The sequence below is a fragment of the bacterium genome (genome assembly GCA_009926305.1).
In the GTDB taxonomy this organism is placed as follows: domain Bacteria; phylum Bdellovibrionota_C; class UBA2361; order UBA2361; family RFPC01; genus RFPC01.
Map to the genome: position 1 here is coordinate 1 of RFPC01000007.1, position 57671 is coordinate 57671.

At 45.2% G+C, this 57671-nt stretch carries 44 protein-coding genes (1 of these 44 running past the window's edge); 21 read left to right on the plus strand and 23 right to left on the minus strand.

The features are described 5' to 3' along the window. A partial coding sequence (locus tag EBR25_02400; GenBank protein ID NBW39833.1) for a hypothetical protein occupies window positions 1–290 on the minus strand: 290 nt, incomplete at its 3' end. Between the two features lie 352 nt (window positions 291–642). Between EBR25_02400 and EBR25_02405 the strand changes: the two genes are divergently transcribed. From EBR25_02405 to EBR25_02435, 7 genes are all read left to right on the plus strand, one after another. After that, window positions 643–1455, plus strand: coding sequence for a hypothetical protein (locus EBR25_02405; protein ID NBW39834.1), 813 nt, complete (start codon window positions 643–645; stop codon window positions 1453–1455). Beyond that, window positions 1455–2351, plus strand: coding sequence for a carboxypeptidase regulatory-like domain-containing protein (locus EBR25_02410; protein ID NBW39835.1), 897 nt, complete (start codon window positions 1455–1457; stop codon window positions 2349–2351). Before EBR25_02405 ends, EBR25_02410 begins: the two co-directional genes overlap by 1 nt. A gap of 22 nt (window positions 2352–2373) precedes the next feature. Further along, on the plus strand, window positions 2374–3471 hold the full coding sequence (locus EBR25_02415; GenBank protein NBW39836.1) for a hypothetical protein: 1098 nt from the start codon (window positions 2374–2376) through the stop codon (window positions 3469–3471). Window positions 3472–3632: 161 nt separating this feature from the next. Next, complete coding sequence (locus EBR25_02420; protein NBW39837.1) at window positions 3633–5255, plus strand: peptide chain release factor 3; 1623 nt, start codon at window positions 3633–3635, stop codon at window positions 5253–5255. A 106-nt stretch (window positions 5256–5361) separates the two neighbouring features. After that, a complete protein-coding gene (locus EBR25_02425) occupies window positions 5362–5610 on the plus strand; it encodes a hypothetical protein (protein NBW39838.1) in 249 nt (82 codons plus the stop codon). Between the two features lie 102 nt (window positions 5611–5712). Beyond that, window positions 5713–6225 (plus strand): thiol peroxidase, encoded by a 513-nt coding sequence (locus EBR25_02430; GenBank protein ID NBW39839.1) that lies wholly within the window; start codon window positions 5713–5715, stop codon window positions 6223–6225. A gap of 305 nt (window positions 6226–6530) precedes the next feature. Further along, window positions 6531–7343, plus strand: coding sequence for a hypothetical protein (locus EBR25_02435; GenBank protein ID NBW39840.1), 813 nt, complete (start codon window positions 6531–6533; stop codon window positions 7341–7343). 20 nt (window positions 7344–7363) lie between these two features. Here EBR25_02435 and EBR25_02440 read toward each other — a convergent pair whose 3' ends face one another. Beyond that, entirely contained in the window at window positions 7364–8854 is a 1491-nt protein-coding gene (locus EBR25_02440) for a cryptochrome/photolyase family protein (GenBank protein NBW39841.1), read from the minus strand. Between the two features lie 158 nt (window positions 8855–9012). Between EBR25_02440 and EBR25_02445 the strand changes: the two genes are divergently transcribed. Beyond that, complete coding sequence (locus EBR25_02445; GenBank protein ID NBW39842.1) at window positions 9013–9918, plus strand: hypothetical protein; 906 nt, start codon at window positions 9013–9015, stop codon at window positions 9916–9918. Window positions 9919–9931: 13 nt separating this feature from the next. Here the strand turns inward: EBR25_02445 and EBR25_02450 are convergent, their stop codons facing one another. Further along, the gene (locus EBR25_02450) at window positions 9932–11851 is read right to left on the minus strand and encodes a GAF domain-containing protein (GenBank protein ID NBW39843.1); all 1920 of its coding nucleotides are present in this window, start codon (window positions 11849–11851) and stop codon (window positions 9932–9934) included. A 188-nt stretch (window positions 11852–12039) separates the two neighbouring features. On the opposite strand from EBR25_02450, the gene EBR25_02455 reads away from it, so the two are divergent. Then, the gene (locus EBR25_02455) at window positions 12040–13917 is read left to right on the plus strand and encodes an ABC transporter ATP-binding protein (GenBank protein ID NBW39844.1); all 1878 of its coding nucleotides are present in this window, start codon (window positions 12040–12042) and stop codon (window positions 13915–13917) included. Between the two features lie 62 nt (window positions 13918–13979). Here EBR25_02455 and EBR25_02460 read toward each other — a convergent pair whose 3' ends face one another. Continuing rightward, a complete protein-coding gene (locus EBR25_02460) occupies window positions 13980–14648 on the minus strand; it encodes a hypothetical protein (protein ID NBW39845.1) in 669 nt (222 codons plus the stop codon). A gap of 595 nt (window positions 14649–15243) precedes the next feature. On the opposite strand from EBR25_02460, the gene uvrA reads away from it, so the two are divergent. Then, entirely contained in the window at window positions 15244–20640 is a 5397-nt protein-coding gene (uvrA, locus tag EBR25_02465) for an excinuclease ABC subunit A (protein NBW39846.1), read from the plus strand. Between the two features lie 87 nt (window positions 20641–20727). Here uvrA and EBR25_02470 read toward each other — a convergent pair whose 3' ends face one another. The 6 genes from EBR25_02470 to EBR25_02495 all read right to left on the minus strand — a co-directional run bounded on the left by EBR25_02470 (window position 20728) and on the right by EBR25_02495 (window position 28344). Continuing rightward, complete coding sequence (locus tag EBR25_02470; protein NBW39847.1) at window positions 20728–21642, minus strand: hypothetical protein; 915 nt, start codon at window positions 21640–21642, stop codon at window positions 20728–20730. Between the two features lie 104 nt (window positions 21643–21746). Then, window positions 21747–23090: a Fe-S cluster assembly protein SufD gene (sufD, locus tag EBR25_02475; protein ID NBW39848.1), complete on the minus strand. Its 1344-nt coding sequence runs from the start codon at window positions 23088–23090 to the stop codon at window positions 21747–21749. Window positions 23091–23125: 35 nt separating this feature from the next. Continuing rightward, window positions 23126–23884 carry a Fe-S cluster assembly ATPase SufC gene (gene sufC, locus EBR25_02480; protein ID NBW39849.1) on the minus strand — a complete coding sequence of 253 codons (759 nt, stop codon included), beginning with the start codon at window positions 23882–23884 and terminating at the stop codon, window positions 23126–23128. A gap of 52 nt (window positions 23885–23936) precedes the next feature. Continuing rightward, window positions 23937–25379: a Fe-S cluster assembly protein SufB gene (gene sufB / locus EBR25_02485; protein NBW39850.1), complete on the minus strand. Its 1443-nt coding sequence runs from the start codon at window positions 25377–25379 to the stop codon at window positions 23937–23939. Between the two features lie 347 nt (window positions 25380–25726). After that, window positions 25727–26656: a methylenetetrahydrofolate reductase [NAD(P)H] gene (gene metF, locus EBR25_02490; GenBank protein NBW39851.1), complete on the minus strand. Its 930-nt coding sequence runs from the start codon at window positions 26654–26656 to the stop codon at window positions 25727–25729. 92 nt (window positions 26657–26748) lie between these two features. Continuing rightward, window positions 26749–28344: a methyltransferase domain-containing protein gene (locus EBR25_02495; GenBank protein ID NBW39852.1), complete on the minus strand. Its 1596-nt coding sequence runs from the start codon at window positions 28342–28344 to the stop codon at window positions 26749–26751. A 266-nt stretch (window positions 28345–28610) separates the two neighbouring features. Between EBR25_02495 and EBR25_02500 the strand changes: the two genes are divergently transcribed. Further along, window positions 28611–29765, plus strand: a complete 1155-nt coding sequence (locus EBR25_02500) for a serine/threonine protein kinase (protein ID NBW39853.1) — start codon at window positions 28611–28613, stop codon at window positions 29763–29765. Between the two features lie 69 nt (window positions 29766–29834). On the opposite strand, the gene greB is transcribed toward EBR25_02500, so the two are convergent. Further along, on the minus strand, window positions 29835–30317 hold the full coding sequence (greB, locus tag EBR25_02505; protein ID NBW39854.1) for a transcription elongation factor GreB: 483 nt from the start codon (window positions 30315–30317) through the stop codon (window positions 29835–29837). Window positions 30318–30469: 152 nt separating this feature from the next. On the opposite strand from greB, the gene EBR25_02510 reads away from it, so the two are divergent. Continuing rightward, complete coding sequence (locus EBR25_02510; GenBank protein NBW39855.1) at window positions 30470–31360, plus strand: hypothetical protein; 891 nt, start codon at window positions 30470–30472, stop codon at window positions 31358–31360. An 84-nt stretch (window positions 31361–31444) separates the two neighbouring features. After that, a complete protein-coding gene (locus tag EBR25_02515; protein ID NBW39856.1) occupies window positions 31445–33298 on the plus strand; it encodes an FAD-dependent oxidoreductase in 1854 nt (617 codons plus the stop codon). On the opposite strand, the gene EBR25_02520 is transcribed toward EBR25_02515, so the two are convergent. From EBR25_02520 to EBR25_02535, 4 genes are all read right to left on the minus strand, one after another. Beyond that, window positions 33282–34430 (minus strand): glycosyltransferase, encoded by a 1149-nt coding sequence (locus EBR25_02520; protein NBW39857.1) that lies wholly within the window; start codon window positions 34428–34430, stop codon window positions 33282–33284. The genes EBR25_02515 and EBR25_02520 overlap by 17 nt on opposite strands. Then, window positions 34427–35968 (minus strand): glycosyltransferase family 1 protein, encoded by a 1542-nt coding sequence (locus EBR25_02525; protein NBW39858.1) that lies wholly within the window; start codon window positions 35966–35968, stop codon window positions 34427–34429. Before EBR25_02525 ends, EBR25_02520 begins: the two co-directional genes overlap by 4 nt. Window positions 35969–36077: 109 nt before the next feature. After that, window positions 36078–36959 (minus strand): hypothetical protein, encoded by an 882-nt coding sequence (locus EBR25_02530; GenBank protein NBW39859.1) that lies wholly within the window; start codon window positions 36957–36959, stop codon window positions 36078–36080. Window positions 36960–36962: 3 nt separating this feature from the next. After that, window positions 36963–37460 (minus strand): low molecular weight phosphotyrosine protein phosphatase, encoded by a 498-nt coding sequence (locus tag EBR25_02535; protein ID NBW39860.1) that lies wholly within the window; start codon window positions 37458–37460, stop codon window positions 36963–36965. Between the two features lie 153 nt (window positions 37461–37613). Here EBR25_02535 and EBR25_02540 point away from each other — a divergent pair, with 153 nt between their 5' ends. Then, window positions 37614–37940 (plus strand): hypothetical protein, encoded by a 327-nt coding sequence (locus EBR25_02540; GenBank protein NBW39861.1) that lies wholly within the window; start codon window positions 37614–37616, stop codon window positions 37938–37940. On the opposite strand, the gene EBR25_02545 is transcribed toward EBR25_02540, so the two are convergent. Beyond that, entirely contained in the window at window positions 37937–39151 is a 1215-nt protein-coding gene (locus EBR25_02545; GenBank protein ID NBW39862.1) for a hypothetical protein, read from the minus strand. The genes EBR25_02540 and EBR25_02545 overlap by 4 nt on opposite strands. 257 nt (window positions 39152–39408) lie before the next feature. Between EBR25_02545 and EBR25_02550 the strand changes: the two genes are divergently transcribed. The 3 genes from EBR25_02550 to phnE all read left to right on the plus strand — a co-directional run bounded on the left by EBR25_02550 (window position 39409) and on the right by phnE (window position 42120). Beyond that, complete coding sequence (locus EBR25_02550) at window positions 39409–40380, plus strand: phosphonate ABC transporter substrate-binding protein (GenBank protein NBW39863.1); 972 nt, start codon at window positions 39409–39411, stop codon at window positions 40378–40380. A gap of 74 nt (window positions 40381–40454) precedes the next feature. Then, window positions 40455–41297, plus strand: a complete 843-nt coding sequence (locus EBR25_02555) for an ATP-binding cassette domain-containing protein (protein NBW39864.1) — start codon at window positions 40455–40457, stop codon at window positions 41295–41297. Beyond that, entirely contained in the window at window positions 41287–42120 is an 834-nt protein-coding gene (gene phnE / locus EBR25_02560) for a phosphonate ABC transporter, permease protein PhnE (protein NBW39865.1), read from the plus strand. The genes EBR25_02555 and phnE overlap by 11 nt, the downstream gene beginning before the upstream one ends. Window positions 42121–42142: 22 nt before the next feature. On the opposite strand, the gene EBR25_02565 is transcribed toward phnE, so the two are convergent. Then, window positions 42143–42541, minus strand: coding sequence for a hypothetical protein (locus EBR25_02565; protein NBW39866.1), 399 nt, complete (start codon window positions 42539–42541; stop codon window positions 42143–42145). 102 nt (window positions 42542–42643) lie between these two features. On the opposite strand from EBR25_02565, the gene EBR25_02570 reads away from it, so the two are divergent. After that, window positions 42644–43402: a tetratricopeptide repeat protein gene (locus EBR25_02570; protein NBW39867.1), complete on the plus strand. Its 759-nt coding sequence runs from the start codon at window positions 42644–42646 to the stop codon at window positions 43400–43402. Between the two features lie 11 nt (window positions 43403–43413). Here the strand turns inward: EBR25_02570 and EBR25_02575 are convergent, their stop codons facing one another. The 6 genes from EBR25_02575 to EBR25_02600 all read right to left on the minus strand — a co-directional run bounded on the left by EBR25_02575 (window position 43414) and on the right by EBR25_02600 (window position 53836). After that, a complete protein-coding gene (locus EBR25_02575; GenBank protein NBW39868.1) occupies window positions 43414–44727 on the minus strand; it encodes a hypothetical protein in 1314 nt (437 codons plus the stop codon). Window positions 44728–44740: 13 nt separating this feature from the next. Beyond that, window positions 44741–47287: a glycosyltransferase gene (locus EBR25_02580; GenBank protein ID NBW39869.1), complete on the minus strand. Its 2547-nt coding sequence runs from the start codon at window positions 47285–47287 to the stop codon at window positions 44741–44743. A gap of 440 nt (window positions 47288–47727) precedes the next feature. Further along, on the minus strand, window positions 47728–48315 hold the full coding sequence (locus tag EBR25_02585; protein NBW39870.1) for a hypothetical protein: 588 nt from the start codon (window positions 48313–48315) through the stop codon (window positions 47728–47730). 31 nt (window positions 48316–48346) lie between these two features. Then, window positions 48347–50008: a glycosyltransferase family 9 protein gene (locus tag EBR25_02590; protein ID NBW39871.1), complete on the minus strand. Its 1662-nt coding sequence runs from the start codon at window positions 50006–50008 to the stop codon at window positions 48347–48349. A 34-nt stretch (window positions 50009–50042) separates the two neighbouring features. Next, window positions 50043–52847: a methyltransferase domain-containing protein gene (locus EBR25_02595; GenBank protein ID NBW39872.1), complete on the minus strand. Its 2805-nt coding sequence runs from the start codon at window positions 52845–52847 to the stop codon at window positions 50043–50045. 134 nt (window positions 52848–52981) lie between these two features. Continuing rightward, on the minus strand, window positions 52982–53836 hold the full coding sequence (locus tag EBR25_02600) for a hypothetical protein (protein NBW39873.1): 855 nt from the start codon (window positions 53834–53836) through the stop codon (window positions 52982–52984). Window positions 53837–53987: 151 nt separating this feature from the next. Here EBR25_02600 and EBR25_02605 point away from each other — a divergent pair, with 151 nt between their 5' ends. The 3 genes from EBR25_02605 to EBR25_02615 form a co-directional block, all read left to right on the plus strand. Further along, on the plus strand, window positions 53988–54527 hold the full coding sequence (locus EBR25_02605; protein NBW39874.1) for a hypothetical protein: 540 nt from the start codon (window positions 53988–53990) through the stop codon (window positions 54525–54527). A gap of 259 nt (window positions 54528–54786) precedes the next feature. Beyond that, a complete protein-coding gene (locus tag EBR25_02610; protein NBW39875.1) occupies window positions 54787–56325 on the plus strand; it encodes a hypothetical protein in 1539 nt (512 codons plus the stop codon). 376 nt (window positions 56326–56701) lie between these two features. Then, on the plus strand, window positions 56702–57671 hold the 5' portion of the coding sequence (locus EBR25_02615) for a TRAP transporter substrate-binding protein (GenBank protein NBW39876.1). 116 nt of this gene lie beyond the right edge of the window; only the first 970 of its 1086 coding nucleotides appear in the window; it begins with the start codon at window positions 56702–56704; its stop codon lies beyond the right edge, outside the window.

Sequence of the window (57671 nt, forward strand, 5' to 3'; positions counted from 1 at the left end):
TGAACAAGAATCGCAGGAAGAGCTGAGCGTAACTCTGCTCCTTGGAGCGTCATCACGGTGAATTCTCTAGAGAGGGTATCCTTGCTTCCTAAAAAATTTAAGTCTACTGGAGCATCACCCTCTCTCAATGCGCTATCATCTATTACAAGATCATAGGCGTAGTTCTTGCCATCACGCTCGAAAGTAAATTGCAGGTAGCGCAGCGAAGGATGATACGGTTCCTCCCCACCTTTTGACAGACCACCGTGGGGCATAGATACATCGGAGCGTTTTGGCTGCTGTCTGTCCAAAGATACCTCCAATTCATCAATTCATTAATCAAAATAAGATGGTGTTCTAGTACTATCGCGGTTCAGAAGGATTGAATCAACTGGAACTCCTCAAAACGGTCGCAGAGCATCCGTCTCCAGGGCGAATTGGAGACCCTTCAATTTTTTTATATGAGCTATATCAGCTGGTTACCTAAAATATTACTTTTTTTTTGCAATCCTATGCAATAATGTGATATTTTCACACTATAACATCTTTATGAACGCTATGGCGAACAAAGAAAAAATTGTGGGTGCAACGGTCAGGCTTCTTTTAAAACCAATAGCGAGACTATGTATCCGACATTCGTTGAAGCACCAAGAGGTTGTAGAAATGTTAAAAGGCGTACTTGTCCAAGTTGCTCGTGAAGAGCTACAGAAGGAAAAGGATACACTTCCGAGTGTTAGTAAGATAAGCCTTGCAACAGGAGTCCATAGAAAGGATGTAACACGCCTTGAGCGCACATCGCTGGAATATCGACACCCAGAGAATATTATCTCCAAAGTCATGACCCAGTGGCAATGCGACCCACGCTTCACAACGAAAGCAGGAAAGCCCCGCTCACTATCGGTCATTGGACAAAACAGCGAGTTCTCAAATCTCGTCGATAGTATTACTGGCTCAAATGTGAGCAGCTATTCAGTGCTCTTTGAAATGGAGCGTGCCGGTATCCTCGAGAAAAAAGGGCAGCGAGTTAAGCTCCTGGGCAGAGATCTTATTCATTCCGAGGATGTACAAGCAGGACTGTCCGTCATGGCCGCCGATGCGAATGACTTAGTAGCAGCCGTAGAGAATAATCTCTTTGGAAATCCTAGAATCTCTCACCTTCACCTCAGAACTGAGTTCGATAAAATTCCAGCAGATGAATTAGAACGAGCACGAGAGTGGATCCTGAACGAAGGAAGCTTGTTTCACAAACGTATACGAAAATTTCTGAGTTCCTTAGATCTTGATTCCGTCCAGTCAGACTCTACGACAATCAGCAAAGTCTCTACAAAACCTAAAGGTGACCAGACGAATACGCCGATAGCAGACGGGACGATTCAAACTGGGCGAATATCAATTGGCACATTCAGCTTCGACCAATCGCTTGATGGCGCTATTCCTCAGTCAAAACCAGTAGAGCCAATGGGGGGGCAGTACTGATGAATATTCTAAACAGAACAGTATCGCGTATTCTTGTCATGAGCTGTGTTCTCCTGACCCTTTTTGCTGTTATTGGATGTGGTGGGGGCACTCAAGGAACTGGTGGCATCGCCATTGAAGGTCGAATCCTCAAAACAGATGGGACAGCGCTAGCGAATACAAAAGTAACCGTAGCGCAAACAGGGGATAGTACAACTACCGATGCGAATGGAGACTTCTCTCTTACTGCAAAAGTCACTGGCACAACCAGCCTGCTAGTTGAATCGGATACAGTAAGTACAGAGGTTGCTATCGGAGATATTTCGGCTCAGGCAAGCACTGTCCGCGTCACCATATCAGTAGATGAAAACGAAAACAGCGGAACCGTTGAAGAGATAGAGATAGAAGAGCGAGATGATAATAGCAACTCAAATGAAAATGCTGGCTCTAATAGTGGCATAGAAGACGACGATACCTCTCAAGAGTTCTCAACAGAAGAAGATGATACGTCTCTTGATGAAGACGAAAATGATGATTCGTCCCAAGAAGAATCAAATTCAGGCTCTTCAAACTCGAATAATAGCGACTCCGATAGCCAAGAGTCCAGCAATAGCGGCTCCAGTAATAGCGGTTCCAGCAATAGCGGCTCCAGTAATAGCGGTTCCGGAAATGGCGGCTCCGGAAATAGTGAGGTCGAGACATGTGAAGATCAGGACATTATCGGTACGATCAGTGACCTCAATACGGATTCCATCACGGTGAGTGGCATTACCTTTCTTATTAACACCGAAACACGTGTTGAGGATATCAATGAGAATCCAATTTCTCTTCAATCGCTGACCACAGGTATGAGTGTCCGCGTAAAGGGAGATTGTATTAATGACATATTGGTAGCCGAGAGAATCAGACTTGTATAACGATTTTATAAGGAGAGAAAAAATGAAACATAAATATTCAAACCTTGCAAAGAGCGGAATTATAGCACTAAGCAGCTGCTTGTTTTGTTTGCCTTCTTTGGCAGATGAAATAAGGATTTGTGGATACCTACAAACCATTGATCCCTCTCAAGTTACGGTGAACAACATTAGTTACCCAATAACTGGCGAGACCGAGTTCAAAGATGAAAATGATGTCGTCATTACCGTCTCTGACTTTATAGCAGGCGAACTCATTAAAGTTGAGATTGAAGAAGGAGTTGTTGATGAAGTAGAAAAGGAAGACGGTACTTCATGTTCAAGTGATGAAAATAGCGGACTAGACGACAATAGCGAGGATGATAACAGCGAAGATGACAACAATCTGTCAGGACCAAAGACTCGAATTTGCGGAGCAGTCGATGCCATTAATTCTCAAGAGATAACGGTAAAAGGAGTTACATATCCATTTACCTCCTCTACCGAGTTTGAATCACTCTCAGGAGCGGCCATCTCGCCTGAGGCTTTTACTGTCGGAGATTACGTAAAATTAAAACTGATTTCTGGTATCCTCGACGAGGTGGAGCAAGAAAATGATGTTAGCTGCAAAGCCTATAAGCAATCGAAAAAAGCAAAAAAGCGCGGTGACGAAAATTCAAGCAAGGTAAGACAAACCAAGAATCGAGCAACTACTACCTCAACGCTATCGAGTGTAACAGGCAAAGCAAGATATCGCTCCGAGGCAAGATCCAAAGAGGGTCGTGATCCTAAAGTAGATTCTCGATTTGTGATCAACATCGGAGTCTTAGTAGGTCAAGAGCAGCCAATCCTTCAGACTGAAGAACAAGCAGCTCAGTTAAGCCTTCAGGCATTTATCACACGCAATGGCAGTCATATTGCGGTCTGTACATTAGCATTTGACGAAGTAAACGACCTCGGTAAGGCAGAGTACAAAGTAAAGCTTCGGGAAAAACGCGGAACCCTTCGAGAAAAGAAAGGTATATGCAGCATTGACCCATCATCTCCGGACGGTGTCTCTGGACTACCAACTGTTCAAGATGGTGACATTGTAACGGTATACAATACCGATGGACTCGTAGAATTTATCAAGATGAGCTTCTAAAGGTCATCATCGGATGGGGCGTCCCCCAACGCCCCATCCACTTTTCTTTACCCTGTTCAGATATCTCCCCCTTTCCCTGTCTTAGTTCTTCCTTATTCTCCGCATCCCATTGCCTCGCGTCCCCCTATCACGATACAACCATAGAGTGAAAGGACGCATGTATGTCAGATAATCAAAATATTCAGTCGGAGATTGAACGGCGCCGAACCTTCGCTATTATCAGTCATCCTGATGCGGGAAAGACAACCTTAACCGAGAAACTACTCCTTTATGCGGGCATGATTCGCACTGCCGGAATGGTTCATGCGAGAAAACAACAACATAACACCTCCTCAGATTGGATGCAGATGGAGCAAGAACGGGGGATCTCGATCACTGCTTCTGCGATGCAGTTCATTTATAAAGATACGGTGATTAATGTTCTTGATACACCAGGACACCAGGACTTCTCTGAAGACACCTATCGAACACTGACCGCTGCTGATAGCGCTGTAATGGTAATCGATGCAGCAAAGGGCGTAGAGCCCCAAACCCTCAAACTTTTTAAAGTTTGTAGAATGCGGGGCATTCCGATTCTTACCTTCATTAATAAGCTCGATCTTCCAAGCCAAGAACCGATCGATCTTCTCGCTGAACTAGAGGAGGCACTGGGCATCCAATCCTCACCCCTGTTTTGGCCAATCGGACAAGGAGAGGACTTCGTTGGGGTATATGATCTGAGAAGAGATACCGTCCTCCTTTTTTCGCGGTCAGAAAAAGGTGGGGCCGCAGCAGCACATATGGAACAGTGCACTCTTACGGAATTGAAACAAAAATCGATTCAACCTGAGGTGCTCAACACATTCTTTGAATCATTAGAACTCATTCGAGAGGCTGGAAATCCCTTCAATCATGAAGAGTTTCTCCATGGAAACCTGACTCCAGTTTTCTTTGGCTCTGCACTGACAAATTTTGGGATCGAGCCATTCTTCGACTCTTTTTCAGAGCTTGCACCGACTCCCACTTCTCGCAAAGCCTTCGCTACTTCGCAGAAGGGAGAAATTCTTGAAGAGCAGATCCTTGTTCATCCTGCTCATGAACCATTTAGCGGTTATGTTTTTAAGATCCAGGCAAACATGGATTTAAAGCATCGAGATAGCATGGCATTCATCCGAGTATGTTCTGGGAAATTCGAGCGAGATCTCGTGATTAAGAATCGACGCCTAAAGAAAGATGTGCGTCTATCTCGTTCACACAATATGTTCGGAGGCGAACGTCAGACTGTAAATGCTGCTTACCCAGGAGATATTATCGGGGTTGTTAATCCAGGGGTTTTTACCATTGGAGATACCGTCTCTGTATCTGGCAGATTTTCCTATCCGCCCCTTCCAAAGTTTCCCCCTGAAGTAGTGTGTCGGCTTAGTCCCACAGATGCTTTAAAGCGGAAAGCTTTTGAAAAGGGCATGAATCAATTTCGTAGTGAGGGGGCAGTACTTATCTTGGAACCTCTCTCCTCCTCTGTTCAAGGGCCATTGGTTGCTGCAGTGGGACCGCTTCAATTCGAAGTACTCGAATTTCGCTTAAAAACCGAGTATGGCGTCGAAACAAGACGAGAATCAATGCCATATCAACATGGCGTCTGGTTACTGGGTGATATTACTGGTTTCGACAAGCCTTCGGGAGCACTCCTTGCAGAAGACCGTGACGGTGAAAAGATTATGCTACATACCAGTAGCTGGGAGCGACAACACGCTGCTGAGCGAAATCCCAATGTCGAGTTCGCAGATTTTCTATCTGTTACATAGGTTGATTCCTATGACAGTCGTTCAAAAGCTCCCTTGGGGGAATTTCATTCCAGTGAAATGCCTCAAAAGATAAACTCCTCCAGCTATTCTTCCGATAAATAAGTATATGATCACGAACAGTCTTTCACCATCTGCAACCGCCCTTCATGCCGTTCATCGAGACTTGCAAGCTCTCGCTGAGAAAGTTGCGCAGGTAGGTCGTGCGAGCATCATAGATTCACCGTCTCTAGAAACTCCATCACTTGCTGACTCACTCATTGGGATTAAGGGCGATACGATTTCCATTCGTGCGAATTTAAAGGCGCTCGATTATGTCAATACTATTGAAAGTACACTTCTCGATATTTTCGCTTAAAGTTTGTTCTACAGTCTCTCGACTCATTCGCCGCTCTCATGGTACAAAAGGGTATCAAGAGTTTGTTGGGCCTAACCAGCACCTTAGGAATGGAGAGATACTATGGCGACAATCACCTTAAAAGGTACACCGTACAATACATCAGGAGACCTAATCTCAGAAGGTCAGGCTGTCGGTGAATTTCAACTTACCAACTCAAGCCTTGAGCCTGTCACTCTAAAATCGCTGGCGGGTGATAAAATCATTTTAAATTGTTTTCCGAGTATTGATACGCCTGTTTGTGCAAATTCAGTTCGTAAATTCAATGAGGAAGCAGGAGCTCTTGAAGGCGTTAAAGTGCTTTGCGTTTCTCAAGACCTTCCTTTTGCTCTCAATCGCTTTTGTAGTGGTGAGGGAATTGAGGATGTTATTCCAGCCTCCGCATTTCGAGATCATGAATTAGGGGAAAAGCTCGGAATACTAATCACTGATGGCCCACTGCAAGGACTTTTTGCTCGTGCGGTGATTGTTCTGAATGCAGAGGGAACAGTTCTTTACTCGCAACTCGTTCCCGAAATTGCCCAAGAGCCAGACTATGAAGCTGTGCTCAGTGCTGTAAAAAGCTCAGTGCTGTAAAAAGCTGCTAAGAGATATAAATTACGAGACGCTACTCTCGTTCAATGTTTCTTACTACCCGTGAGAGTTGTAACGCACAGCTCTAGTGCGCCGTTTCATGAATGGCACCCGTACTTTTTGTACATGCTGCTCAAGTGATTGTTCGGCGGTTCTTTCCGTTAAACCATCAAAGGAGCCGCATCACCATAACCTGTTGGATTCATGCCATATTATGGCAATAACGGTATTTCTTTTGCTTACCGAACCAGTACCCTTACACTAAAGCTTGCTTAGAAAAACTTCCTTAGTAACTTCTGGTGACAAATATGTGCGTAAAAAACCTTTTGATCATCTCTCTTTCTCTTATATCGGCGATGTCCAGTATGTCGACCGTAGTCCTCGCTGATGGCTCTTTCCCGTCAGAGAACTCAGTAAGTGGCTATGCTCGACTAGAACGTGAAATTGAACAAGACCAGGAAAAGAGCATCAATGCACAACATCATAACAGTCGTTATTACTCTACCTCCCAACAACAATATGAGGCAGATGCAGTTCTCTTATACCGACAAAATAGTGAGCTTCAAGCTCTTGCTCAAGAATTTCAAGAACTCGAAAAAGCAAGTTTTAGAATCGAACAGCTCTTACATGAGTTAGAAGAGAGCAAATTACGAGTGGCGAGAGCAGAGAATAGGCACGCTTCAACTGATGCACTTCCAATAGATAATGAGCAGGTGGATTCCGCCGGTATTATCGAGCAAAAAGCATTTGATATACCCCTCACTCAAATCGAGGAGGATCATCGTGCCGACCGCGTGCGACAAGAGGAGCTCTTGTTTGTAGACAAACGTATTGGTGTAGAGATGCCAATAGCGATCGTTCGAGTGCCCGCAGCACCACTGCTTGCCGGTCCTACTCCAGAACGAGAAGCACTTTACAGAGCGAAGGAGGGTGAGATAGTTGCTATTGAAAGACGATTTGAGGAATGGTACCGCGTGATCCACGAGAGTGGTATCAGAGGCTGGATTTCAGCGGACGAACTTCTATTCGGACCAGATAGCCGTTCGCTTCCCGGAAAGATTGTTCGAATTCATGGTTATGATATCTCGAGTGATCGAAACGATTGGGAACCTGCGAGTTGACTGAAGATGCTGTGAACATGTTAGCCCGCGGTGCTAACCCGATCTCGAAAAGCCATTCCTGCTTTGAAGATACGCTCCTTTCTCTCCCCCGCCATACGGTTTAAATTGCCGATCATAGTGCTTAAGCGAGGATTCTTTGAAAAAAAGTCTCGGTGATCATCAATGAACTTCCAGTAGAGTCCGTCAAGCTCATCGCACCAATCCCCAACGGGATAATCACGAGACATCTTGCGAATATAGTTCGATCCGCAAAGGTAAGGCTTTGTCGCAAATATTCCGCCATCACTAAACTGCCCCATGCCATAAACATTCGGTCCCATAACCCAATCCGACGAATCGACGTACATCTCCATAAACCAACGATGCACCTCTGTCGGATCAATATTACAAAGCAACATTGTATTACTCAGGATCATCAGTCGCTCTATGTGGTGGTTATATCCGTATCGAAGCACTTTGTTTAACGCATCATCCAGCGGTGGCATTCCAGTGGAAGCAGAGTACCAACAAGCCGAGAGCTTTCGTGAATGTCCCCAGAAATTTCTTTGTTCCTGAACATCCGAATACTGTTGATAAATTCCCCGAATAAATTCTCGCCAACCAAGCACTTGCCTGACAAAGCCCTCAAGCGAGTTGAGCGGTATCTGTTCGGAACTGACGATACGCTCAAGTAGTTCCTTGGGAGTGATAAGTCCAATATTGAGTAATGGACTTATCACAGAATGAAATAAAAACGGACTTTGTTTTGAAATTGCATCTTCATAGTCTCCAAATGCATGGAAACGCTCTTCCACAAAATGCGTAATCCATGTATTCACATCATCCCGGGTCACCGGAATCCAAAAACTTTCGCTCTCTCCAGGATGATCACGAAAAAGCTCGTCAACAAGTAGTGATACGTGCTTTACATGAGAGGTTTTTTCGGGAAATCGAAGCTCTGGAATCGAAAGTTCCTTAGGCAATTTCTTCCTATTTTCGGCATCGAAACTGTACTTCCCACCTAAGGGCTTACCGTCAGCATCCATTAAGATTTTGTGCTCCTTTCGAAGACTTTCATAAAATGTCTTCATGAAGGGTCTCTTTACTGACTGATTATATTTTTCGAATTGCAGCCGCGATACAAGAAACATGGGGCTCGGTAAGATTTTCAGAACAACCGAGTGTTGTTCTGCGCACTCCTGAATCCGACTCTCAAAAAACTTGTCCTCTATTTCATAAAGATAAAGTTCCTGAACAGAGTGCCGAGTGATAAAAGATTCCAGTTTATCCTCAAACGTTAGCTCTCGATTGCCAGCCTCCAGCTCGACGTAGTCTACTTGCGCTCCGACTTCGTGCCGTAACTCATCGCAGTAATGCCGCATGGCTGCCAAGAAAAATATGAGTTTATGCTTATGATAGCGATAGTGGGTACACAGCCCGTAATCCTCTGCCATAAAGACCCGGTCATTGGCTGCAACACACGAGACGTCGGGCGGAAATAGTTGATTACCGAGAATAAGAACATGTTTCATACTCATACGGTTGTACTAATATCGTTTTCATTACACCAGAAGGCTATAAAGCAGCGCAGAATCAGGATGTTAGGGCACTTCCAGACTCCTCGGGATCTTTCGCTGCTTTTTGCTGCTCACGATCATCTCAACACTATATGGTTTCTATTCAAAAGATAGTGAATGAACAGTTTCTGGAGCGAGTAGCTGCACTTGATAAGGGTGAAAAACGGCGAGGGGCTGCCATCAGTAAAGCACTCTCTGATACGAATGCTGACACAAAGATCAGCATTAGCGTGCGCGCGGGATCACAGATGTATGCCAGAGCACTTACTGGTATCAATTTTGGTGTTTCATTTATTAACTTTGCCCAGTCTGATCTCGAGAGTATTCAGAAGCTAACCAGAGAGATCATCCGTTCAGTAGAAAAAACTGCTTCACCCAATAGTTCACGAGCAGAAAGAGTTGAAGCCCAGAGAACTATAGACGAACACGGTGCTGTCATAAAAGATACCATTCGAAATTCTTACTTCGGAAAGAAAAACTATCTTGAAAAAGATGTTCTCATTAATATCTTCGAAGAAATTGGGCTCGTAGCAGACAAGTCTGAGCCATTACAAAATGCCTTTGATCAGCTGCTGACCATTGGGAAAGACGGCGCGCTTGCCGATCTTGATATTAAGGGAGTCAATAGCAATCTTCCAAGGGAAGTTGGAAAACCAAGTTCATTCCATAATGACGAGCCCCTCTTTGGAGGTCGGAGAACAATTACAAAGGCAGCCGATGCCTATGCCATTCTTGATGATCTTAAGGCATTTGACGCACAACTCACGAGCAATCTGAATGCATTGAACAGTCTCTCGGAGGTGCTTGGACAAAATTCTCTTCTCGTGAGAAGTACTGCTCTCGCCTTCATTGAGATCGGCAAGTCAATCAATTCCGAAACAGATGCGGGCGACGTCGCTCGGAAACTTCAGGGAATGATTCTCAAAGATGCACGAGCTGCCCTATCACAAGCAGAGAATCTGGAGCCTCTTATCGTTGCAACACTCAATTATAAAGACGCTGGAATCACAAAAGAGTAATGTATCGGAAGTACTAAGACTGCTTAAGGGGAAGTCGGAAAGAAAACACACTCCCCTCACCGAGCTGGGAACGCACCGTCAGTGAGCTGCCGTGAGCTTCTATTATGGTTTTTGCAGTAGCAAGCCCTACCCCAAGACCTCCGGAGCGAAAGGCATAATCTCCAGAGCTATGTACTAATGCATCACCGACCTCATAAAATTTTTCAAAGATAAGTTCATGCTCAGTTTCTGCAATCCCGATACCTGTATCCGCGACTTCAAAGTGGAGCAACTCGTGCTCAGACCAAACACGCAAAATAATACTACCACCATCTTCAGTGAATCGAATTGCATTCGATAGAAGGTTTCCAAGTACGAGCGTCAGAAGCGCTTCATCGCCTTGAATATGCTGCTCTCGATTATCACATTCAACGCTAAACTGAAGGTTTCTCACTTCAGTGGGAGTCTTATAGCGCTCCTCTATTGTTTGAAGAATTTGTCCGATTGAAAATACTGCTCGCTGAATACTTACTTCACTCCCTTCTATGCGAGAGAGGCTCTGTAGTTGTTGCGAAAGCTTGACGAGTCGAACAACACCGCGCTGGAGAGTCTGCGACATTTTATCTCGCGTTTTCGTCTCAGTAATCTCCGAATTCGCTAAGATATCTGCTGCGCCTTGAATTACATTTAGTGGGGTTCGCAACTCGTGAGTTAGTACCGTAATCATCTCACCTTTTCTTTTATCGAGACGCATGAGCTGATTCCGCATCTTCTCGGACTGCTGATAGAGCTGAGAGTTATCTATTGCGAGAGCCAGTTGGTGACTAAAGCGTTCCGTAAACAAAAGATCTCTTTCGCTGAATTCAGACCGATTACTTTTATTGAGTACTTGTAACGCCCCAATAATCTCTTGAGAGCGTACCAATAGTGGAACACACACCAGATTTTGCGTTTGAAAATCTGTCTCCTGGTCAAAGCCACTATAAAATCGACTGTCATTCTGAGGATCATTCGAAATGAGTGACTGCTTATTTTGAATAACCCAACCAACTAAACCTCGATCCGAAGGTAAGACCTTGTCCTGCAAGCTCGCTTCGTCCCCTTCTAAGGCCCAAAAGCGAAGGCTCTTCCCACCGTCATCCAGTATGAACACAGTAGCGGCTTCTGCTTGGAGCTCTTGACAGAGGTGCTTCAAAGCCTGTCTGACTACCACATCGGTCTTCAGTGAGGAATTCAGTAATAGAGGCAAACGGCTAAGAGAAAGCAACTGAGGAAGTTCAAGCCCATCATCACTTGCATCATCCCCACATTTCTGAAGTGACTCATTATATTCCCTCAAGCGAAGAACATTTTCCTGCTGCGAAGTCCGTCTCAGATCTCTACCAGCACGCGTCAACCAAAGATGCGACTCGATAAAGTTCAATACATCAGGATAAAAGAGTTGGCGAGAGATCCCTAATTCTTGACGAAGTAACTCTGATTTATCAAAAAAGTCCTCTCTGCCTAAATTACCAAGGTCTGCATCTATTAGATATCTTCCAAGCGGCGAAACCACGGAAGTGAGATGCGGCTGTGAGATATTAATTAAGCGTGTATCGAGAATCATCTCTCTAACTTTTAGTATGGCACTGTCGTCAAAACTGCCCGAACTCCGCATGGATTGTTCCGCCATTTCAGCAGCTAATGCTTCATTATCCACCAACTTGTGTATGAAACCAGTGTCATGAAAGGCTGCTCCTATTGCCAAAAGTTGCAACTCCTCATGGCTAAGCTCATCGTAGATACCAAGATGAAGCACTTCTCGAAGAACATCACGAGAATGCTCAGATGAGTGATATAACAAAGATCTCGAAAGTCCCTGTTCGAGCAGAGCAAATGCCTCTTGAACGACGGGGATTTGCAATACTTCCTTTTGAAGGTTTTCTATCCTATCCTCTATTGCATCACGGGACATAGCGCTACTCACTCCTGTTCGATTTACCCTGATGATACGGCGACACTCTCGTCATTCGCAATCGATAATAGCCTCATTTTGACATTGCTATCGACACCGTTTGCACAGAATACCTCAGGAAGAATCAGAATGAGTCCTTTTTTAAAGAGGGGAGCTAATAAATCGCTAAACCCCTTGCATTTCCATGATTGAAATATTGTGATGTAAGCAAGATTTCGAGATTATTCCTCTCGGAGAATCGAGAAGACAAAACGGCAATACCATTGAAAGCATCCAATACCAATACAGATGTGCCAACTTCGGCAACTACTGCGCCAGGTTCAAAAGCGAAGTTTATTCGCCTCGTCGATGTTGTTAAGCTCGCATATCCCTACAAGGGCACCTTATGCCTTGCGATGGTCGCTCTTCTCCTTGCTGGAGGAGTGAACCTTGCAATTCCAGAAGTCATCAGGCGTTTCCTTAATAGCGAAAACTCGCTGAGCCGTGTCAACGACCAGCCGATTCTTATAGGCAGCGCGCTGATAAGTATCTTCTTACTCCAAGCCATCGCTTTCTACCTGCGAACATATTGGTTCGGAAAAGTTGGGCACTCAGTGGTCTTCGATCTGCGCAAGCGACTCTACTCATCTCTCCTTCGCAAGCCATTACAGTTTTTCGATGGGGAGCGTACGGGTGACTTAATCTCGCGCATCAATGCAGATACGTTGATGCTACAAGATGTTGTAAGCATCCGCTTATCTGTTTTGATTCGATATTTCCTACAAGTAATAATAGGAATTGTTTTAATGGCGCTCTTGTCGCCTCGTCTCACTATTCTTATAGCGCTTGTGCTGCCCATCGTAGTTGCAGCCTCTCGCATTCTCGGAAAGAGACTTCGGGCCTTAAGCAAGGAGCAACAAGCAAGACTTGGCGAAGCCACAACAAGTGCGGACGAATCGATTGGTGGTATTAGAACAGTAAAAGCGTTCACTGGTGAAAAGTTTGAGCTCGATAGATTTGTAAGGCAGATACGTGCCGTACGAGAACTCGGATTTGCCCGCTCGCAGTTTGCTGCCTTCTTTGCCTCCAGCATAAACTTTTTAATGAATGGGGTTCTCGTATTTATTCTCCTACTCGGCATTCAATCCGTAACATCAGGCACTCTATCATCTGGCGATCTTACAGCCTTCCTGCTCTATGGCGCTATTGTAGCGATCTCTTTCGCGTTCCTTGCAGGAAGTCTTGGGGAGCTCTATCAAGCCTCGGGTGCGGCAGAACGTATCTTTGAAACACTTGCTGCCGAAGAAGAAAGAGTGAACACTGCTGAGCCGATTGACTCTCAGTCTGTTGTAAATAGTCTTCGCTTCCAACACGTATCGTTCTCGTACCCGACGCGTGAGGATGTGCGTGCTGTCGATGATATTTCGTTCTCAGCGCACAAAGGGGAATTCATAGCTTTCGTTGGCCCATCAGGCGCTGGAAAGTCTACCATCATGAATCTGCTGTTACGATTCTACGAGCTTCAAGAGGGCGAGATTCTCTATGATGATGTCGATATTGCCTCAAGGCCTATCCATGAGACTCGTTCGAGAATAGGACTCGTTCCCCAAGAGCCATTACTGTTTGCAGATACCATAGAAGCAAACCTGAAATATGGAGCTGAAAATGTCTCTCGGGAGGAGCTCGAGTCTGTCTGCAAGCAGGTTGCCATCTTAGATTTTATTCGTTCACTTCCCGATGGTTTTCAGACCTATGTTGGAGAAAGAGGTGTTCAGTTAAGTGGTGGACAAAGGCAGCGTCTTGCCATTGCCAGGGCATTGTTGAGAAAGCCTGACATTCTGTTATTAGATGAAGCTACCTCCGCTCTTGATAGCGAAAGTGAAGCAGCAATTAAGAGCTCCATATCAAGTATGAAGAATGAGTGTATTCTGATTGCAATAGCCCATCGTCTTTCTACTGTGCAGAAGGCAGATAGAATATATGTACTTCATCACGGAAAAATAATTGAAGAGGGCAGTCATCACGAGCTGCTGGGGCTTAACGGAGTCTATCAAGAGCTAGTTTCTTATCAAGCGCTCATGACATAACCGCGCGACTCTCTCGGCGTTCCTTTTGTGAAGCGGTGTGTATTGCTTATAACCGAAAGATTCTACCACTGACTTCCTGGCACTTTTTCTTCCCTTACGTCCATCACCTGCTTCATCAATCTTTTGAACTCAGACACAAAGCTACCGATATCAGGAAGTCGTGAAATTTGAAGAGAGCAGAGAAAGTCTCTATAGAGCTCCTCCGGCGAAGTAAGCACTACGAGAGTAAAATCCTGAGTCAATGGACTATTACTCAGCACCTCCATTCTACTTTCCACGTATTGTTCTGTTAAACATCTTCTTAGACGTTCATAGGTTTGGTCTCTTAGCTTACGAGACACTCCCCTCTTCCGAAGAAGCCCTCGAAGACGGCGAATCTCACGTGATTCTTTTCGCAACACCTTTGCTCTCCGAGAGACTTGATGAATACGTGGCGGATGATACTCAACAAAGATATCGCGTAAACGAAAATCAATAGTTTGTACATCACCACCGCATCCGACACCGATTGGCACCTGAAAGGAGGTGCCAGGGATAATCTTATAGTCAGGAATATACTTCTCCATCAGGGCACCGCAGGCTGCTTCTGGTCGACTATGGTATCGCACTCCATTGAGTAGGCAGTGGCCGTCTGGCTGAAAGTGAATGGGTCGCAGATCAGGAGTGGAACGGGAAAGTATTCGAAGATTTGCTAGCAACTGCCTGTCGTAACCATAATTAACAAACTTCATAGGATGGTTTCTCCATTTTAGGGTTGAAGTTAACAGGGTGGCATATCGGGCACTTTGGCTCGTAAGAGAACAGAGGTCTAAATGATTGCCTGTAAGAGGCACTAAAAACTCGCTCGCCGGCAGTAAGAAGCAGTCTAGGCGGCATGCAGATATCGCCTCCTAACAGGATAAGGGCTGAGAATACTCATCACATCAGAGAGAGAGGGGTCATGCACTAGAGCGATAGTAGATCCTAGAGCGATAGTAGATCCTAGAGCGGTAGTAGACCCTAGAGAGATAGGAGGTACTAAAGCCACCTCGAAGTAAGAAGGAGGGCATGAGCTCTCCAAGCGCGCATACTTCTTATGGCACGCGTACACTGTACTGGAACCGATGCTAGTGAGCAGCTTCATTCAATAGCTCTCCGCTTTCTCGAATACCTTCCTTTTTTATGCCAGCTCATCGGTATTTTCGACAGATGCTTTTTTATTTATTTATCTGCCTGTTAGACTAATTCCTTGTAAAGATTACCTGAATGGTAGCGTCTTCTACTAAGATTTTTTTATCCTGCGTTTTACGACGATGAACACTATTTTGTACTTTACCGTAACGATCGATGAACAGCGAGCAGCCTAGGCACATGAGCACAAAGCATCTTCCTTTAAAAATTAGAGCAGCCGCTGAAAACAACCTTAAGGATATATCTCTAGATATTGAACACGACCTGCTGACAGTCATCACGGGATTGTCCGGGTCTGGAAAATCTTCTCTGGCTTTCTCCACAGTTTATGCAGAAGGACAGCGTCGTTATATCGAGACCTTCTCACCATATACTCGTCAGTTTCTCGACAGGCTAAAGAAACCAAATGTTCTCTCCGTCGAGAATGTTCGTCCTGCAATTGCTATCCAGCAAAAGACACGGATTATAAGTTCGCGATCTACCGTAGGTTCAATCACAAATATAAATGATCTCCTGAAAATTTTATGGGCAAACCTTTCAGTCCCGTGCTGTCCTCACACAGGAACCGAACTCATAGCGTTTTCTCCGCAGGATGTCTTCTCATTACTTAAAGAGTGGTTGAGCTCCCTAAAAGAGAATCGTGAAATAATTATTGCGAGCCCAATATTTCTCCCGAAGCCGAAAAAAAAGCGTGGCGATGAGTTAAGCCGACTTTCTCTCCTTGGTTATAGCCGATACTTTGATGAAGAGAAGAACCGCTTGCAAAAACTTGAGGACATCAGTGACGTTAGCGTACTGCCCGATAACCTTTTGATTGCAATTTCTCGACATAAAACAGGAAAGCTACGAGACAATGAACTCAAAGAGAATCTCGTACAGACCTATGAACTATCACGGGGAAGAGCTCGTGTAATCTTCCCGGATAGCATAGAAGAAGAGCTCTTACTATTCCCAAGAAGAAGGGGCAACCAAGTATTCTTCTCGGAGACATACGAACTTCCTAATATTGATGCTGAACCGCTTTCATTCGAAGTACCCAAACGGCGCGCGGCTCTCTTTGATTCAAATAGCAATATTGGTGCATGTTCCTTGTGCACTGGATTTGGATATCAACTTCTCATCGATGAACAAAAAATAATTCCTCATGACGGACTTTCCTTAAAAGAAGGAGCAATTCATCCATGGAAAGTATCTTCTGACTCCTCTCTTCAAAAAAAGCTTCTACGATTTTGTGATGATAATGATATTCCGACTTCTCTCTCATGGCATAAACTTTCACCATCACAAAAAGAACTCATTCTTTCACATAAAGACAAAACATATACTGGTGTCTATCCCTGGTTTTCAAAATTAGAGAAGAAGAAGCATCGAATGCATATTCGAGTACTTCTTTCCCGTTATCGCTCACAGATTCTATGCCAAGGGTGCAATGGCGGTCGCTTAAAGAACGAAGCGCACCTCTTTCAAATTTGTGGCTCCTCACTTCCCGAAATATGGAATACTCCGATAAAGAAGCTTTCTCCCTGGATTCAAAGAGTAGAAGAACAAATTCATTCTCGAGACATCCCATCCAGAGACCTGCAAGAAGTTCTCGCTCGGTTACGAGGGAGATTGCAATATTTGGACGATCTCGGACTCTCTTATCTGACGCTTGGAAGACCATCTCGTACTCTTTCAGGAGGAGAAACTCAGAGAGTAAACCTCACGACAGCCCTTGGAAGTGAGCTTATCTCTACCCATTTTGTTCTCGATGAACCCTCCGTCGGACTGCATCCACGAGATACAGAACGACTGATGCATTCTGTTCGAGCTCTCCAGGCAAAGGGGAACTCACTTCTGGTGGTAGAGCATGATACGGACTGCATTGATGCAGCTGATCGAGTTATAGAACTTGGACCACTGGCCGGAGCTGAGGGAGGCTCGATTACATTTAATGGCTCAAAAGAGGAATGGTCTGGTATTGCTCATCGTGCAGCTCTTCCAGAACCAAGAGAAATTCCCGATACATGGGGAGATACATTAACTCTCTGGAACCTTAATGCTCGAAACCTGAAAGACATCAAGGTCGAATTTCCTATTGGATATTTTTCGACGATTACGGGAGTCTCTGGCTCTGGAAAAAGCACACTTGTCTCCGAAGGACTTTTGAATGCATGGAGTATCTATAAGCAACGGGGGCAGGTAGAGAATGCCAGAGGATTTGACCATCTCTCTCAAGTCTTGCTCGTTGACCAGACTGGGCTCACTAAAAGTCCGCGAGCAAATATTGCGACGTATTCAGGCGTATGGGATATATTCCGCAATGCGCTGGCTGCCACTCCAGAAGCTGAGCGTCGTTCGCTAACACGCTCTTCTTTCTCTTTTAATGTTGAAGGAGGTCGCTGTCCAGTTTGTAAAGGAGCAGGCCATCTTAAAGAAGACATGCAGTTTTTGAGTGATGTCTACATTCAATGTGAAGAGTGCTTAGGAAGGCGTTTTCAACCAACGGTTTTAGAGGTTTCCCTCTACGACAAAAATGTAGCTGAATGGTTAGATTGCACCGTCACATCGCTTTTAGAACTGTTTCCAGATCAGAAGGGAATTACAGATACCGTAAGTCTGTTGGAACGTCTTGGGCTTGGGCATCTTCGCTTGGGACATCCACTAAGCGAACTCTCTGGGGGAGAAGCGCAAAGACTCAAACTGATTCCATTCTTAAAAAGAGCAAATGCCGCAAACTCCTTACTGATTTTCGATGAGCCTACCACTGGATTACACCTACATGATGTGAGAAGGCTTATTGGCCTCCTGAGAGATCTCACAATAAATGGACATACGGTTATTTGCATTGAACACAATCAGGAGCTGATCCTTGGTTCTGATTATCTGATTGACTTAGGTCCTGAAGGGGGTGCAGCAGGCGGTGAGGTGATACTGACGGGATCACCAACAGCGTTTTTGGATGCCTCAAAAAGCGTGTCACATACTGCGCGTTGCTTACAGGAATATGTGGAAACCGCTAAAGCATTGACTCCGCGCAAAGAAAGCGCCAAGAAACATTCTCGGTCATCTCCAGCCTTTTCTGAAGTAAAGCCTCTTTCCATTCGGGGAGCTCGTGAACATAACTTGCAAAATATCGATGTTGATATTCCTCATAATTCGATAGTAGCAATCACAGGAGTCTCGGGATCTGGAAAATCAACGCTTGCTAAGGATATCATATATGCAGAAGGACAGCGGAGATATCTCGATTGTCTTTCTCCTTACGCTCGTCAATTTATTCGTGAGCTCAGTAAGCCTGATATAGATGAAATTACGAATATCAGACCAACAATCTGTGTATATCAGCACACTTTTCAACCAGGAATCCGCTCCACTATCGGAACAATGTCGGAAGTCTATAACTTCTTACGCTTGCTCTACTCAAAAGCAGGGCAGCAATACTGTCCTAACCATCCAGAACAGCAGGTGGAAGCTCTCTCTGCTGAAACAGTCAGCGACGTTATTCGGAGTAAAGGAGATGAGACCGTAAAGCTCCTTGCTCCGGTCATCAAAGGGAAAAAAGGAGCTCATCGCGATATTTTCCGTCGGGCATTAAAGAGTGAAATTTTTGAAGTCCGAGTAGATGGACATTTCTTCGAAACAGGAAAACTTGCAAGCGAGGGGGTCGCGCGACAAAAACAGCATGACATCGAATATGTCTGGGCTACCATCAATCCTTCGCGAGTTCCTCACGAGTTTATTACCGGAGCTATTGAGGAGATATTTGCTATTAGCGGCGGTACCGTGATTCTTCATACACAGGACGCGGAAGAAGTTTTTAGTAGGGAACGAGCCTGTCCATCGTGTCAGCAGGGATTCTTTCGTCCGGATCCAGAGGATCTCTCTTTTCACTCTCGAAGAGGAAGATGCGAGAACTGTGATGGCACTGGATTTATTCGGGGACGAAACTGCTCGGCATGTAATGGTACGCGCCTGAAATCTGTCGGACAACATGTTCGAATCAATCACAAAAATATTGCCGAATTGTGCCTACTGACTCCATCAGATATGCGGATATTTCTTGAAGAATGTAACTATGACAAAAGAGTTCAAGATATCGCAACTCCTATTTTACAAGAGATTTATGCGCGCTTAGAGGTATTAGAGCGTATCGGACTTGAGTACCTTCCACTCGCTCGAAGCTGTGAACATCTCTCTGGGGGAGAGCTGCAGCGCCTGAGGCTTGCGGCAGCTTTAGGAACACCTCTCAATGGAGCGCTATATATTTTTGACGAGCCGAGTGCCGGGTTACATCCTGATGACAATGAGCGTATTCTTCACGAATTCAAAAGACTAAGAGAAAGGGATAACACCATTCTTCTCATTGAACACGATGAATCTCTGATCCAATGTGCTGATCATGTTATCGAAGTAGGTCCAGAGGGCGGAACACTGGGGGGTACCATTACTTTCAACGGACCTCAAAAACAATTTGTATATCCTTCCGTATCACCAGTTGAGTTAAGCAGCACCTCACCCGAGAATAGCGGAGGCACTCTGGCTCTTACGATAGAAGCCATAAATAATGTCGATTCTCTTGCGATTAACATCCCTCTTAACCAACTTGTAACCGTCATAGGGGTATCAGGAGCTGGAAAAAGTACTCTCATTCATGAAGGACTTTTACCAGTTGCGATGGAAGCATGTGAAAATGGTCTCCTGAAGTACAGAGGAGAACACTCTTCAATATCACTGACCGAAGAATTTGAAAGAGTCCTGGTCGTGGATCAAAGTCCAATCGGCAAAAATGCTCGCTCAACTCCAGCGTCTTATCTTAAAGTCTTTGATGAAATACGAAAGCTCTTTGCAACTACTGTCGAAGCGAAAGCCCGCGGATGGACCGCGAGCTTCTTCTCCTATAACTCAGGCAATGGCAGATGTGGCGAATGCAAAGGACTGGGTCGCATTCAGCTTGAAATGACATTTCTCTCGGAGGCTTATGTTACCTGCGATCACTGCCGTGGTCGCCGTTACGGCGATGATGCGCTCTCTATTCGATATCAAGGAAGAACTATTGCTGATGTTCTTGAAATGACATTTGAAGAAGCAAAAGAAGCGTTTTCAGCGCATAGAAAGATCCACAGAATAATTCATACTGCATGCGAACTCGGCCTCGGATACCTTTCTCTTGGACAAAGTTCCTCAACTCTCTCTGGTGGGGAATCTCAGAGAATGAAACTTGTCATCGAGCTTGCAAAACCCCAACGAGGCCACACGCTGTACGTACTTGATGAACCCACTGTGGGACTTCACCGTAAAGATGTTCAGAGATTATTGAAGTTCCTCAATTCTCTTGTACGTCAGGGGAACAGTGTAGTGCTGATAGAGCATGACCACGATGTGATAAGGGGATCTCACCATCTTATCGAAATGGGCCCAGGCCCGGGAGCTCGTGGAGGAAAAGTTATCTTCGAGGGAACTCCAAGTAAACTCGTGAAAGCGAGCTCTACCCCATGGGGGAAGCGTCTGGGTCAGGAAAAGCAGATGGCGACATCATCGAGTATGCATAGAGAGTCGGCTACGGCTCCCTAAATCTGACGGGGATTCTCAATGCATTGTATCTCAGACGTGAATAGGGTAAGAGCCATTTTGGCTCTTACCCTCAGATTAGTGGCTCTGCTAAAGAGCTCTTCCCTTAATGGGCGTGGCACCGTTGAGCGCGGTAAAGATATGATCAAAAGCTTTGTTGATGGCTTTAAAAACCTTATCTACGGCCGCATCTGTTCCTAATCGCCCACCAAGTTTTTTACCACGATCATCTAATTGAGCCGCTCTAAAAGTCAGACCATTGATATTTTCAGCCTGCTCTTGGGTGAGGGTACCCGTACGAACTAACTCCTTGAGAGCCCCCGATGTTTTCTCCTCTACACGATTTGTCTGGTCAGTAACCCGAACGCCCTTCCGCATCTCTAAATAGGCAGCAAGAACATCATCGCCATGCATATGCTTGAGTAAAAAGGCAACAAGTCCGTGCTGGAGTCGCTCTTCACTAACGAGGTCTCCCTTCTTTTTCCCGAGCAAGTCAGCAACAAACGTTCTACAGCTAGACTTTTCTAGCCAAGGATATTCTTGCTGAGAGGTCTCAACTTCCGAACTCTGAGTATCAACGGCTGGCGACCCGCTATTTGCCCCTGTATTCTCTACAGGAGCAGGCTCTCCCGCACTGGGATCTGATCCAGAATCTCCAACTCCATCAGTACTTGAATGTTCACATCCAGGTTTCTCTAATGGCTTGTCTTCAGAAGCATTTCCGCATCGTACTTCAGCCTCAGACTGCTTCTTCAAGAATCGCTCAAGCATTGATATAAATTGTTCGAGCTTCCCAGACAGAAAATTTATTTGGCGACGCAGAAAAACTGATCGTTGATAGCCGTTTCTATCTCCACACCAAAAATTCTGGCTAACACACCCTCTTCCCCAATTTCCCACGCTATGATCGGCATTGAGTTCCTTTTGGGCAGCCTGATATTCCTTCAGCTCGGTCTTTACTTGTGCAATATTCGTTCTAAAAAAGGATTCGTTTATTTCAGTCACTTTTTACTCCTATAGATTATCTCTGTGAAGAGCAGTCTGTAAAAAGTAGCTTCACAGACTGAGACTCTATAAAGCTAATCGGAAAAAGTGCTGATTTGTGTCCTCTAGAGACTTAATTTCTCCACGACCCGATCCTCAATCAGGACTCTAAGGGATTCGAGGTCGATTTCTTGCGTAACATCGCCAGCAAATGCTCTCAACAGCATATTCTTAGCATCTCGCTCACTAACACCGCGTGATCTCAGATAAAAGAGCTGTTGCATATCCAGCGCGCCAACGGTTGCACCGTGGGTACACTTCACGTCATCTGCCCAGATTTTGAGCTGTGGTTTTGCATTGATTCGCGCCTTATCGGAGAGCACTACAGCTGCGTTATTTTGAATGGCATTCGTTTTTTGCGCATCCGGCCTAACGATTATCGTGCCACAGAAAACTCCTTGAGAACGATCATCATAGATGCCCTTATAGCGCTCATCACTTTCACAGTGTGGAACAGCATGGTCTAGCACGGTGTGATTATCAACATGCTGATTATGCTTGAGAACAGACAATCCGTACATGCATGTTCGTCCATTTTGACCAAGGAGGGAGGGATGAACTTCGTTCCTCACCAATTTTCCACCGAATGTGAAAGAGTGCATCCGACAGACGGAGTCTTTCTCTTGGTGAGCCATTACTCGACTAAACCGGATATTTTCTAGGGAATCCTCTCCAACTTGATAATGAGAAAGATGGGCATTCTTTCCCACAAATAGCTCTGACACACTGGCACAGAATGAAGAGCTACCAGTTACTGCCGTAAAGTGCTCAATCACCGAAGCTTGGGCCCCTTCCTCAACCACTACTAACAACCGTGGAAAACTCGCTGTGTGATCACTTAACCCCGAAGAAATGTGCTGAATGTATAGTGGCTTATCAAGCACCGTTCCCTTGGAAACTTTTAGTACAATCCCGTCTTGAATAAATGCGGTATTCAATGCCGCAACAGAATCACTCGTAATCGTGAGAGAGCTCCCAAAGTACTGCTCCAAGAGCTGAGACTGACTCGCACTCGCCTCACTCAACTGCACAACCTCAACTCCCTCCGGCAAGGCAGCCTGCAGCTGTGATAGGTGCGTCGCTACAAATCCATCAACCGTATCAATTCTGTAAACCTCATCTAAGGGCAGCGCTCGCAATTGACGCACATCTTCATCAACCTGTGATACAGACTCAGGCATTGCCAGTGCAAAATTTCCAGCTCGTACATCCCTAATATCAGTGTATTTCCAATCTTCTGACTTCGCTGAGGGAAGACCCATTCGCAGGAGAGTAGCCTGGGCCTCCAGACGTCTTTCATGCAAAAGACTCGGCACCTGACTCCCACCTTTCTCCTCAAGTATTCGGATACTTCTATCATACCATGGAATGGTATTCTCTTCGCTATCTGTACTCATGGCTTCCTTCATTCGATAGAGCTCCTTAGGTTCGTCACTAAGATACGTTATGCCGCTGATGATGATTGAAAGGCTGAATAGCCCTTCTCTTCAAGCTCAAGAGCAAGTTCTTTTCCACCGCTTTTAACGATTTTTCCATCGATCATCACATGTACATAGTCCGGCACAATATAGTTCAATAATCGTTGATAGTGAGTGATGAGAAGAAATGATCGCTCAGGGTCTTCCTGCTTTAACGTATTAACTCCCTCCGATACAATTTGGAGTGCATCAATATCGAGACCAGAGTCTGTTTCATCAAGAATACACAGCTTCGGCTCAAGAATCGCCATCTGGAAAATCTCATTTCGCTTTTTCTCACCACCTGAGAAACCTTCATTCACTGAGCGCTTTAAGAGCTCTGGACTGAGTTGAAGGAGCTTTGACTTCTCTTGAATGAGCTTATTGAACTCTCTTACCTGAACAGCAGCCTCTCCCCTGTGCTCGCGGATAGCGTTATACGCAGTACGAAGAAAATAAGAAATTAAGACCCCAGGCAGCTCTACTGGGTATTGAAAAGCAAGAAAAAGCCCTTCACGAGCCCTTTCCTCAGGATCCATTTCCAACAGATCCTTACCGAGAAACTCAACAGAACCGCCAGTGACTTCGTACTCCTCACGTCCGCCCAACACATTCGCCAATGTGCTTTTTCCCGAACCGTTTACACCCATGATCGCATGAGTCTCTCCTGGCTTAATCTCAAGATTGAGCCCCTTTATGATCTCTTTCTCTTCAATCCGTGCCTGTAGATTTGAAATTTTTAACATCATTCCTCTCTCTTCTCTTTGATTTCTAGAAATACTTCTCTCTGTTGAAAAATTATCCGACGCTTCCCTCTAGGCTTATTGCAAGTAATTGCCTTGCCTCTAGCGCAAATTCCATCGGAAGCTCATTGAGTACCTCTTTACAAAAACCATGAACTATCATGCCGATGGCATCCTCAGTCGAAATCCCTCTCTGATTACAATAGAACAACTGGTCCTCTCCAATTTTAGAAGTAGTGGCCTCATGCTCTACCTGAGCAGTTGGATTATCAACTTCAATGTAGGGAAAGGTATGCGCCCCACACTTATCGCCCATCAGCATTGAATCACACTGTGAGAAGTTTCTCGCGTTGTCTGCTCCCCGCAATACCTTTACGAGTCCTCGATAACTGTTCTGCGCAGTGCCAGCTGAAATCCCCTTCGAGATAATGGTACTCTTGGTATTTTTACCGATGTGGATCATTTTGGTGCCAGTATCCGCTTGCTGCTTGTTATTCGTAATCGCTACGGAATAAAATTCTCCAACTGAGTTGTCTCCCTTTAAAATGCAACTCGGATATTTCCATGTAATGGCAGAGCCCGTTTCAACCTGAGTCCAAGAGATCTTTGCATTCTCCTCAGCGACTCCTCGTTTCGTAACAAAATTGTAGATGCCACCTTTCCCAGACTTATCACCAGGGTACCAATTTTGGATTGTAGAATATTTAATCTGAGAGCCTTCCAACGCGACAAGTTCAACCACAGCAGCGTGGAGCTGGTTCTCATCCCGCATTGGCGCAGTACACCCTTCGAGGTAACTTACCGAAGACCCCTCATCAGCAATAATCAATGTTCTCTCAAACTGACCAGTGTTTTGGGCATTGATACGAAAGTACGTCGAAAGTTCAAGTGGGCACTGAACACCCTTCGGAACATAAACGAACGTTCCATCACTAAACACCGCAGAGTTCAGTGTTGCAAAATAATTATCGGTGTAGGGAACCACAGAACCAAGATATTTCTTTACAAGCTCTGGGTGTTCACGAACTGCCTCCGAAATGGAACAGAAGATCACTCCAGCTTTGTGCAGCTCCTCTTTGTAGGTAGTAGCGATACTGACACTATCGAAGACTGCATCAACTGCAACACCCGCTAACCGCTTTTGTTCCTCCAGTGGAATTCCCAATCGCTCGTATGTCTCAAGTAACTTCGGATCAACTTCATCAAGACTCTTTAATTCTGCTTTTTGTTTCGGGGCCGAGTAGTACTTTAATCCTTGATAGTCAATCGGCTCAATTTCTAAGAAAGCCCACTCTGGCGACTTCATGGTTAACCACTTTTTGTATGCCTTCAGCCGCCATTCAAGCATGAATTCAGGCTCGTCTTTCTTCGCCGACAGGGCACGGATAATCTCTTCATTCAGTCCGGTAGGAAGCTCATCTGCCTCTATATCGACGGTAAATCCGTACTTGTAGTCCTGACTAGTAAAATTCTCTAGTGTTTCTGTATCACTCGACATGCGGTGTGTTTCCGTGTTTCTGACTGTAAAAAAACAGAGGGCGAAATGACCCCCTTTATACTTGAATGCAAAATTCAAGTATACTGACTCTCCTTTCAGAAGAGAATGATAACTCTACATTTTTTTCCCTTCTTAAGATACTGAGACGCTCGGTATGGCAAATTCCTAGCAGTTACAGCAAACAATTATGCGGGTTACGAGAAGGCATCGACTTGGTAGAGGTTTTATATTGAAATTTCAGCAACTTAGGACTGTCTGTCCTCGGGAAAAATAGAATCACAACCGAACGTGCTCACCGGACGTGCAGCTTGGAGATCAACAGGAAATTTCTTCGGATGCCCAAAAAACTAAAATTCCTCTCTATTCCCCGTTATCCCTATTCGCTTATCTCTTAGCTGTTCGCAAATCGCTTCAACTTGCTTCGACTTATTGAGCGTATAGAAGTGGATTGCAGGAACGCCATTTGCCATCAAGACCTCACACAATTCCACAGCCGCTTTCACTCCGTACGCCCTTACCGCTTCCTTATCGGAAGCAATATCCTCTAAGTCACCAACAATCTTATCTGGGATAGTGGCACCACACATTACCGTAAATTTCTTAAGTTGCTTCACATTACCGATCGGCATGATACCTGGAATAATGGGGGCTGTTATTCCAACATCTCTTGCATCACCCACAAAAGCCAAATATGCATCTGCATCAAAGAAGAGTTGAGTCAAAATAATCTCAGCTCCCGCTTCTATTTTTTGTCGTAAATACTCTAGCTCCTCAGTACGCGATTGAGCCTCAGGATGTCCTTCAGGATAGCCAGCTACCGCTATCGAAAATGTTCGCCGCTGTTGGATGTGGGCAACAAGATCACGCGCACATGAGAATCCCTCTGGATGAGGTCTAAACACTCCCTCTTCATTATCCGGGTCACCTCGCAATGCCAATATGTATCGAATTCCGAGGGTTTCATATTCGTCTAGAATTTTATCAATCTCTTCTCGAGAATGTCCGACGCAAGTCAGATGGGCAACAGCTGGAATCCCGAGGTCTTTTTGAATAAAGGTCGTTAACTCCCGAGTGAGATGCCTCGTTCCACCTCCCGCGCCATAAGTAACGGTCATGAAACAAGGCCTCTGAGCGGTATAGCGGCGGAGCGTTGCTTTTACTTTCGGCAACTCTTCCTCGCTCTTCGGTGGAAAGAATTCAAACGAGCATCTCGAAGAACCGTTTCCTAGTAGTTGAATAAATGAAGTCGGCTCTTTCATAACGCTCACAGGAGTCATATCCAGGAAACAGGGTTGAGCTCAAGGGTATACCAAGGAAAGACACCTTTGAAAAGAGCAGCAGACATTGAAGATAGGATTCTTCGAGTGACTTATCTTATTGGCTCACAATCAGCAATAAAAAGTCCACGATCAAGATATTGCGCAAAACGCTCTTCCACTGCTTCTCGTACCAGTTGCTCTATCTCATTCGCTTCTATATTTCCCTCACTGCCCTTCATCCGCAGCTCTTTTGCATGAACTGCCTTCAGCACCGCCTGTTTACAATTGTCCATTGTCTGCGTGCCATCTAGAAGGGGGATCAGTAACTGGTCTAGAGCGTCAGTTTTATACAACTCTCCTCTGAGTGTGATCGTCCAGTCTCCCGCAGCCTTTAACCTCCTGAATGGGGACACCACTGGCAACTCCGGAAGAACATTTGCAACTGCAAGCTCATCACTGTGCACCTCAAGTAGATTCCTGAAGTACAACTTAAGCAACTCTCGCATGAGATATTCCCGTTCCGATGAGGAAATATCGCATCGACTCTCCACACGTTCAAAAAGTGAGGAGAGCAAAATTCCACGAGGCCAGAGCTGAGAAAGCTCAACAAGTAAGTACTTGTAGGCTGGCGCTTTCACCTCTATCACTTCCTCGGAGGGTCCGTAAAAAGGGATCATTCGCAATGAAGAAAGATCCTCGTCCTTAACGGAACTGCTCACAAGGGGGGAACTGACGTAACAGCCATCAAGCGCCTTCGCTTCAGGCGTGACTAACGCTCTCCCACCATTCTTCACAAAGACACTGCCGCGGAAGCTTGATGGATATAAAATATCAAAGTATTGAACCGCACTCTCTACGGAATCAAATTGTTCTTGGGGTGTATGCTCTGAATAATGAACCTCTTCACTCAGAGCATGATTTCTCTGGGGATGAGCATCGCCTGCATAGAAAAAATCAAGACGTTGAAGAGTGCCGATTGTTTCCGAAATCCATTCGGCATCAGCAGCAGGATTGAGAAGTTCATGAAGAATAAAACTATCTGAACGCGCTATATTCCGCTCAATCTCCTCCCGGAGCTGCATACCATAAGGGCGATGCGCGTCTACTACACGCATCTCGCTGGACTTCAAATACTCTCGAGCATGTTGGATACGCTCTTCTATCGGTGCATGAGGATTATCGATCGTCCTCATCATTTGCCAAACACTCGAACGAGCATTACATCCAGGCATAGAGTTGTGACTAAGATACAGCGCTCCTTTTTCGGAGAGGCAGTCTGCGATTGACTGGAGTAATGCCGCTCTCTCATTCAGGGGAATCCAAGAATACACCCCATGACAAATAATATAATCAAAGGTTCCCAAGGAGTCTGCTAATACTTCCAGTCTCTCAGAGAAAAAGCTAACATTCTGCCGTTTCACCTGCGTTGCCCAATCCTTGGCTTGGTCTATCTGTTCTTGACAGGGATCAATCCCAACGAACTCGATGGTGGGATACTGTTCCGCCATACTTATCAGGTGAATACCTGTTGAGCAGCCCACCTCGAGCACTCTCGACTGAATGGGTCGGGGCACTGAAACTCCCCGCAGCCTTGCCGTCCACCACAGCCTCTCTAGCGACCTCTCCGGTGACGGGAAACTCTCAAATGGTAGTGTATTGTAATGTGAGGTCAATCGATTCTCGTCTCTCGTATTATTTAGCAACACACATACATAATGTATGAAACACTCATTGCACTACCTTCGCACTCGCTTGCTGTTCCAACAATACAAACTTGTTCCGCGAAGCTCTCTTTCGCAAAAAGACCTCGTCCTGGTGAAATGACGGCTCCTAACTCTCACATATTATCATAAGCTGACGATAGTTAGGAAAACACGATGCGCTTCCTCACGTTATAGCGTACGTTCTTAGCAGGCACTGAGCACTTTGTAGCGCTTTTTTAATCGGTATACGAAAAATTCGTAATAAGAAAATGGGTCCAGTTAGCGAACAATCAGCCTACGTGATGAGTGTCTTTAAAGCTGATGATCTCATAATTAACCGTTATCAGATCATCAAAACGCTCGGACGCGGCACATCGGGTATGGTATACCAAGCGAAAGACCTACAGGTCGGACGGGATATAGCCCTAAAACTGATCTTTATTGATGGTCCTCATCAAGAAACAACGAAACAGCGACTTCATCAAGAGATTAGGATCGCGTTCAAAATTGATAGTGATTATGTCATCAAGCTCTATGACTGCTTTACTTGGGGCTGTTACGTTGGACTGGTCCTTGAATACGTGGATGGAACATCTCTATTTGACATCACTCAATCAAAAAAAACTCTCACGTGGCGAGAGATTACCAGTGTTGGAAGGCAAGTTGCTCTTGGGTTACACGCAATTCATCAAGCTGGCATCGTTCACCGTGATATAAAGTTAGAAAACGTGCTCTTGAATTCAAATGGTATTGCCAAAATAACTGACTTTGGAGTTTCTATCCGTGAAACAATGCTCGAACCTCAATCTCAGGATGAGAGCATTCAAAACCACTCCCCAGATATGAAAGCGAATCATCGACTCACTGAAGATGGTCGTGTAGTAGGAACGATACACTATCTTAGCCCTGAATATCTTAAAACTCAGAAGTGTGACTCTCGGGGCGATATCTATGCTCTGGGAATCCTTCTCTATGAACTCGTCACGAATAGATACCCATTTGATTATTCAAACATGCCTGATCTCGTGCGGAAAAAAATTGAAGAGGAGCCTCTTTCACTCCTCGAATTTAGAGAAGATTGTCCGAATTGGCTTCATGACTTAATCATGAGGTGCATGGATAAAAATCCAGCGAAGCGGCCTCCATCAGCGGAATCAGTTTACAAGGCATTGGCAGGAGCCCTCTCGCACCAACCTCAATTAAGCCCAAACGTGAGGAAAAAGCGGCTGAATAAATTCCATCCAGAGCTTATTAAGCTCCGCCGGCAGCGAAAAAGAGTACGCATCTATAGAACTGTCGGAACGCTTCTCATTATTCTCCTTCTCGCACTCAGTCTATTCCGTTGGGACCTTGTTGTTATGATTTTCTATCAGGTTCTTACTACTCTCTCTATCACTATCGATAAGCTTTTTTATTACCTGTGATCTCTTGGCTGTCCCACCTAGTTTTGCAGAGTTCTCCTACTATTCTTCATTTCGTCATCGTTGAGTAGCCTATCCAACCCTCGTGTATTCTACATGAACGATTTCTAAATCTTCATCACCCTTCGGCATTCGAACCGTTACAACATCTCCTACTCTTTTTCGTAAAAGAGCTCTCGCCACAGGGGACTTCCAGCTAATTCTCTTCTGCTCAAGATCTATTTCGTCTGTTCCTACTATTGTAAAAGTCTTTTCAATCTCATTTTCGTCTAGAACTGTAACCGTTGCTCCAAATTTTACATCACTTCCAGACTGCATGACTGGATCAATAACTTCCGCATTCTCTATGCGTTTTAAAAGAAAACGAATCCTTCGATCAATCTCCCGAAGCCGCTTCTTACCGTATAGGTAATCGCCATTTTCAGAGCGGTCACCATTCGCGGCTGCCCAAGCAATAGTCTCTGTTAACTTTGGACGTTCATCAGTGCGCAACGCCTTCAGCTCCTCTTTGAGCTTACGCAATCCTGATGGGGTAATGTAGTTCTTGTCATCCATGCTTTTGTCTTATCAATTTATCTTCAAAAACGCCACTAACTAACTGAATATACGTATATTTATCGGCCATTTTCGATGCCACTCCCCATGCAACCGCTTCCATAACAGTAATAATGGAAACGTTCGCAACACTTGAAGCCATACGAGCCACCATGAGAGACCGCACGCGGTTTAAGGCTCTTAAGACAATCCTTCTCGGACGAGAGCAATACCTTAATGCCTCGGAATGTGGGATTGCGTCCAAAAGAAAGTTTTTCTTTCAGCACTTTCCTGAGGCACGAGTGCGAAGTATTCATCCGTGGGGAGTAACGCTGGAAGCTCCTACTATGAAACATCTTCCATTACCTCCAGCTGGATATGGATACAAAGGGGGAGCAGCGCGCTTGGCACTCCAGACTGCGTTAGGTCTTCCACATCATCGCCAGCGGATTCGAGACCTCGACCTCATACGAGTCACACTTCGAGTAGATTCAATTGATAACTCTATGGCAAAAAAACTTAGTCCAGATGATGCGCGATATGGCTTCGGGGTTGAGTGCATTTCAGACTTTCAACAATATCTTACCTCTCGAGATCTGACAATTAATGAAGGGATTGTGTTTCAAGATCGCGTTATTGCTTCTCATCAAGCGATAAGCGATACAAAAGAAAGAATTCTACGGATGACTCAATATGCCAAATCACAAAATCAAGAGTCTCAAAATCGTATTATAGCGAAAATGCTCCGCCTCAGTGCAGAAGCTGTTTATTATGGAGAAGATTCATATAGTCTTGACCTGCCACCAATATCGGAGCTCTCCTTATTTGCTTTCCTCCTCCATCTGGAGCGCACACTCAATGAAAAAAAGAAGCTTTCTGAGCTTTTTATTGGCGCCGTATCAGAAAGAGGCATTCTTCCCAAAGAACTCATGCAAGCGACTAATCTGCATCATACCGTAAAGCTCTTACGCAACCTGCCGTCCTCTCAAACAAGACAATTTCCACTCTTGTCACAACTGATTAACTCCAAGCAAGAGAAAGGGAAAAAAGTAATTCGGTTATAGCAATTCAGGTTTAACCTATTCCTTTCTTTCTTCTACGTTCTTCCTATACACTCTGCAGAGAAACATCGTTCAAAGCTGCGATTTATGTATAGTGTCCCGTACGCCAAGCTAAAATGGATTGAAGGAGTAGTCCCGTTCTCATCTGAATTTGATGACATCTACTACCCATCCGAAAATCCTCTTCAACAAACACAGGCAGTCTTCCTCGAGGGCAATACGCTTCTGCAACGTTGGACAAAGGATACGTTTCAGGGACCTCCTCGCAACGCATTCGTCATTGGAGAGCTTGGATTTGGAACAGGTCTGAACTTTCTTGCCACGCTTCATCTTTGGCGCAAGACAGTCACTCAAAGTGCTCATCTCTATTATGTTGCTTTCGAATCAAATCCTTTATCAATCACCGACCTGCAGAAAGCACTTGCGCCATTCTCTGAGTTTTCATCAGAAGTGACACATCTGCTCAATAGCTATCCCCCTCCCCTGCGAGGAAGCCATCGCCTATCGTTCCCACAGTATCAAGCCACGCTCGATCTTGTTCTTGGAGATGCAAATGAAACAATCCAAAGACAGCTATTCCTGGCGGATGCATGGTATTTTGATGGGTTTAATCCAGCTTCAAATTCGGAGCTATGGAACCCTGAACTCTTTGAAATACTACGAACAAAATCTCACTCCGAAACCACCTTCGCTACATATTCATCGGCAGGGTGGCTCAGACGAGCACTTGAAAGCGTTGGTTGTCTCGTTACCAAAGTGAAGCATCCCGAGGGAAAACGAGAGACTATTCGTGGAGTCTTCAAATCAGCAAGTCAAAAACTGAATGTAACAAAAATAAAACGAGCGAGTATTATTGGGGGTGGATATGCCGGGGTAACTCTTGCATATACTCTCGCTACGCGGGGCGTATCCGTTCATATTTACGAACAGGAATCTCGTATCTGCTCGAAGGCCTCTGGAAATCCCCAGGGCGTTATCTTACCGTACATATCGAGAAAGCCCTCTGCCGCCAGCAGCCTTTATCTCCCAGCATTTTTATATGCGCGCCAACAGCTAGCTCACCTGGAAAGACACTCTGATTCATCGCTCTTCAATACAGCTGGGATTATTCATTTTCCTTCAACGGCTCGTCTTGCAGCCCTACTAAACGAACTAGAAACCCTGATGATGCCGCCCGAAATTGCGCGACGAATCGAGTCAACAGAACTTTGTAACATCTTGGGCACCTCGATCCAATCTCCTGCATTTTTCTACGAGCTCGGAGGCTGGATTCAACCTTCTTCAGTTGCCAAAACTATGCTCAACGAACATGGGAATCTCATTGACGTCATTACAAACTCATCAATTACCTCCGAAAAGCTGCTCACACTGGAAAAGGAGAGTGACGTTGTTATTTATGCGAACGCCTTTGAAGCAGCCAAATTGTTTGATTCAAGCGATCTGCCGGTAGAAGCCGTTCGAGGCCAGCTCGCATTCATTGATGAAAGTCAACATTCAACCAGCTTAGAGCAAATACTGTGTTATGATGGCTACCTTTTACCATCACAAGACGGGAAACATCTGCTCGGTGCGTCCTATGATCACGGGTCATATGAGGAAACACCACGAGAGCATGAAAACGGAGAGATGCTGCGGAACCTGTGTCACTGGACACCAGAGTTATTTTCAGAGACAGCTCAAGCAACTACGGCCAGAGTGGCATTTCGTACGTCAACAAGAGACAGGCTCCCGATCGTTGGTTCAATAACATCTCAGGAAGATATATCTCCAAATCATGCGTTTTTCATCGGATTTGGCTCACGTGGTCTGAGCTCGATTCCATTACTGGCGCAACAGCTTACGAGCTCGTTATTACAAGAGCCTCAACCACTTTCCGCTGCAGAGGCAAAAGCAGTCAACGCTAACCGTTTTCAGGAAAGGCGCCTCAAAAAGGAGAGCTAAGCTGAAGGCTGGCCTCAAGACGAATATCTTCCCACGATGAATTACTGAGTTGGCGCAAGTTATGTGATACTGAAGCATCCTCGCCAACAGTGTGCTCTATCTCTCCAAGCGCCTTAAGGCTTTCGAGAACACGGCGAGCATCTGCCTCCCTTTCAATTTGCTGAAGTGCAACGGCAAAGTTATTCATCAAGGTGGGATTTTTTGAATCCAAAGCAATCGCTGCACTAATGGCAATAAGGGCTAAATCTGGATCACTGTCTACACAATGAGGACGCCATGGATAACGAACACTGAGTGCGCGAAGAGAGATATCATGAAAGATACTAATTTTACTCGCATCTGAGGTCGTGTCATACCCTTCAAGCGAATAGAGATTGAGGATTCCCTCAGGTGTCGCATACCGTTGCCTCAGCATCATCTGTTCATCGAGGGAAGTACTATCTGCGAGGGATAACGAGTCATCTCGCTCAAGGAAGCTGCCAAGCGCTTCATCAATATGAATGGCTTTACAACCCGCAAGCGCAAAGCGGTAGTTAAATTCATAATCGCTCGCTGCTCGCAAGTCTTTATTGAAATAGCCAATCTTCTCATGAAGCGATGCTCGCCAAAGCGGCTGGCATCCAAATTGGTAGTGGAGAAATACTTCTGGCGCAAAAAATGGTTTGTATCGATAAATGATCTCTTTTTGATTCTCTCTGAATGACTCATTCGGCTTTGTACTCTGATATACATTCGCATACGAAAGGTCAGCCTCTGGATGCGCCTTTAGGGCGAGTGACAACTTTTCAAGGCACTCGGGATGATGTCTATCATCGGTATTTGCATTCGTTAAAAACTGGCCTCTCGCATACGCAGCTCCAATGTTCCATGCTCCAGCAAGCGTTTCTCGCTCTGAGATTCTAACGTGACTGATATTGGGATACCGTGCCTGAAAATCGCGTATGATTCTCCCCTCGTCTTCGGGTGATGCACAGTCAATCACCAAAATCTCCAAAAGCCCCTTTTGGAATAAGGTTTGTTCGACAAGATCTTCCAAGCAACCTCTCATAAAGGATTCGGATGCATAGGTAGATACAATCGCTGTGACCTCCACATTTTCTCTGAACTGCATCTGACTATCGGATAAACTCATGACCGAGCCTCTAAGCAGAGTGACGCCTTGTCAACAAACCGTTCAAGATCTCCCTTCAATGGAAAATCAGGAAACTCATTGAGGAGCTGCTGTGCGTAGCTCTTCGCTTCAGGAATCTCCTCAAGGTCTACACTGATGAGTGTCAGGTAAAAAAGACTCTGCCAATCATCTTTTGTACGACGGGAATACGCCCTTTTCATCTCTTCATACGCTTCCTGCTTTCGATCCTGAGCATCAAGTCGAAGCCCTTTCCACAGGTGCACGAGACCATGGGTATCAGGAGTTAACTCAAAAAGCTGCGTATCAGAAATGGCACTTCCTGCACTAATTACTTCATGGTCAGCGAGTACCTGCTCAACTGAGAACTGATTGCTTCTCCAGCTTCGCATGAAAACAGGGCTCTGTTGGGTGACCTCGATAATGTGATCAGCAGATGAGCTACTATCCTCGGCTACTGGCACATCTGTGCTCAATCGTGCGGTCGGCGTAGAAAAAAGCTGCGCGATGGACCGAGCAACTGCATCCCATGTCTGTTCTCTTACCAATGCTCCCTTACGAGACATCTCGGATAAGCTATCTGTATTCGATAAGACTCGTTCGAGAGCGCTTTGGAGGCTCTCATGGCTTATATCTGGCACTAGAACTCCAGCGGAGGGATTCAGATACTCTCTAACACCCCCCACATCAGAGGCGATCACTGGACATCCTGAAGCTTGCGCGTCTAAAACTGACAAACCTGCTGATTCAAAACTCAGAGAAGGGAATACAAGACATCCGGCACGTTGTAACTGGGTAGCGATTTCTTGCTGTGGTACCTTCCCGTGAAATACAAGTCCGGGGTGCGATGACTGAAGATCCTCAATCTGTTCTTGCAGCTGTGGCCAAAAGGATGCGTCCCCGTATACATCCAGACTCAGCCGAGGAAACTTTTGTTTTAAATTGAGAAACGCATTCAGAAGCAGGTGTATTCCCTTTGAATACTCCAGCCTTCCTGCGTACATCAGCTGGTTCCAATCACGGTTTTCGGGTCCGGCATAAACGAATCGTTCTGGATCAAATCCATTTTGAATAACATGAATTCTTTCTTCGGGAACATCTCCACGTGCGAGCACAATTTCTTTCTGGGCTTCTGAAACACAAACAAAGTGATCTACCATATGCATCACTGTGCTTGATTCGAGGCCACTTGGATTCACCCCCGGAGAATGGTTGATCAGAATTTTCTTCAAGCACTGTGGATCATCACCAAGAACGAGAAAGGGATGTACCAGAGTCGCTGCGATCGCGTAGTAACTCCCAAGCTCTTGAATCCGATTACGAAGCCGATGAACTCCATAGTCTTGACCAAAATCCCAGTATTGAACCCCACGAACTACCGTCTCACCATTCGGAAGATCGCCGCAGGCTATCGTTTCAAACCCCCGCTGAGCGAAGGCCTCAGCCAATGAAATGGTTGCGGTTTCTCCACCACCACAATTCGCACCCGACGGGTATACTGGCCAATCATTAAAGAAAATAAGTACCTTTGGTTTTTCCATCTATGCCCTTCATCGAAAAAGTCCTCTATTTAAGATGATCTCCGAGAGCTGAGAGATGCGAAGAGAACGGATAGGATACATTGACCACAATGACTGTATTATCAATGGGTTATGATAGTAGTTGAATATCGTGTGGAATTACTTCCCCTAATAGTCGAGCGACTTCCTCCCGATATGAACCGCCGTAAATATTGGCGTGATTCATCAGATGATACAGATTGTAGATCGAAAATCGGCGAGAGGCATCCGGAAGGAGCGGATACACCCGATTGTATGATTCAAGCGTATTCGTTGAAAACCCACCAAAGAGATACATAAAGGCAATATCTGTTTCACGATTACTGTATGAAACCGCTGGATCAATCAAATATACCGACTCGTTACCTGAGGCGAGTGTATTGCCACTCCATAAATCACCATGACATAAAACGGGAGGCTCCTGGATGTGATCAAGCACCTGTATAATTATTTCCTTCAATTCAGAAATAGCATCATCTAATTCAGGCGTTAACCATCCCGTCTTTATTCCCAACATTCGTTGAGGCTCAACCCTGTTCATGTAAAAGAACTTACCCCATGACCATTGAGATGGATTATTTTTTTGAGGAGTCGAGCCAATAAAGTTGTCATGAACGAAGCCAAAAGAAGAGGCTCTACATGAATGAAGCTTTGCCAGTAATTCTCCGAAACCGAGCTCATGCTTTTCGGTCCATGATATCTCAGAAACAAAAGGAGTCATGAGTAAAGCTCCTTCATCATGAGTCTCTAAGAAGAATACTTCCGTCAACACTGCCTCTGGAACTGCTTCTCTGAGAGCATCCAGCCCCCTTTTTTCAGCCACAATCCGCTCAGGAAAATCATGAGAGTACTTTACAAAATATCGTTCAGAATGGGAGATAACCTCAAAGGTCTCAGCAAATCCACTGCTCTGGATTGCATGAATGACGGACACTGGCACCGACGAACCTTCCAACAGCTCTCGGACTTTCATCGACTACTCTGCCAACTCTTGGCGTATATGCTCAAGGAGAGGTTCTATTGAACGATTAATAATGATAGCCACTTCCTTAAAACCATCTACTGCACCAAAATACGGGTCTGGCACATCAAGAGCATCACGATCTGAAGGACTGCGCTCGGGATCAAATTCCCGAAGACAGTGCACTTTTATACCTTCACCGAGCATACTCTGGATGTCATTTTTATTGGCTCTATCCATAGCGATGAATAATGAGAAATCCTTTGTATCTTCAGAGCTCAGCCTGCGGGCTCGTTGAGCGGAAATATCGATTCCAAAAGAACGAGCCACGTTTTGACTCTCAATGTGGGGAGGCTTTCCAACATGCCATTCTCCAGTTCCGCACGAGTCAACTAACAGACGAGCTCTTAAGCTCTCATCTTCTTCCAGCTGAGCCCTAAACAGCCCCTCCGCGAGAGGCGAACGGCATAAATTTCCAAGACAAACGAAGAGAATCCCATAGGGAGAATGCATGTGTGACCGCCCTTTTATTCAGTACGAGGAGTAAATTCTCGTCTAACATATTGATAATACGAGATGTGAAAGGGTAGGTAGATTGCTTTAACCAGCATCTTCTCTCCCCTCTCCCGCATCTTAACAAGCAGAAGCTAGGAAGGACAATCTTATATGAGCGAAGAAACACTCGTCGAAAGCACCACAGGAGAGCTTGTCTCGGAAGAAAAACCAGAGACTCTTACGGGAACACCGATTGAATTCATCGGTGATGTAAGACTTGATGTCTCTGTTGAGCTCGGACGAACAGAGCTGAGCATTGACCAACTCTTGAAGCTTCAAAAAGGTGGCATTATCGAACTGACGAAGCTCAGTGAGGAACCACTCGACCTTCGAGTGAATGGCAGACTGATGGCCCGTGGAGAAGCAGTGATTGTGAATGAGATGTTTGGAACTCGGATCACCCAGATTCTTAATCCCGATGGACATGAAGGAATTTAAGAGTTTACGGTCTTAGCTTCAGTGGAAGTGTCTTTGGCAGATGAACGGGCACTCATTCGAGTGATATCTTTCTCTTGCAAGAAAAAATTTCTTGCAACCTGGTCGACATAACGCCTCGAATCTGAAGAGATGCGGAGATATCTTCCTTCTTCGGTCATTAAGCCCGCCTCTTGCATAACGGCTGATAGTCCAGGATGCAGTACTTCTAAGTCAATCCCGAAAAGTCTCTCTACCGCTTCGTAGGAAAGACCTCGTTTATAACGGAACTGGTGATCAATATATGTATTGATCTCTGTAATACGACTGGCATTACGAAATTGATTCCTATTTTGATAATACTTCTGATCACGTCGATAATATTCAGTGATCTCACAGGGATTTCTAAATAGTACAGGCCGCTTCGAACGATCCAGTCGATAACTTTCTGCTCCAATTCCAAGCCCTAAAACAACATCTGGGAGCTCTATTTGGACTATAGGTCTCTCAAAACATCGAGAAAGAATAAGACTATGAGAACAGGCTGCTACCGGCTCGTAGCCGAGGCGCGCAAACGCCGCAACATCACGAGACAAACTATTGAGAAGCTCTTCGGGAGAAAAGAGAACCGGACACCGAACCTCCGTGCTTCTGCGCTGAACAATTCTTAAAAAGTGTGGTTGCGCTAAGGATACAGCTCGAAGTTGTTCTCTAAATGCAGCTCTATTAGCGCGATAACGCGCACTTTGAAGCTCAAATCCCAAAAGAGCGTTCTTCTGACCCATGAGAGTAGATTCTTCGACGTTTCGCCACATTGGTTTTTTATTGTGAAGCGAGAGATCAGAAATGACTACCACAGGAAACGTCAGAATCTGTGTATAGGATTCAAGATATAAGAGATCATCTGCTGAAATTACAATCTCTGGAATGACAGATCTTTCGCTAGAAATGCATTTATCTTGGCTTGGCGTTCTTGATAAAAACAGCTTCTCAATGAACTGAATAAGACTTCTGGTATGTTGAATATGATCCAGCCAATCTCTGTGCACACGCAGGCTCACTTTTTGCGGCTTAAAACATCTCCATTGCGGCAAGTCATGTTTCATCTGCGCTTCTCTTCGAAGGACCTTGATGTACTTGGAAAACGCATCTTGACCGCGAGGTAATCGTCTGGTGCCTATTGACGGGCTTTGACTACTAGAATCCGAAAGGAGTGTGCTATCCTTAAGGCGCATCACGTGTTTCCTATTCCCCCGTATATGGGAGAGCATGCTTGGAAATGTAATATCTAATATTCCACGCATAAGTCCGACATCTCTCAACCGAATCACCTAAGGCACAATAGTAACAAAATTCTTGTTCTCACTATAAAAATATTCTCGATCCTGTGGTGAAAATTTCAAAAAGCCTACGTTCTCAGGGACTTGTTGCATAGTCTCACGAATTGTTTACCCTTAAACCCAAACCACTAAACGGGTAAGGGCACCAAACTATGAATAAGGCTCGAGTCGTGAAAAAGCTCAGATCGCAAATAGGAGTGTTGTCTTACGCGGCAAACATGACCATTGGCATGCTACTGGGAGCTGCCCTTCTTTTGGTTCCTGTCATTCCAGAAGTACGAGCAGCTGAGAAAGAGTCGAAACTCGTTGAGGATACCAGAACATATAAGTTTGCTGTCACAGATATTGTCGGGCTTGAAGAATTACAACGAGAGTTTACCGCCTTTCAAAATACTTTGGAGAAAACTACCGGCTACCACTTTCAGCTTTTTCCGGTAACTGGTCGAACGGTAGTTGTCGAATCATTTCGAAGCCAACGGCTTGATTTTGCTCTGATAGGTCCTGCTGAATATGTAGCAATTCGCTCACGAACAAATGTCTCTCCTCTTATAGGACTTAAACGAGAAAATTATCGCTCCGCACTAATCACCAGAAAACAATCTGGAATAATCAGCGTTGGGCAGCTGGTTGATAAAAAAATTGCTTTCGGAGACTTTGGTTCCACGTCATATCACTTAGCGCCGCTACAACTTCTCGCTGATGATGGCGTTCTTCATCAAAAGACCAGTACCATGCGTACCGTCAATCTCAATAAATACGTCGCATGGAAATCTCTCCTTCGGAAGCAGGTTGACGCGATAGGGTTTAACCTTAGTCGATTCGAGCAATTCATTGATGAAGATCCGAAGTTACACAGAGAGGACTTTACGGTACTTGCCACCACTCCAGACCTGCCAAGTGACCTCTTTGTAGCGGGTAAGCACGTGCCGATACCCGTACAAGAGAAGCTCCGAGAAGTTTTTGAGAAGGAGGGCGCCTTGATACTGGAAGCCATGCTACACGGCAAAAGGAATGCTAAGTACCTGAATATGAGCTTTAAAACGGATATTACTGATAATGACTACGGTTACATTCGTAAAATGTATGTAACCGCTGGTCTTGAAACTCTTGCAGGTCATTCATAGTATCTGACGTATTGAACAATGAACTCATTCGTATAGAGACCCTGCTCGAAGCCCCAGTTTACTAGAGATACCATATGGCGACTCAATCCTCTACTCTTCCAGTCCAAGGTCCTCATGCGACAGCAGAAACCGCGCATCCTTCAGAGATACTTTCTCCCAGAGATAACAGTAAGACTTCTCCGATTCTTTGCTTTCAAGGAGTAACAAAACAGTTTGGCACTCAGCGGGTCTTACAAGGCGTGACGCTCTCAGTTCGTCCTGGGGAGGTAACTGCACTTCTTGGCTCAAACGGCTCAGGGAAGAGTACTCTGCTGAGAATGGTTCCAAAGCTTATGGTTGCAGATTCCGGAGATGTTCAAGTATTCGGTCAATCACTTTCCTCCATTCGGAGAAAGGAATTGCGTGCGATTCGATCACAGGTCGGATTTATTTTTCAGAAACATAATCTTGTTCCACGACTATCGGCACTAACGAATACACTCCATGGCGCGCTCGGAAGAACTCGTAGCCCTCAAGCATGGTTTCACTCTATTGCTCCGAGTAGGCTACGACAAGAAGCACTAGCATGTCTCTCTCAAGTCGGTTTACAAGAACACGCGTTAAAGGAAGCAAGATTTCTCTCTGGTGGACAGTCTCAGAGAGTTGCTATAGCGCGTGCTCTCATGCAACGACCAAAGCTCATACTTGCAGATGAGCCAGTTGCAAGCCTCGACCCCGATGCAGGTGAACACGTCATGCGACTATTACGTACTGTTGCCAAGGAGATGGGGATAGGACTGCTATTCTCCACGCACCATCTGGAACATGCCATCGGTTACTCTGATAACATTGTGGGTTTAGTTGGAGGAAAGATTAAGTTTAATAACCCTGCAAACGGGGTAAATATAGACAAGTTAAGGGCAGTGTATGAGAAATAATTCGATACAAGTTTTGCCACCCATATCGTCCCCTCAACTCTCGGTACCACCGCGCTATTCAAGCCCGAAATTTGCTCAAGTAGCGACAATACTGATTCTTTTCGTAGTCATCTATCCTGCCTTTCAAGGAGCCGAAGTTTCGCCACGAGCTCTGATTGAAGGCGCTCCATACATGCAAGAAGTACTTTTAGAAATGTTTCCGCCAAGTACAGAGCGGCTTCCACAAGTTCTCTCCCTACTTGTGAGCACATTTCATATGGCTGTTGCAGGGACAATCATAGGTATTCTCCTAGCACTTCCTCTTGCAATACTCGGAGCAAGAAAAACAACACCACACGTTCTCTTCTACCAATCATCCCGACTTATTGTTTCACTTGCTCGGACCATCCCCGATCTCGTCTGGGCCCTATTTTTTGTGGTAACCGTCGGAATCGGCCCCTTTGCGGGAGTTCTTACGATTGCTGTTGATACTCTAGGCTTTTGTGGTCGCTTTTTCGCGGAAGGTATTGAAGAAACTGAATCAAACCCTAAAGAAGCACTGGAAACACTGGGGGCGGGTCGCCGAGCCATTTTGGCTATTTTCATTCTTCCTTCCTCGGCTCCAAGTTTTATCAACACCGCACTCTTTTCACTTGAGAAAGCAGTTCGTTCCTCTGTTGTCCTTGGTCTCGTTGGAGCTGGTGGTATTGGAGTAGAGCTCAAAGTCGCAATGGACACATTCCGATATGATGAAGCGTGTACCATCATTCTCGCCATCTTTGCGCTCGTAATTGTTGTAGAGCAGGTCAGTATGCACGCTCGAAAGTGGATGGCTTCAGAGTAACGGTTGAGGACAAGAGCTCCTCTTAGTTAAGCTGAGCGCGTCCGTCTTTATCACCAAGGGCACATTGCCCGAGCTCAGCCTCTCTCTCAAGCTCTAAGAATAATTCTCGAAGATACGTTGAACGCACCTTGCCCAGGTCGTCCTCTCCAAGTTCTTCAGCTAAAATACGGAGACATCGAGGAATAGCTTCTGCTAATATGAGAGCCCCATCAAGCCCGAATTCTCCCTGACTGATTCCCTCTAAAATATGAGACGATACTTTTTCCGATCTCTTCTTATGAGCTTCACTCTTCAGAACTCCTCGCTGCTCTCGTTCGGCCGGAGTGCGCTGCATTTCACGGGCAACTTGAGCATCAAGGGTTTCTAAAACTCGGCTCAACGCCTGCTCTAGAGTCATGCTTCCTTTTTGTTTTCTTGCCATCTGTTCTCCCGTTTCTCTCCGTAGACCTCCGTAAGGCTAACAAATCAAAAATACAATCTAAAGCTCCTTTCCCTGCGTTCATTTTCACTGGATAATGCACCTATGAAGCGGTTACATATTCTTCTCCTATTAATTGCTATTCCAGTCTTTTATTTCATGCCGGTCTTATTTTCATCGGACGGAGAAAGCAACCTATCTCTCGAGTATTGGTTTCCTGCTCTCTTTTCCTCCGAAGAAAGCGCTGAAAACCACATAAAGGCAGGAAAAGCATTTCTAACTGAAGACAATCTGTGGAAAGCGCGCCAGTCTTTTCATCGTGCCACTAAGTTTGACCCTCAAAATTCAGAAGCAAAATTCCTGCATGGAACGACTCAACTGTCTCTTAAGTATTTTGAAGAAGCAATTCGTGACTTCACTGAATGTCTTCAGCTTGATCCATCTAATGGAAATGCCTATTACAATCGAGCGATAAGCTTTGCTCACCTCCAAAACTTCTCTTCAGCTATCCGTGATTTCACCGAAGCCATTAAGCTTAATCCAAGTGATGTAGCAGCGTATCGTGACCGCGGTGTCGCAAAACAACGGCTTGGTGATAAGCGCAATGCGTTGGCGGATTTTCAAAAAGCAGTGGCACTACAGCCAAACTATGTACAAGCTCAGGTAAGCCTTGGCTATCTTCTTGTTCAGATGGGCTCTGTTGAAGAAGGACTGAACCATTTAAACCTTGCTGCTTCCTTAGACCCGCAAGTCAGGGGCAATTTTATAACCGATAAAACCTGTGGACTTGCCTGGGCAGAAGAAACCCAGCGAATAATTTATAGAGCATGTGAAAAACTGAGGCCCGAAGAGAATCCTCTATGACAACAGATAGATTATTGTTGAGAACGCTCAACAAAAAATTTGTCTAATTGGCTACTGAATAGCTCAGCGACGACTTGCTCCGATACGGGAAACAATCCATCAGGATTAGTAGGATCCAGAACAGCTGCAAACTGTCTTGCGAGCTCTACTGCCCCTCTATTCAAACAAGAGCGAATCAGTGCTAGTGATAGTATCGGATATTCGGGATAGTAGGAGATAGCTTTCTTAAGAAGCGTTTCTCCAGAGTCATCGCTTAAGGTCATATCAGCTAAAAGACAGGTAAAAGCAAATACACATGCACTCACCTCATCAAGCGGCTCTCGTTTATCTACAATGCGTTCAGCGCTCTGTAATCCTTTCTCCAGACACCGTGAAATTAGTTGACTGCTAGTACGATTTGAACGACACACAATCCCAAAATAATTATGAAGCCATCCAACTCTACTCCTCGGCTTTGATTTCTGACATTGTAATGTCTCAAAAATACTGATTAAGCGTTTTGCGCGATGGATGGGCAGATGCATCTCAAGTATTTTTTCTCGGCCAGCAGCTCCAATCCTTCGAGCTTCATCTTTATGCTTGAGAAAATAGCGGATTTTCTCAGCAGCTTCCTCGACATTTCCCTTTTCATAGGTAATCAGGTGGGTTCCATCTTCAAAGAGCTCAGGAAGACCATTTTCCGTCCGCTCAGTAAGCAACAAAGCTCCAGACATCATCGCTTCAAAAACCCTGAAATTGACATCTTTCTTCACGGTCTGATTGATTACAATCTCTGACTGGGGGAACATCGTTTGCCAGCTTCCAGGTTGGCATACTATCTCTACTTCCTTTTGTAACTTCTCAAAAAAGTCACAACGCTCAGCATTTAAGTAAGGTTCCAGAGTTCCAATAAAAACTGCTCCATACTCCTTTGTTTCACAAGGCTCTACGTAATCACTAGCCCAAAGAGGCATCCAATCTACCGATGAATCCGAGATACTTTGTATTTCGGGTATGAAATCTTTCTGAGCCACCAGAACTTTATCAAAGATTCTGCCCAGATTTCCGTGGAGAGAGGAGTGATGGTGAGTATCTATTGATAAAAAGACTGTTGGGATACCACATTCTGGAAATCCCTCCACATAAAATGGCGCGCTATCATCATGAATTAAGATTATATCTGGCGTCCAGCCATTCAGATAATCTGCAATGACTTCATCAATATGAATAAAAGGTTCAGCTAGGTTCACATCGGTATGAGCCTTCAGCCCAATACTTCGGACATCATGACCTAAGCTTCGGAACTCATCACAGAACCAATTCTGGCTAAAGACAAGAATCTTCATGGCAGAAAACCGACTAAGAAGATATCTCCCCAGAGACTGCACTCTCTGGCGAAACAATAAGATCTCGTAACTCTATGGCTCGTTCATGTTGTGGAGAGAAAATGAGTATTTTCTGTACCTCGAGAAGCGCTTCCTCCATTCTTTGTTGTGCATAGAGACAACCAGCATAAGAGTACACCATGTCAAGATCCGCTGGGTGAAGCTCAAGATAACCTTCGAGACGTCGCTCTAGCGTTTTCAGATCTCCCCTGTCATAACATAACTGCATCATTCCATATAACGCATTGAGATTCTCTGAATTTTCATCAAGAGCCTGGCTATACCAATGCCACGCAAGGTCCATGTCTTTTCTAAAGTATGCACACAACCCGAGGCCTGTCATCGCCGTATCACAACGAGCGTCTGATTGAAGTGCCTTTTGAAAGAGTTCTTGGGCAGATTGCAGCTCATTGTAACTGGCAGCAATAGCGGCGATTCCACAAAGTGCTCTAGAGCAGCTCGCATCAAGCGCATGATATCGCTCAAATATTGCTTTTGCTTGCTCTCGCTCACCGGTGACTGCTAACAACTCTGCATGTAGCAACTCCGAACTCTTACGCTGTGCATCGTTCAAGACGCTGCGTTCTAAAAGCTCTGAAGTTCCTTCAAGGGCCTCTTGATAGGACTTGCGATGCTTTAACTCCTCAAGCTCAGACACCCGAACATCAATACTATCAAATGCCATTGCAGCGCTCGTTGAACTTGTCTCTTCAACAATTTGATTTTTCAGTGATACTGTGGGCTCGCTCTTATTGAATCCTTGCGGTTCGCTATTCCTTATCTCAGAGGTAGTCTGATTCATACCTGAAGTATTTGTCTCAACACGTTGAGCAGAGAGCTTTGCCTCCACTGCCTCTTCAATCATCTGCTTGAGCTTTTTGTAGCCCTCATTAAAAGGAGCAGCAACGAGCAACCTCTCCGTCTCTTCCATTGCTTCTCCATACTTTGCTTGCCTGAACAGACAGCCAGCGAGACAATAGCGCATTTCGCAATTTTCCGAGTCATTTCTCACTGCTTGGCGTAATACCCGCTCTAGGTCAGTATACTTTTCTAAAGAATATGAACAGTCGATTAGCTGAAGAATTGCGAGCATATCCATTGGGTCGCGCGCGAGAATATCCAGGAAGCAACCGTAGGCTGCTTCCTTATTTCCTTCCATCATAAAGCACATTCCAATACCAGACTGTGCTTTTATATCTGATGGATCTATCGCTGTTGCACGAGTGAAGTATTCTTTCGCTTCTTGGACTTTTTCTTCAGCGAGATATACTGCAGCACGATTACATAAAACCCGGAGCGCATTCGGATTCATTGCCTCAGCCTTGGCGAGTAAGGTGTGGGCTTTCTCGAAGTCTCGCTCACGAGCAGCTTCAAAGCCTTCTTGCGACAGCTGTTCGAAGTTCTGGTCAGAATTTGATAGAGTCGTTGTCGATTGATTTAGCCCTTGAGTAATTCTGATTGAACTCGGTTCTGTTGCGAAGATCTTTCTCTGTAGAACTGTTTCATATACTTCAATTGTCTTTTTGGTTGCCTCGCTCCATGAAAATGTACGCACTCGCTCCGCTAATTCATGACGGATCGGGCTATAGTAAGCTGCAAGAACTGCATTCCTAACAGAGTCAACATCTCCTGGCTTACAGTAGAAGCCATGCTCACCAAGATAATCACGCGTTGTTCCCGTATCGGCCGCAACAATATTACATCCCTTGTTGGCAGCTTCGAGAGATACAAGTCCTGGAAGCTCATACCAACTTGGTAGAGCATGAACTCGTGCTGCGGCATACGCTGAAAGAAGCATCTCAGGAGAAATTCGATCAAGAACAAGAGTCTCTCCTGCCCGCTTAAACTCTCTCACTGCTTTTGCATACTCAGGCTGGTAGGAGAATCCTCCGCCTGCAAAAACTACTGGAAGAGTCGAACCCTCAAGAGCAAGTTGAAGCATCAACTGGTTCTTTCTTGATTCAAGTCTTCCGACACAAAGAATAAAATCTTTTAAGCCATACTCTCGAACAAATAGGCTCTCATCTGCATCTGCTTGAATTTCGTAACCAACGGGGACAATGGAAATAGGTGCATGATTTGGATACGTGCGTGTGACCACCCTCTGTTCGCCGGCACCGTTCACAATCAGATGTGCGGCATTGCTCGCACTCCATGCATTCTGAAACGGGAGAGAATTTTGAGCATGTTCAAACCGAAGAAGGTTCTCATTTAACCATTCTTTGTTCTGACCCGTGAATACATAATCAATCAATGTTTCTGCAAGAACAGCAGACTGAGTACTAAACTGTGGGATGTCTTCACAAAGAGTTGTAACAACAAAAGGCACTCCCGCACCCTTTACAAACTTACCGCAGGTCTCAACCATTTGAGGAATAGCAAAATTCAGGATGTGAACAAGATCGTAATCCGCAGGATTTTTCTCGGCCTTTAAGTCGACGTCAACATGAATACCATAACTACGCAGCCCTTCAACGAGCTGCTCAACTACTACGGTATCACCTCCACGCTGGGTGAACATGTTACTTCGGTTCTGAATTAAGATTCGACACGAAGACGTTGTCTTGAGTTGTTGGCTATCTTTCCCGTTACTCACTTCTCACTCCTTTTTCTGCTCTCTTTCTACCGTCAGATTTCCATCAGTCTGAGACCCTGATACAAAGAGGCCATCTGGTAAGGTATTCACATAACACACTGCTTACACTACATCTTTATGCATTCATCCCCCTAGTAAGTTCTCCGTACAGGGGATGCCACACACTATAAGATGCAAAAGCCATGCTAACTTTTTCGCTTGAAGAGATTTCTTCTATGAAAAAATGGGGCCTACACATGAGGAATTCCGTTGCATGTCAAAGCAATGACGCGCCATCAGAATCTACGAGACAGTAACGTCTCAGCCTAGCGTATACTATGAACGTTAAAATGTGAGTAAAGAACTCAACAAACTCAGCTAAACACCTACTTGGCGTAAAAGCCCTTACATCGCTCGACAAGCGTCTCGAGCTGCGGCTCTAGCTTTTGTTCAAGAGACTCTCCGAGCGCCCACCAAGACTGATAGAGTTGTTGCTGACAAATAGATTTACATGTTTCAGAGATCTCATTTACTTCCTCAGTAAGATCGAAGGCTATGCGATTTTCCTCTGGGAGAAGCTCGACCAGAGTTCCGTACCACTGGAAAAATGCTTGCAGTGCTTGAACAGCTTCAACAAGTTGCTTATTACCTTCTACTGACTGACCACTCTGAAACTTTCCGCGCGCACCTCGAAATTCCAACAAGCAGCTCTGTACAATCTGGTCCGAACGAACTAACCGCTCAAAAACGAATTCATGCTGGTTACCTGTTTCAACTTCAATAAGTGCCGTATCCAGCGTATTCATGGAACGAGACCAGTCGCTATCTTCGAATTGCTCTCCGTTCAAGAGTATAGAAGTAATCATGTGCTCAGGATCGATTACTGACTTAATCAGCTCGACGACTTCTGCCATCTGTCCACAGTTATTTGCTTGGATAGGTGCTGTTTCACCGTTAATCTGAACTGAAACCATCGCTCTTAAACTCCCGTAAGAAATCTACTTCTTATTGCACGTTATTCGATAAAGCTTGTGTATAATATCTTTGAAGCTTACCAGTGCGTCTCTCTAAGGCCTGGTATACTCCCATCATTTGAGATGCAAGTTCCTCGGCATCGGTTCCCAGAATATTTTCTTTGCCAAATATAAACATTCTCGTGATTGGTCCAAGATGTGGGTAATAAAACCCTATTTGCTCTATTTCTCTGTCTAATTCTTGAAGTTCTTCACTTTTTTCGCCTAAAGAGGCTGCTGGAGCATTTCTATCAAGAATGAGAGCCTGCAATTCGCCCAACAGTTCTTGCCCAGCTCTTGCTGTCTCAGCAACTATCTCAAGACCTTCTATTGGAGACCCAGTGATGATTGGCAACTTACTCCGTGGAGACTCTTCAAAGGAGTAACCCCCGAGATCGTCGAGCCATAATTTCCGGTAGGCCGCCCGAAATTGCTCCATAGCTGAATTCTCAATGCGATTAAGAGGCTCTAGATCATAGAAACCGAACTCATCAAAACAGGTTCGATAGATAACTGCTCCGCGATAATCACGAAGTGTTATAGGAAGCTCGCTGCAATCACCCTGTACTCGCAACATCGCGAGCTCTGCTAATACCTCTGGTGAAATGGTATCGTGACATTCTGGTTGCGAACATGGCTTGTTAGGATTACACGGTCCGCATCCAATGACTGGCTGAAGAACAATATTGCCCTCCGCATAGGGGCCCGTTTCATAGCCAAATGCTGAGGCAAGAAACATTGAAATGACAGGAGTACCAACCGCAACACTCATGTGCATTGGTCCAGTATCTCCCGTGATCAATAAATCACTCATCGAAAGAAATGCTGCTAGCTCATCAATACCTGTTTCTCCTGCGACAGAAAAAACGCGCGGTGATGTAACCTGTTGCATAATTGGATCAATGATATTGAGCTCTTTTTTCGTGCCTGTCAGTAAGACTCTACAGTTATACCTTGATGTCAAGATTTCAATAAGCTGGACAAACTTCTCTGGCTGCCACTGGCGCTTGCGTTGACTCGCTCCTGCTTGAAGCATCACCATCGGCCCATCTTGTGGGAACTCCATTTCTGTAAGCATCTGTGAAGCACGCTCCTTTGCTTCCTCTTTGATATCGATGAGCAGAGAGCGTGGGTGTTCTTCTACGTCTGCAGAGCAGCGGAATACATCAACCAGGTTAAGCGAATTATACTGTCGATTCTGGTGAAAAACAGAAGTTGCAAACAACTGTGCCCACTCAGATTCTATAACTCGGTGACCTTCTGCATCTGCTGCCCATCCACCTTTCCGCTCAATTCCAACGAGGTGCAAAAGAAGTGCTGTATAGGCTGAAGACGACATATTCAAAGCATAGTCGAAATTTCGGGAACGCAAATCATCTACAAATTCCGAAACATACTCATATGCATCGATCATCCCCTCTTTCTCGCGAGCCAGTGCTCTCACTGCCATACTGAGATCTATAGAGAGCACCTCATCCACATACGGGATAGAGTGACAGACAGATTCAAACTGTTTCTCGACAAGGACCGTGATTTTACAATCAGGATTTTCTTTTTTAATCCCCGCAATCGTAGGGGTTGCCTGCAGCATATCTCCGAGTCTCGTGATGTTGACAAGAAGTACATTTGATTTCTTTGGGTGCCGCTTTTTCATTTTACCTATTCCTGCACTTTCACCAATTGATTCACTAAGATTTTACCCTTCCATGTTCCTTCATCCGGATCATTTGCTTCCGTATGTGGAATAGGAACAAGAGCTTTTGTTCTGTTTCTGTCAGGTTTCCCTCACCAGTAACGATATCAGCCACCAATCCATCAAGGTTAGCATCTTCTCCGCGGCGATAGGCTATTTCACACCGTTCTTTCAACTCGGGATGCGGCTCTGCACGCTCGATTACTCGCTTCCATGGCGACTCACCAATCCGTTTTCGCAACTGCGAATACCGTGAGCTATAAATTATCGAGAGCATTTCAGTAATACGATGTTGATAAGTATGCTCTCTTAAGACTCGCGCACGGGCCTTCTCGATAAATGGTTGTCGTGCCTCGGGGTGAGCAAGATAGTACTCTATTTTTTCAATCAGCTCTTTCCGAGATTCAAACGTTTCTACCTCTTCACCTGGTGTAAATACCTCACTAAGCAGGCTACGTTTATCGACTAATTGAAATGCACCACATGCAGCCAACTCAAATGTTCGAGGATTTATAAAATCACCAGCAGGATCAACTCCATCCCGCTCAGTTGAAGAATGGAGATTAAGATTGATAGAAGTGGAGTTAAAAATCTTAACATATTCTTGCGGCTTTAAACGCCTTCCCTCTTCCTGCACCATTCGATCAAAAGGCTTACACTCTGGCCACTCAGTGCCCCAAAGCTTGATAGGTAAACCGCTCAGGGAAGCGAACATCTGCTGTCGATTGTGATATCCTGCTCCTACAAAAGAAACAGGTGAGCCCCACCGCTCTCGCTCTTCGGCACTCAGTTGAAGAGGAAGATGCACTGCCGGATCTGCCGCAGTTGGAAGATAGTGAACCTCGCCTGCACCAGCAGCCTTAATAGCTTCAATGCACTCGCCTCTCTGAATTGTAAAAACAAAATCATAGTGCTTTGCGAGAAACTTCCAGGCTGGAAAGCGGAGATAATCTTCTACGAACCACAGTACCGTAATAACTCCTCGTGAACGGAGCTCTTCCAAAGTTTTTACGGTGATTGGTGCTTGCGCCATGCAGATCAGAATGTCCATCGGCTTCTCATTGGCGATTTCACTCACCATATCCGATAGGTTTTCTGAAAACTTTCCTCTTAATAATCTTTGGCGCATATCGTCAAAGACTAAATCAGAGATGCCGTTAAAACCGGTTGCAAATGGACTCATATCGATACTACGAACTCTCTGGTGCAGCTGAGAAAGTGCGTGAACGGTATAACCAAGAATCGGAAGCGTACCTCCCATCATGGGACCCAGCACAGAAATATTGGGAGAGAGAAGCCCTATTCCTTTGGACTTGAAAAAGCTCGTCTTCGTCTGTGAAGCTTGCTCTGGATAGAGGTTTGCCGTCTGGGGTCTGAGAAGAATCTCACTTTTTCCATCGCATGAGAAGTCAACACTCTCAGCACCAAGAAGCAGTCCCTCAAGCCGCTCAAGTAATGGAGCACAATCTCTGGAAGACAGTGTTGCCCGCAGTACTGCAAGAGACGGTTCGATCGCCGTTAATTTCGCCTCAGGTCTCTTTTCCAATAGCGTCTCTAAGTGATGTCCGCCAGCAAACCCAAAAACGAAGAGATTGTCAGCATCTCGCACTTCGGGAACTTGCAACTGTGCTTTGGTCCAGTTTACTGCGGCACGAACAGGTGCAGTAGGATGATCAAGCACCTGTCCATTTTCAACAAGCACTATTCCCTCTTCGGTATCACGCACTTCAACTGATTGAGATGACGTATCACCAAATGAAGTAATTTGACGATACGCCTCTGGAAATCGTTTTTGAATAATCGCAATATTTCTCTGAAAGATATCGCTATCATTATTATTATCAGGCTCAGGGGTGAGCACTTGCTTCTTTTTAGCCTCAAGAGCTTCAATCATTCCTACAATTCGATCTAACAGATCTTGAATATCGAGATTTATGGATTTTGCATGAGCGACTGCAAAATTCAATGTTTCACGAGCTCTTTCGACATCTCCGCACTCGGCAAGCTCTCTGGCATAATTCAGTGACATCCAACACTCAACTTCCAGACCAGTAATAGCATCAGCAGTTTGTGGCTCTCCATCTGGCAACAAAAGCTTTCCAACTTGAGTGTAATCGCTCGTCGGCTCGCTAATTTTCCGGAATGAGCCGATCTTGGCAAAAATACCCGCTTCTTCAAATGAGACTTCGAAAGGAAGTTTTAATTCATCAATCCACTCAACGGTAAATCCTGCAGCAGCAATTGCTTTTCGAAAGTTCTCTTCATCAAAACATCGCAAATGAAGAGTGTCATCGCTTGTTACTCGCTGCTCTTTACCAAGATATATCTGTAACCTTACAAGACCGCCATCTTTAAGAACTCTATTTGCCTCTAGCAGATATCGAGAAAAAATCTCTAAGGGTGTACTTGTAATCGCAGCAAAGCTGTAAACCACATCAACGGACTGAGAGGAGATCTGAGAGAGTGAATAGCCATCTCCTGCAACCAGCTCCAGATGAGAATGCGATCCAACAAGGGATGTAGCTCTTTCCAGGGCGACTGATGAGATATCGAGACCGATAACTTTTTGATAATGATCAATAGCAGATTTCAAAAGGCGGCCAACACCGCATCCGATCTCGAGAATTGTTTTATCTGAAGTATCTTCAATATCACGGGTAATGATATTAAAATCTCGCTCTCCAGTTTCCCACATCACCTGATCGCTTTGGTATCCATCGCTCATCCAAAAGCGATAGTCATGAGCGATTCGTCTATCCCAGTCTGCTCTCATTCGAGAAGCGAGTTCTCTTTCATTCATACAAGTCTCTTCTTTATTTCACCTGCTTCACACGTATTCACCGTGCCTCTTTTTTGATGTTCAGATTCATCAGACTGGTTCAGAGACATGCTGAAACAGTTGAGACACCAGAGAATTGTCAATATATCCACTAATTACTGGAGGTTACCTTGCTCAAGCGCGACTCCTGACTGTTGGAGATAGTCCTCCATCATCTGTTGTTGACTCATAGACCCTGGATTTTTTGGAAAACCAGCTGGAGCTGCAATCTCTTCTTCAAAATAATAAGGGTTGAGCGTCATAGGATAGGTGTACATCCCAAGGCGCTTCACTGGAATCCTTTCGAGGGTTGGAGAAAAGGCTCCACCCCGCACAAGTCTCTTAATTTCATCAGTTTTTGCCATCTCTACTGATCCTGCTGAAAGCACTTTTGAGGTCGCTGGGTCAACAAGTCTGGCATTGATGTAGACTCGAACAGGAGAAACCACATAGGTTCCGACTATGATGGCACCAAGGTCTCGCTCTCGTCTTACCTGTGCTACATCGCGACTCAACGCGAATTCTCCGTTATTTGAAAGAAACTGTAACGCATCAGCATGTCGAAGCTCTACAACATCGTAACCTCTCATGGCCAACTCGCTCATGAGCTGTTCACCATAGATGCGGCCAAAAGAAGAGGTGGTTTTGAGGTCATCGAGATTTACAAAGGTCGTTATCCCGATTGGGCCTGGGTGAACTCCCTGATAGTACTCATCAATCTGTTGCGCTAGGAAAGAGGTTTTAAACCTCCCAACAGACTCATTTTCATAATCTTTAAACTCAAAAGGCCAGAAAGCTGGCACATTGTCGTATCTCTTGCTACATCCACCTAAAACGAGGCAGAGGCTCAAAAGAAGCATCATTCCAATCTGGCACGAGAGTTGAAACCCCGTTACTATCTTCTTACGAGAGACAGTATCAGTTTTTAAAGAGTAACCTGTGAAAAATTCTCGACTTAATTCCTTATTCATCGCCAAAAGACTCCCTTTCCGTGTGTCTTATAAACGTCTTTTTGTGCTGATCACCGCCAGTGTTTTGACAGTGGTAGCTTTTACCGCCTGTAGCACGCTTAATCTTCAACAGGAGGAAGTGTGCAATTCCCATGCACACATTCGTGTCCCGTTGGATGAATTTGTAAACCAGCGATTTCCTACTGGAATCCCTGTAAGGCTCGGAATCATTCCCTTTGCAACCCCGGTAAATCTTGCCGCACAGAGTGATAGACAGCCAGGCGCGGGAAAGCAACTGGCTCGTTATTTACAACGAGAGTTTCTCAGCAGCCAGACTTCCGCCAATATAGTGGAGGTAATGGATCGCTCAGACTGGCCTGGACAAGCAGAGCAGTTCTTTCATGGAAACTTTAATGCGATCAGTATGGCACGTGATGCTGGTTTTGATCTCGTGCTGGTGGGGGTCATTGAAAGCCCAAGGTCTATTGATGCAGTCTCTGCTTTCTCAAAATTAATAGAGGTTGAAAGCGGAATTACTGTTTGGAATGGAAGGAGTGAGGCATCAACCAACGCAAATGTTCGCTCGCGCTCAGGAATCTCTTCGTGGTGGGCTAGTGATGAACAGCGCTATCCGAGAACAAATCTTTTATTAGAGAGTTTGGCATTTTGTATTACTCAAAACGCTCTAACAGACACCCCTGTACCAGAGTAAGAAAGGAACGAGCAAGGGAAACACTCATGTTATCTGCTCAAGACCTCTCTTCCTAAAATATGGGCACCTTCGGTAAAAGGTGTTTTCGGAAGACCTCACTGCTTTGCCTTTCTGATAACTAATTCAGCATTTTCAAATACATAGAAAAATTGATTAGCGCTCCTTAAATTCATAGACTAGAACCTCATTTACGGTCTGTGTGAGATAGCTGTTATCACTTACTTGGGGAAATAGCGAAGACTCGCTATTGGTGGGGTATATGGAATTTAAACGCGATCTGACAGCCTTTGTCGCCATCTCTCTCTCCGCGCTGACTGGGCCTGCCAGCGGACAAACAAAGAGACCAGAGCCTGAATTTCATTTAAAATCACAGTCAGTAGAAAACACCTCTCCGAACGAAGATTTCCGACTACCACCAATTGAGTCCATAACACCAGAGGTTATAAAACTCTTTAAAGAGTTTCATCAGATGAGCATCCGAGCACCAAAGCTTCAGATGCAATACACCTCACCCCAATTAGAGCACGAGTCTCAAGTCTTAAATTTGGGCAGAGAAGTAGCGTTACTCGCTCCTGATGAGCAACTCGAACTCTTGAATACGCTGAACGAGTGGTGGGCTAACGACGGAAACATAACCGCAACAAGGCAAAATATTAGCGAAGAGCTCAAAGCGAAACAACATTGGACCCTGGGTCTTTTGTTAGGAGGCATTGCTCTCGGCAATGAGGCGATTGTAGCCCGCAATGGAGGCAAGGACGATGACGTTCATCATCAGTTTGCGCTTATCTCGATGCTTGCTGCGCTGCACGAAACAGATAATCCCTTTCCACAAGCCTATACGGGCACTGCGATAGGCTTGACGACCAATATCGGTAATGCCTCTATCATTTTAAAAACGCACTCACAGTCAAGTATGATTGCGAGACTCGATAGCCTACTGACCGAAGCCCTAAAGTATGAAGCCGTAAATATCTCGACAGAAGCTCCAACTTCTGAGCAAACAAGCACCCTTGGGCTCTACCAGACTACCGTCGAGAGCCATCTCTATTATCTTTCAAAACAGGGCGGCTTCAGCGAGTCAAACATGAGTAAGCTACTCAAGATCCTTGATCACCCATCATTAACCAAACCCCTGAAGGAAAATAATAGAGCAATTATCACTATTGATGGTCTACGTCCCAAGTTTGAACGCTTACTCGTTAAGGTTATTGATCAAATAGAAGCAAGAGCGACTAATCAGCCTACCAACGAAGAACTGCCTCTTCGCCCCGTAACCGTAGTCAGTTATGCGAGGCTATTTGCCCAAGCATTACAAGATCCAAGAGGGAGCATCTATAAAAAACAAATCGCTCTTGCTGGGTTAAGTGGCTCTAAGGCAGAACTGCTACAAAGAGAAAGCGGTGTCAATATTCCGGAAATGATTCTCACAGAGCTTAAATCTTGGAGTGAATCACCCAAGAGCAAAACTGAGATCTCTTTTCTCAAGAAAGAATACGAGCAATTTGGTATCTTACTGTTAGACGCTCTTGAGGTGAGTAATACTGCATCTCAAATGACAATAGTTCGAGGTGCTAAAATACTTGCTGAAAAAAGTAGAGAGTTTTCCCCAGAGTTATTTGCCGAAACCCAGAGTCTGTGTCTGAAGACAATTCAGAAGGCGATGAATCCGACCATGGAAACATTTACCAAAGACGAGGTCAAAGAAGTATTAAAGGCTTTAGACAGCCTACGACTAACGGAAGCAGAGGATCATCAACTTCACTTTCGATTACGAACAATTTGTTTCATTTATCTCTGAGCGTTAGTTTATAGCCGGGCTTTTTATCGCTAGCACTGAACTCTCCGAAATCAAATCATTACGTTTTATTCAGACCGAACATCTCTTCGGCATCTTCTCATCTATTTACTTCATCACTCGATCTCTTTAAATGTGCTGACAAAATGATATTCATAAAGAGTGTACAAATGTAGATTATTTTTTGACTTGTATTGAGCGCAGCGTGCCTAAGCATATGAACACTTCCTCTCCTAAAGGGATCCACATTCTCCTTCATGAGTCACGGTAGAATCGAAACTTTTCGCGGCACACGGGGGCAAATTTTCGGCAGCTCAGTTGCACTATTGCAGAGGCTTAGCCACAAGAGGTAAGGTCTTCTCACCAAGGCGAGGTTACAGTGAAACGACGAAATTTCCTCAAAAAAACTATACTCTATCCAGCTGCTGTCTCTGCGACCGCGCTAGCCTCATCTCTTACTGCTCGCTCTTCAGCGTTTGCGCAAAAAAAGAAATATCGGTGGAGACTCGCACTTGGCGTTCCCCGTACACTGCCCATTTGGGGTCCTGGAATTGAACGCTTTGCCAAACTGGTGAAAGAACTCACTGATTCTGCGCTGAATATTCGCGTATATGGAGCGGGCGAACTCGTTCCAGCAATGGAGACATTCGATGCGGTTCGCTCTCAAAAAATTGAAATGGGACACTCCGCTGCATATTATTGGCAAGGGAAAATTCCTGCTTCTCCTTTTTTTACAGCTGTTCCATTCAATACTGGAGCGCTCGAAACCTTAGCATGGCTACAAGCTGGTGGCGGACAGGAACTTTATGAAGAGTTAATGCAACCTCACGGCGTCGTAGCACTGGCATGTGGTGCGACCCCAGCGCAAATGGCTGGATGGTTTAATAAACGTATAGAAACTCAGGAAGACCTTAAGGGTTTAAAAATTCGTATCGCAGGATTTGCCAACCGCATATACAAGGCCGCTGGGGCGTCCCCTGTTCTTGTGCCCGGAGGCGAAGTCTTTACCAGTCTCTCAACAGGGGTCATCGATGCTGCCGAATGGGTTGGTCCTTACCATGACTATACAATAGGCCTTCATAAAGCAGCGAAGTATTACTATGGCCCGGGCTGGCAAGAACAGGGTCCCCTACTCGAACTTATGATCAATAAAAAGGCATGGGAATCACTTCCAAAGCCATTTCAAAACGCAATTCGTGTCGCTGCTAATGATACGACACTATGGATGTTGAATGAATTCAATGCAAAAAATGCTGAGTATCTTCAAAAAATTCGCATGAGCTCAAAACTAGAGATATTACGACTACCCGATTCTATTCTCACTCTTCTTAAACAACTCTCCTCCGAAA

Bases quoted from the DNA above. Each gene is read 5' to 3' on its own strand.
- EBR25_02405 (NBW39834.1), top strand. From the start codon at position 643: ATGTTAAAAGGCGTACTTGTCCAAGTTGCTCGTGAAGAGCTACAGAAG.
- EBR25_02410 (NBW39835.1), top strand. From the start codon at position 1,455: ATGAATATTCTAAACAGAACAGTATCGCGTATTCTTGTCATGAGCTGT.
- EBR25_02415 (NBW39836.1), top strand. From the start codon at position 2,374: ATGAAACATAAATATTCAAACCTTGCAAAGAGCGGAATTATAGCACTA.
- EBR25_02420 (NBW39837.1), top strand. From the start codon at position 3,633: ATGTCAGATAATCAAAATATTCAGTCGGAGATTGAACGGCGCCGAACC.
- EBR25_02425 (NBW39838.1), top strand. From the start codon at position 5,362: ATGATCACGAACAGTCTTTCACCATCTGCAACCGCCCTTCATGCCGTT.
- EBR25_02430 (NBW39839.1), top strand. From the start codon at position 5,713: ATGGCGACAATCACCTTAAAAGGTACACCGTACAATACATCAGGAGAC.
- EBR25_02435 (NBW39840.1), top strand. From the start codon at position 6,531: ATGTGCGTAAAAAACCTTTTGATCATCTCTCTTTCTCTTATATCGGCG.
- EBR25_02440 (NBW39841.1), bottom strand. From the start codon at position 8,854: ATGAAACATGTTCTTATTCTCGGTAATCAACTATTTCCGCCCGACGTC.
- EBR25_02450 (NBW39843.1), bottom strand. From the start codon at position 11,851: ATGTCCCGTGATGCAATAGAGGATAGGATAGAAAACCTTCAAAAGGAA.
- EBR25_02460 (NBW39845.1), bottom strand. From the start codon at position 14,648: ATGAAGTTTGTTAATTATGGTTACGACAGGCAGTTGCTAGCAAATCTT.
- uvrA (NBW39846.1), top strand. From the start codon at position 15,244: ATGAACAGCGAGCAGCCTAGGCACATGAGCACAAAGCATCTTCCTTTA.
- sufD (NBW39848.1), bottom strand. From the start codon at position 23,090: ATGAAGGAAGCCATGAGTACAGATAGCGAAGAGAATACCATTCCATGG.
- sufC (NBW39849.1), bottom strand. From the start codon at position 23,884: ATGTTAAAAATTTCAAATCTACAGGCACGGATTGAAGAGAAAGAGATC.
- sufB (NBW39850.1), bottom strand. From the start codon at position 25,379: ATGTCGAGTGATACAGAAACACTAGAGAATTTTACTAGTCAGGACTAC.
- metF (NBW39851.1), bottom strand. From the start codon at position 26,656: ATGACTCCTGTGAGCGTTATGAAAGAGCCGACTTCATTTATTCAACTA.
- EBR25_02500 (NBW39853.1), top strand. From the start codon at position 28,611: ATGGGTCCAGTTAGCGAACAATCAGCCTACGTGATGAGTGTCTTTAAA.
- greB (NBW39854.1), bottom strand. From the start codon at position 30,317: ATGGATGACAAGAACTACATTACCCCATCAGGATTGCGTAAGCTCAAA.
- EBR25_02510 (NBW39855.1), top strand. From the start codon at position 30,470: ATGAGAGACCGCACGCGGTTTAAGGCTCTTAAGACAATCCTTCTCGGA.
- EBR25_02515 (NBW39856.1), top strand. From the start codon at position 31,445: ATGTATAGTGTCCCGTACGCCAAGCTAAAATGGATTGAAGGAGTAGTC.
- EBR25_02520 (NBW39857.1), bottom strand. From the start codon at position 34,430: ATGAGTTTATCCGATAGTCAGATGCAGTTCAGAGAAAATGTGGAGGTC.
- EBR25_02525 (NBW39858.1), bottom strand. From the start codon at position 35,968: ATGGAAAAACCAAAGGTACTTATTTTCTTTAATGATTGGCCAGTATAC.
- EBR25_02530 (NBW39859.1), bottom strand. From the start codon at position 36,959: ATGAAAGTCCGAGAGCTGTTGGAAGGTTCGTCGGTGCCAGTGTCCGTC.
- EBR25_02535 (NBW39860.1), bottom strand. From the start codon at position 37,460: ATGCATTCTCCCTATGGGATTCTCTTCGTTTGTCTTGGAAATTTATGC.
- EBR25_02540 (NBW39861.1), top strand. From the start codon at position 37,614: ATGAGCGAAGAAACACTCGTCGAAAGCACCACAGGAGAGCTTGTCTCG.
- EBR25_02545 (NBW39862.1), bottom strand. From the start codon at position 39,151: ATGCGCCTTAAGGATAGCACACTCCTTTCGGATTCTAGTAGTCAAAGC.
- EBR25_02550 (NBW39863.1), top strand. From the start codon at position 39,409: ATGAATAAGGCTCGAGTCGTGAAAAAGCTCAGATCGCAAATAGGAGTG.
- EBR25_02555 (NBW39864.1), top strand. From the start codon at position 40,455: ATGGCGACTCAATCCTCTACTCTTCCAGTCCAAGGTCCTCATGCGACA.
- phnE (NBW39865.1), top strand. From the start codon at position 41,287: ATGAGAAATAATTCGATACAAGTTTTGCCACCCATATCGTCCCCTCAA.
- EBR25_02565 (NBW39866.1), bottom strand. From the start codon at position 42,541: ATGGCAAGAAAACAAAAAGGAAGCATGACTCTAGAGCAGGCGTTGAGC.
- EBR25_02570 (NBW39867.1), top strand. From the start codon at position 42,644: ATGAAGCGGTTACATATTCTTCTCCTATTAATTGCTATTCCAGTCTTT.
- EBR25_02575 (NBW39868.1), bottom strand. From the start codon at position 44,727: ATGAAGATTCTTGTCTTTAGCCAGAATTGGTTCTGTGATGAGTTCCGA.
- EBR25_02580 (NBW39869.1), bottom strand. From the start codon at position 47,287: ATGTTCACCCAGCGTGGAGGTGATACCGTAGTAGTTGAGCAGCTCGTT.
- EBR25_02585 (NBW39870.1), bottom strand. From the start codon at position 48,315: ATGGTTTCAGTTCAGATTAACGGTGAAACAGCACCTATCCAAGCAAAT.
- EBR25_02590 (NBW39871.1), bottom strand. From the start codon at position 50,008: ATGAAAAAGCGGCACCCAAAGAAATCAAATGTACTTCTTGTCAACATC.
- EBR25_02595 (NBW39872.1), bottom strand. From the start codon at position 52,847: ATGAATGAAAGAGAACTCGCTTCTCGAATGAGAGCAGACTGGGATAGA.
- EBR25_02600 (NBW39873.1), bottom strand. From the start codon at position 53,836: ATGAATAAGGAATTAAGTCGAGAATTTTTCACAGGTTACTCTTTAAAA.
- EBR25_02610 (NBW39875.1), top strand. From the start codon at position 54,787: ATGGAATTTAAACGCGATCTGACAGCCTTTGTCGCCATCTCTCTCTCC.